Below are 55,466 nucleotides of genomic sequence, written 5' to 3' on the forward strand. Positions count from 1 at the left end.
CAAGTCGTCTACTTACCGCCCTATTCACCAGACCTGAATCGTATCGAAAAGTGTTGGGCATGGTTAAAGGGCCGCATTCGCAAACAACGACGCAGCGCTACTAGTTTGCGTGAAGCGATGGAGACAGTCCTCAAGGAAGCCGCGTCCTAACTCTTGTGGCGACAGCTATATACAATTCAGCAACGCCCATGCTTAAATCTCGAGAAAGCTACCTTGTGCTAAAGCTCCAATACTATTTTGGACGGCGCTGAGCAGGCGATCGCTGTCGGCATCGGTGTGGGCGGTTGAGAGAATGCCACTGCCATCAGGGAATAGCAGGATGCCTTGGTCTTGCAGGTGATAGGACAGAAGGAGCATGGTGATCGAGGCTGCGGATGGCTCAGGCGTTTCGGCAGCAGCACCACTGGCAGGGCCAAAAAGAGAGCCAAAATGCACCATTTGGATGGGGATACCCACCTGAGCAAAGTATTGGTTGAGGCGATCGCTCAATTCCTGGGTTTTCTGATTCAGTTGCTCTTGCAAAATGGCTCCCTCAGCTTTGAGATGCTGCAAGATCGCTTTGGCTGCGGTCATGACTAAAGGATGTTTGCAGTAAGTACCTGCAAAGAAGGTTGTTTCCCCTTGAGGGGCAGAGTCATCTCCATACTGCCATTGTCCTCCGTCGATTTTGTCGAGGTATTCAGCGCTTCCAGCAATCACACCGATGGGCATGCCGCCGCCAATGATTTTGCCGTAGGTGGCGATGTCAGCCCGAACCCCAAACCAAGTTTGGGCACCACCCGGATGAATTCGGAATCCGGTCAGCATTTCGTCAACAATCAGGGCAATTCCTTGATCTTGGGTGACTTGCCGAAGTTCTTGCAGGAAAGTTTGGGGCTGAAGATCTAAACGGCGTTTCTGTACAGGTTCTACTAACACTGCTGCCAATTGGTTGACATGAGCTGCGATAATTTCTAGCGATCGCGGATCACCGTATTTCAATACCAGCACATCCTGGGCGATCGCAGCAGGAACTCCGGGAAAGCGCGGGATTGACTGACCTGTGGCTGTTTGATCTGGATCGGCTTTGACTAAGGTGCCATCAAAATGCCCGTGATAAGACCCTGCAAACAGAGCAATTTTCTGGCGTTTGGTGGTAGCTCGCGCCAATCGGATGGCAGTCATCACCGCTTCGGTGCCTGTATTGCTAAAGGCGACTCGCTCCATCCCAGTGAGATCGCGAATTAAGGTGGCAACTTCTCCCACCAAGCCAGACTGAAGACCCAAGGCCATGCCTTGCTGCAAGCGTTCGATTAGGGCCTGCTGCACGACTGGGGAATTGTGCCCCAAGAGATGCACACCAAACCCCATGAGGAAATCGACATATTCGTTGCCGTCAGCGTCCCAAGCTCTAGAGCCAGCGGCGCGATCGCCCACAATGGGATACACCATCTCTTTCAATAGTGGATCAAAACCAGCCGCTACTCGCGGATCTGCCAAAACTGGACGATAGGTTTGGGCGAATTGCTTGGAGGTGCGGTGCCGCTGATCGTATTGGGTAATAAAGTGCTCTAAATAGGCTTGCTGACGAGAATTTAAGCCTGCACTGGCAGCACGGGCAGCCAAGACAGATGAGAAATCGGCGATCGGTTTAGCAAGAGGAGTTTCCATGGGCTGCTACGGATATAGGTGGAGTTAAGTTGCCGTTTTCGATTAAGTAGGTGAAGTAGGTATCGAGAAGTGAGTTGGAGATAAGAGGGCAGTGAATTGAAGTGCCTGCCAATCCTGCTAAGGTGTTGCAGCAGTCAAAGTGCAGGGAGGCGATGCTAGAAGCGGCTTCCGTAGCAGGGGGAAACATGGGAATCAAAGGATACAGGGGATGATCCGGTTGATGTTGGGCAATCTCTAGCAGTTGCGATCGCCACTCGCTGTAAGGCAATCGTTGCAAGGGATAACCGAGAGAGCGGATTTTGTGGATCAACTGCTCGGCCGATAAGGGATGAGGATTTACCAAGTGGAAAGCTTGCCCCAGTGCTGTCGGTTGCAGTGATAGATGCACGATCGCTTGACTGACATAATTTACAGGTATGAAGTCAATGGGCATCTGTCCTTCTGGCGCACTACCAAGCTGCACACAGCCAATAATCAACTGATAGAGGAAGTCGTTGGCGTTAAAGACTCCGGTTTGACTATCTCCAGAAATGCGTCCGGGACGATAGATGGCAACGGGTAGACCGCGATCGCGAGCATTCATCACCTGTCGTTCCGCCACCCACTTCGTCTGCACATAACCATTATCGGGGACAGCTTCTAGGTTGGGGACATCTTGTTCCCAAACTGTCTGCACGCCACTCTTAGCAGTCGGTGCAAAGACACTGTTAGTAGAAATTAAGTGGACAGGTTTGGTGCGATGCTGACAAGCCAAGCGCAGCACTGTTTCTGTTCCCACAACATTGGCGGCTCTGAGGCTGGCATAGGGTAGGGCATGATGCACCCAAGCTCCATTGTGATAAATGGCATCTAGCGTTTCAGCCAGGAATTGGAACTGAGCCGCAGACAGCCCTAGATTGGGTTGAGCTAAGTCGCCAGGAATCGCCACAATGCGATCGCGCCATTCGTCTTGCCCGATTTTGTAAGTCTGAAGCGATCGCTGTAATCGTTGTTGGGCAATTGGTTCATCCTCGGCTCGTACCAAACAATAGATGGTAGCCGTGGTTTGCCATAACAGCTCAGCTAGAAGGAAAGCACCCAAAAAACCAGTGGCCCCGGTGAGTAGCAGATGCTCGGGAGCCTTGGGCTGAAAGGGCTTGGCTGGTTGAATATCCGTAGGTAGCACTGTATCTGCCATCAGATCCGGTGAGGAAACACCAGAGCATTGTTCGATTGGATCGGGTTGCAGTTGTCGATCAACTAAAGCGGCTAAGGTGGCGATCGTCGGGGCTGCAAATAACTGCCGCAATGGTAGATCGGCAGAAAATGCCGTCTGTATGCGTGACAGGAGTTGTGTTGTGAGAAGAGAGTGGCCTCCCAATTCAAAGAAATTATCGTGCAGACCAATCGAGGTAACTTGGAGAAGTTCAGTCCAGATCTGTGCTAATTGGACTTCTGTGGGAGTGCTAGGAGGTGCAATCGCTGCTAATTCTAGCAAGTTAAAGTCAGGTGATGGGAGGGCTTGGCGATCGATTTTGCCGTTGGGTGTGAGGGGAAAGGCATCCAGAATCACAAACGCCGCAGGCGCCATGTAGGCTGGCAACCGCTGCCCCAGGTAATCGCGCCAAGCTTGGTGCAGAGATGCGGGTGGGCGATCGCTATTCGTTCCCTCAGCAAGAACGATATATGCCACGAGACGCGCTTGATCGCTTTGATCTTCTCGTGCCACGACAATGACTTCTTGGACGCTGGGATGTTGGCTGAGTACCGCTGAAATCTCACCCAATTCAATCCGAAAACCACGAATTTTGACTTGGTGATCGATGCGTCCCAAGAATTCTAAAGTGCCATCAGAGCGGTAACGGGCGAGATCTCCAGTTTTGTAAAGGCGATCCGACAGCCCCCCTACCCCCCCAAATTTGGGGGGAACTAGATTTTTGGCTTCCCCCAGACTTGGGGGATTGAGGGGGCTAAATGCAGCATTTTGATGGTCAGTAGAAGATGTGTATACACTGGATGAGGAGAGGAGAGATTGAAATGGGTTGGGAATAAAGCGTTCGGCTGTTAGTTCTGGACGATTGAGATATCCTCGCGCCAATCCTGCACCACCAATGTAAATTTCTCCGGGTACTCCAATGGGAACGGGACGGAGATGAGCATCTAGGAGATAAATTTGGGTTTGGGCGATCGCACGACCAATTGAAGGAGTACTCCAATCACCACGTTGCATCAACGCCACGGTGGAATAGGTGGTGTCTTCTGACGGGCCATACAAGTTATACACCTGCTCAATCGTTGGCTGTTGATAGAGCCGCTGCACTAGAGCTGGTTGTAGAGGTTCGCCAGCGAGGTTGACGGTGTGAACGGAATCGGGGAGCGGACCAGTTTGTAGAAGGGCGGCGATCGCAGAAGGTACAGTATTGACCAGCGTCACTTGAGAAGCGGCAGGGATGGTGGGTAGGTGCAAAGCGTTCTCTGCTAGGATTACCCGACCGCCCCAACTTAGAGGCACAAAGATCTCAAAAACGGATAGGTCAAAACAGATGGAAGTGGCTGCTAGAACCCCTGCTAACTCTGCGTCGGTGAAGACAGTTTTGGCCCACTCTACCAACACTACGGGGCTGGAGTGCTGAATTGCTACCCCTTTGGGTACGCCTGTAGAGCCAGAGGTATAAATCACATAAGCCAAATTTGCGGCGCTGACTGCACTTTCAGGGTTTATATCGGGTAACTGGTTGATGTAGTTCCAGTCTGTGTCTAGGGCAACTCGGTGACAGTGGGGCACTGTGGGGATGCGATCGCCCTCCATCTGGTCTTGGGTGAGCAAGACTGCGACCCGAGCATCTGCCAGCATAAACGAGAGCCGCTCTTCTGGGTAGTTGGGGTCAAGTGGCACATAAGCTCCCCCAGCTTTGAGGATTGCCAAGAGACTGATAATCAGATGGGGCGATCGCGGTAAACAAACCCCGACAAGTACTTCCGGGCCAACGCCCAGAGATTGCAAATGATGCGCCAGTTGGTTGGCTCGCTGATTGAGTTTGCGATAGGTGAGCTGCTGAGCGTCGTAGATTAGGGCGATCGCATCAGGCGTGCGTTCTACCTGAGCTTCAAAGAGATGATGTAAACAAAGGGTTGGGTCTGATGTAGATGGATGTTTTAAGTCATTCCACTCGACTAGAAGTTGATGCCGTTCAGCAGGGGTGAGGAAGGAGATTTCTTGGAGGCGAGTTTGAGACTGGGTAATAAAGCCTTCCAAAAGCGTTTGCAGATGTCCGAGGAGACGAGCGATCGCGGCATTCGTGAACTGCTGTGCATTATAGGTAGCCTGAAGCAGTAGCTCTTCACCAGGAACTACAGTGATTGTGAGCGGATAATTGGTCTGCTCGAAGGTGCTGACTCGCTCGATCGTGAGATCCGTAGCGGGCGATCGAACGGTGGTATCGATCGGATAGTTTTCAAACACCAAAATGCTATTGAACAGAGGCAGAGCTGCAGGCACCTCGCTCCAACGGCGGATTTGCACCAGAGAGCTATATTCATACGTCTGACGTTCCATCTGTTGCGCCTGAAGCTGTTGCAGCCAGGGAATTAGCTCTGCTTCTGGCGGCACTTGCACTCGCAGGGGTAGCGTGTTGATAAACAGCCCCACCATTGATTCTACACCAGGCAAGGTGGGCGGGCGACCTGCAACGACGGTACCGAAGACCACATCCGATTCACCGCTATAGCAACTCAGTGCCAAAGTCCAGGCCGCCTGAACTAATGTATTGAGTGTCAGTCGTTGCTGTTGGACAAAGGTTTTGAGCGCCTGAGTGGTAGCAACGGGGAGATAAATCTGTTGTTCAGCGCGATCGCCTGCCGAGTTGATAGATTGTGGTTGCTCTAAATTAATCGCTGTGGGTGCCGCAAAACCTTGAAGATATTGCCGCCAGAAGGGTTCAGCACTGAGGGGATTTTGCTGTTGGAGCCAGAGAATGTAATCTCGATAGGGACGAGGAGATTCCAGGCTGAAGAATTGCTGCTGCGACAGAGCTTGATAATCTGCCAGAATCTCTTTGAACAACAGCGCTGTAGACCAGCCATCCAACAAGAGATGATGGTGGCTCCAGATAAAGTAATGAGCCTCCTCATCTATTCGAATTAGCGTACAGCGCATGAGAGGTGCTTGAGGCAAGACAAAACCACGATCGCGATCTTCTTGCAAGAAATTTCGCAATCTCTCTTCCTGTTCTGGAGCAAATATTTGTCGCCAATCTTGCTCCTCCCAAGGCAGTTCGACCTGTCGATACACCACCTGATAGGGTTGCTCTAGCCCTTCCCAGCAAAAGGCTGTACGGAGAATCGAGTGGCGATCGCACAACCGCTGCCAAACCTGCTGGAATGCAGACCGGTCGAGTGACCCTTCTAGACACCAGCAAAACTGCTCAAAATAAACCCCCGATTCAGACGCATGGAGCGTGTGAAATAGCAGTCCCTGCTGAGTGGGTGAGAGTTCATAAATGTCTTCAATGTTTTCCATCTGCATTAGCGTTTCTTCCCGGATTGCAGTTGAGCCATGAGTTTTTGAAGGTCGGAGAGACTGAGGTTAGCAGCAGAGAAGCTGGAGGTTGGTGGCGTTTGCTGTTTTAGGGAGAGGAGCGATCGCAAGTTTTCGTGAAATTGCTGTGTCAGGTTTTCAATTGTTGCTGCTTGGTGAATTGCGTTACTAAACGTCCAATGCACGCGCAATTGTCGCTCAGCAATAATGCAGTTAATTTCTAACAGGTGCGATCGCCGTCCCTGAGGACTCCGTGAGGCACCCGTAGACTCCTGGGCTGGATGGAAGAGAGAGGCGGTGTTAAATGTTGCGTCAGTTTGCCCTAAGTAATTGAAACAAACATGAGGATGGGGAACTGCTTGTAGCTCTGGTTCTTGGCTGAGATAACGGAGAATGCCATAACCGATGCCGTTGTTGGGAACCTGCCGCAGTTGGTTTTGAATCGATTTAAGGAGACTCAAGGCATCCTGTGACTTGTAGTGCAGTAGGCGCGGAAAGATTGCCGTAAACCAACCAACTGTTCGTGAGAGATCGATCGCCTCCGAAATTTCTTCGCGTCCGTGTCCTTCCAAATCAACCCAAAGCGCCGATTGTCCTGTCCAGGCTGTTAGGGTTTGGGTCAAGGCTGTCAGCAAGACTTCCTGAATCTGCACCTGATGCTTGGTAGGGAGATCTCGCAGGAGAACTTGAGTTTCGTCAGGAGTTAAGGTGAGCGTAATCGTCTGCGATCGCCCCACCGTATTCCCCCCACTTGAATAATCGACGGGGAGAGATACATCATGCTGTTGCGCTTGTCGTGCCTGATGCAGCCAGAATGCCTGCTCCTGTTGCAACGTCTGCGATCGCGCGTAGGTTTGCAACGCTTCGCCCCACTGTTGGAAAGAAGTGGTTTTGGCGGATAGTTGGATCGGTTGCTGGTGTTGCAGTTGAGCGTAAGCGGTCTGGAAGTCTTCTAGCAAAATCCGCCAAGAAACTCCATCAATTAGCAAGTGATGAACAACGATCAGCAAACGACTGGGCTGATATGCGCCTAACTGGAATAACACCACTCGCATTAGGGGAGCTTGATCCAAACTCAGTTGAGCTTGCAGTTCAGAGGCGATCGCGGTTATTTTTTGGCGCTGAACAATTTCAACTTCACCTGACAGATCCACGACAGTCACAGGTGCAGGGATATCTTGATCTGCATGGGCGGCTGTCCAAGCATTTCCAGTTTGGGTAAATTGCGATCGCAGAACATCATGATGCTGAATTAAATGGGTGACGATCTGCTGCAATACTTCTGGCGTCAGGGGTTGTTGAACTTCCAAGAGTAGGGATTGATTCCAATGGTGCGACTCAGCAATGTTTTGTTCAAAGAACCAGTGCTGAATTGGGGTGAGTGGTAACGCTCCTGTGATCTTCCCTTGTTCGGCTATAACGGCAGTGGCAGGAGCGGCGATCGCGGCAAGTTTGGCGATCGTTTGATGTTCAAACACCTGCTTCGGCGTAATCCGTAGCCCTGCTTGATTGGCTCTGGCTGTCATTTGAATGCTGAGGATGGAGTCACCACCTAACTCAAAGAAGTTGTCGTGAATGCCAACTCGCTCTAAGCGCAGCAGTTGTGCCCAAATCTTGGCTAAGTTAGCTTCAGCAGGCGTGGTAGGCGCGATGAACTGTGCCTGACGATTTTGTGCTTGCGCCGTGGAATCAGGTAGGGCACGGCGATCGACTTTGCCATTGGCAGTGAGCGGGAAGGCTGCAACCGACATGCAAATTGCAGGCACCATATACTCTGGCAATCGCGCTTGGAGATGCGATCGCAGGGTTTCAGAGGTTACTGTTTCAGTCGGAGATTCTGGCACCACATAGGCGACCAAGCGTTGCTGACCCGATGTATTGGTGTGCACCAAGGCGATCGCATCTTGCACCTCAGGATGTTGCCGCAATAGCGTCTCAATTTCACCTAGTTCAATCCGGAAGCCTTTGAGCTTGACTTGGTGGTCGGTGCGTCCCAAATATTCCAGCGTTCCATCAGGACGATAGCGAGCCAGATCTCCAGTTTTGTAGAGGCGCTGCCCATTCGAGAGGCTAGATACAGCCTGTTGAAAGGGATTCGGAATAAATCGTTCGTTCGTTAATTCAGGACGATTCAAATATCCTCGCGCTAGCCCTGCACCACCAATGAACAATTCTCCAACTACACCGATCGGAACGGGTTGTAGGTGCTCATCCAGGATATAAAGCTGCGTATTAGCAATGGGGCGACCGATCGGCACTGATCCTGCTTCGGGATCATCTGGTGCAACCGTGTAAACGCAACAACCTACTACCGTTTCGGTGGGACCATACTCATTGACCAACAGCGTCTCTGGGGCTGCCTTGCGCCAGAAACTCAGCGACTCTGCTGTGAGATTTTCGCCCCCAATAATGAATCGACGAGTGCATCCTCGCACTTGCTCAAGAGACAACTGCTGACTCAACACACTCAGGTGAGCAGGCGTAATCTTGACTAGACTGAGATTTCTCCGACGCACTAACGCATCCCGCAACGTTTCCAAACTGGGGTCATCGGGTAGCAACTCTACACTGCGTCCCACCAGTAAGGGAGACCAGAGGCTAGTAACGGTCAAGTCAAATGCTAGGGAGGAATGCACCAGGCTTCCTTCTCCTTGAGCCACTTCGTAAGCTTGAATTGCCCAGTTGAGATAGTTGGTCAAGCCCCGATGATGAATCAGCGCTCCCTTCGGTTGCCCAGTCGAACCAGAGGTATAAATCACATAGGCTAGATGGTCAGGTGCCGTGACGAAATCGGGGTTCTCGGTCGGGAATGTGGCAACGGTGTGCCAATCGCGATCGAGGCAAAAGATGGGAGTCTGGGCGGCTGGCAGTTGAGACAACAGGTGCGACTGCGTCAGCAGCAAAGGGGTTTGCGTGTCTGACAAGATAAAGGCAATGCGATCGCGCGGATAACCCGGATCGATCGGCACATAAGCTCCCCCCGCTTTGAGAATCCCCAGGAGGGCAACCACCATCTCTAGGGAACGCTCCACACACAAGCCCAATAACGTATCAGCCCCAACTCCTTGCGATCGCAGGTAATGCGCCAGTTGATTTGCTCGGGCATTGAGTTGAGCGTAAGTGAGGTGGCGATCGCCCAAGATCACGGCAATCTCGTCAGGCGTACGGCAAACTTGCGCCTCAAACCAGGGAGTCAAGCACTCAAAAGGAGGCAGATTGGTTGCGGTTTGGTTGAACGTGACCAGCAGTTGTTCTCGTTCGGCTGGGCTCAGAATCTCCAGTTGAGCGATCGCCGTATCTGGAGCCTGAATCGCATGGGTGAGGAGGGTTTGCAGTTCCTCAAACAACCGCTGCATGTCTGCCGCCTTGAACTGGGCGGCGTTGTAATTTAGCTCGGCTGTAAGGCCATCCGCCTGCTGAATCCCGCACAGTTTGATCCAGAAATAGTCAGTGCAGCTTTCTACCTGAGCGATCGCGTAACGTATCCCCGCAGTTTCCCAGGAGTCAGACTGCTCAATAAATTCAAACGTTAATGGTAGAACTCGCGTTTCTAAACCTGCACCCTGAATCGGCAACCCCTGCGCCCAGGCAAACGCATCTTGATGCAGCGCCATCTCCTGCCGAGTGGCTTGCACCTGCTTCAGTGCTTGTTGAAAGGTTAAGTTGGGTTGTAACTGACTCGACAAGGGCAAGGTACGGGTCAACAAACCAATCGCAGGTTCTAATTCCTCATAGTTGCGACCATCCAGACTTACACCCAGCGTCAGTGCTTCCTGCCCCGTCAGTCGCCACAGTAAAATTTGCCAAGCCGTGAGGAGAGCATCCGCGATCGCGTTACGTTCCATTTGCGCCACCAATCCCTCTGGAGCTGTCCAGAACAGCTTTTTTGGCTGTAACGCAGCATTTTTCTGGGTAGGTTGAACAGGCAACGAGAGCGTTTCTAGCCCAGTATCCTCCAGCTTCCGCCAATAGTTCGGTGTGGCGCTGTTTTCCTGAAGCAGTTCATTTTGCCAGGTTGCTAAGTCTGCATACTGTAACGGTTCCTCTGCTTCTAATGAAGGAGACGCTTGCAGACACACAGCGTACTGTTGGGCAATTTCCTGTACCAAATTCTTGAGAGTGGCTGCATCACCGCAGAGAGCAGACAGACTCAGCATCAAGCAATGTTGCTCAGATGACTGACGAATTAAGCACCACTGCAAACTCTGCTCTAGCGGCAAATTCTGTGCTTGCCACTGTTGCCACAGATTCTTAAGTTCAACCGCTTGCTCGGAGGCTGAGAGTTGGCTCCAATCTAGAGTCGCGATCGCCTCAGTAGGTGTTTCCTGAATTACCTGGAGCGGCAGATCCAAACCAGGAGCTGACTGGAAGGTGGTTCGCAAAATCTCGTAGCGATCGATGACATCCTGTAGAGCGGCTTGGAAAATTGTGGGAGCGATCGCGCCTGTAATAGAGATTGCTGCCTGAACTCGATAAGGCTGAACGGCATTTTCTCCAGTGAGTTGATGCACGACCCACAGGTGCTTTTGCTGCGGAGACAGTTCGTAGCCTTCCAGATTTGCTGAGGGTTGAGTGAGCTGTTGCATGGTGCGAGTCGTCTTGGGTTGGGTGATGAACGAATTCTTGCCCCTCCCTCTCCTCGTAGGAGAGGGAGGCTGGGAGGGAGAGGTGATTTACGAAATCGGTGTGACCTTGCGGCGCATTTGGCGTAGTTTTTGCTGCTGCGATCGCCGATGTTGGGCGCGATCTATTTCAGTGAGGGCGATCACCAAGTCGCTCAGATGGCTTTCCGGTTGAGCCACCAGATATTGCAGAGCAAATTCAAATCGTTCCCACAGTCGCGTCATACTGGCCGCTTCAAACAAATCGGTGCTGTAGTAGAGCGAGCCTTGGATGCCTTCTGGTGTATCCGCTAGATTAATCAACAGGTCAAATTTGGTAGTGCCGCGATCGACTTCCAACACTTCCAAATTCAGATCGGCAAGGGATAGGGAGGGCATGGGCGCGTTTTGCAGCACAAACTTCACCTGAAATAGGGGCGTGCGACTCAAATCCCGTGGTGGGTTCAAAGCTTCAACCAAGTGATCAAACGGCAAATCTTGATGAGTGTAGGCATCTAGTGTTACCTGGCGAACGCGATGCAGCAAATCAGTCAAGGTGGGATTACCTGAGGCATCCGTCCGCAATACTAGTTGATTCACGAAGAAACCAATTAAGCCCTCGGTTTCCACTGGGTGACGATTAGCGATATCTGTGCCAACAACCAGGTCTTCCTGTCCGGTATACCAGTGCAGTAATGCTTCAAACGCTGTCAACAAAGTCATAAACAGTGTCGCGCCTGATTGCTGGCTCAACGATCGCAATTGCTGGGATAAATCCTTGGAAAGTTGAATCGTATGACTCACTCCCCGGAAACTTTGCACCGCTGGACGGGGATGGTCAGTCGGCAGCGCTAAAACGGGCAAGCCCCCAAGTTGCTGCTTCCAGTAATCCAGTTGGGCTTGGTAGCGATCGCCCTGTAACCATTGCTGCTGCCACACCGCAAAGTCAGGATATTGAACCGGGAGAGGGGCAAGCGGAGAGGGACGTTGGCTCACAAAAGCCGTATACAAATCTGCCAGTTCTCGCACCAAAACGCCCATCGACCAAGCATCTGAAACAATGTGATGGAGGTTCAGCAACAGGATATGTTCGGCATTACTAAGTTTAAGCAGTGTTGCCCGTAGCAGTGGCCCTTGGAATAGATCAAAAGCATGTTGGGTTTCCACCGTGATAAGCCGCTGAACCTCAACGGTTTGTTCTGCTGCTGGTAAGGCTTGCAGATTGATGATGGGCAGCTCGAACGGGAGATGAGGCGCGATCGCCTGGACAGGTTCTCCCTCTACGGTGGTGAAGGTAGTCCGCAGGTTGGCATGGCGTTGGATAATCTCCTGGCAACTCTGCTCTAAGGCCGCAATCTCTAACGCACCACTTAGCTTCACCGCAATGGGAATGTTATAAAACGGATTCCCCGGTTCAAGCTGATCCAATACCCATAGTCGCCGCTGAGCAAACGAGAGTGGAAAGATAGTCTGTTCTCTTGAGAGCGGCTGAATGGCTGGAATCGGTTCTCCTGAGACAGACCATAGTGCAGTCTCGATTCGTCCTGCCAATCCCGCCACAGTCGGCGCTTCAAACAAATCTCTGAGGGGTAATTCAATCTGAAAAGCCCGATTGAGACGAGAGATCACTTGCGTTGCCAGGAGGGAATGTCCGCCCAAGTCAAAGAAGTTATCGTGAATGCCGACGCTGTCTAATCCCAAAATCTGCGCCCAAATTCTGGTTAAGACTTCCTCCACAGGCGATCGCGCATGATTGGAGATGGCAACCTCCTGACGCTCAGGTATTGGCAGAGCTTTGCGGTCCACCTTGCCATTAGGTGTCAGCGGCAGCGCCTCCAAAACCACAATCTCCGAGGGCACCATGTAGGAGGGCAATTGCGCTTTTAGAGTGGTTCGGGGGGAATCCACTAGATTTACTGCCTGTGAGGGCGATACCACATAGGCAATGAGTCTCTGGGGCTGGGATGCTTCCTCATGAAGAATGACAACGGCATCTTGCACCTCAGGATGCTGAGTGAGAATGGATGCGATCGCGCCCAATTCCACCCGAAATCCGCGAATCTTAACCTGTTGATCTCGCCGTCCCAAATATTCAATGCTGCCATCCAGGAGATAACGTCCAAAGTCCCCGGTTTTGTATAGGCGATCTCCTAGAGCGTTAGTTCTTGAGATAAACCATGCTTGAGTCAACGCCTCATCATTCAGATAACCTCGCGCTAAGTAGGGCGATCGCACATAAACCTCTCCGACCTCACCAATCCCTGTTAACTGTTGCGACTCATTGAGTATCAACAATTGCACATCAGCAATGCCTTTACCGATAGGAAGGCGATCGCGCAATTCTTCAATCGGAACTGTGGGAGGAATCACATAATGCCCCATGATTTGTGGTGTTTCGGTTGTGCCATAGACATTGATGCAAGTTACAGCAGGCGCGATCGCCCGTAATCGTTCAACCAGCGATCGCGTGAGGATGTCTCCGCCACAGCAGACATAGCGTAGGGATGGGATGCCCTGGGGCTGAGTATCCTCTACACCTTCACTCAGCAGGAGTTGCACCATTGCAGGCGTAAGGTGGCTAATTGTGATCTCCTGTTGCCGCATCCAGGTTTGCAACCATCCCGGTGTGCCGATTTGCTCAGCATCGGGGATATATAGCGTTGCCCCAACCCCTAGGGGTGCAAATATATCTCGCAGGAGAGGATCATGAGCCAATCCAGAGAGTAGACTAAAGCGATCGCTGGGTTCTAGCTGCAAAGTCTTGCGATACCACTGCAAGAAGTGAGATAGCGGGGCATGCTCTCCCAAAACGGCTTTTGGCTCTCCGGTTGTACCAGAGGTGAACGTGACATAAGCCAAGTCGTGAGCCTTGACTTCAATGCCCGGATTGCCTGAGCTATAGTCTTGCAGGCAGTGCTCAATTGCAGATCGCGCCGATAAATCCAGCTCACAACGACAGGAGAGTTCTTGGACAACTGCTTGCAATTCATCAGGCATATTTGCACCGATTTGAATCCATCCTTGAGGACGGGCAATTTGCAGGCGATCGCGCAAGGCTCCAACGGGATAGGACGGATCAAGAACCAAGAAGGCAGCACTCGCTTTCCAGATGCCTAGCAATGCCAGCACCAAAGCGGCACAGCGATCGCCATAGATTGCCACCACATCTTGAGATTGAATCCCGTGCGATCGCAGATAATGCGCCAGTTGGTTGCTCCAGACTTCTAGTTCGCCATAGCTCCAAGTTTGATTACAATCGACCACAGCAGGTCGATGGGGATCGCGTTTTGCCTGTTCTGAGAAGTGGCTTTGAATGGAGCCTCCCCACTCGTACGGTAAGGTGGCTTGCAAGTCAGGGAGTAAAGCTTGGGTCGTCGGTGTCACCAGAGAGACCTGAGTAATCGCCTGTTCTGGCTTGGCGACCACTTGCTCTAGCAACTCCTGGAACTGCTCTTGCATGATGGCAATCCGTTCCGGGCAGAAGCGCTGCGCGTTGTAGACCCATTCCAGATGAATCTGATCCTCTTGCTCCCAGGCGTAGAAAGTTAGGTCAAACTTCGAGTGACTGTGGTCATTTGCGATCGCCTCTACAGTGACTCCGGGCAATTTCAGCTTGGAATCACGATAGTTGAGCAGATTGAAAAACACCTGAAACAGCGGCGTTTGATTCAGTTGGCGTTCCGGTTGCAGCACTTCCACCAGCTTTTCAAATGGCACGTCTTGATGAGCATAGGCATCCAGTGTCACTTCCCGCACCCGCTGCAACAACTCCCGGAAACTGGGCTGTCCACTCAAATCAGTTCGTAGCACCAGCGTATTCACGAAGAAGCCAATCAACGCTTCTGTCTCTTGTTGAGTGCGTCCGGCGATCGGAGAACCGACACAGAGATCGCTCTGATCGGTATAGCGGTGAAGCAACAGCTTGAATGCGGCCAACAGCGTCATAAATAACGTCGCGCCTTCTTGATGGCCCAATCCTTTCACTGCATCACTCAGAGTAGGGGGAAGGATATACGATCGCCTTTCTCCCTTAAACCCAGGCGCTAAATAATCCGCAGGCAAGGCGAGCTGAGCGGGTGCATCTTGGAGCTGCTGTTTCCAATAGGCAAGCTGTTGCTCTAGAAACTCTCCCTGTAAGCGTTGTCGTTGCCAAATGGCGAAGTCGGCATATTGAATCGGGAGAGGAAAGAGGGTTGAGGAGTGTTCGCTGAAAGCGTCCCCGCAGGGTGGGGTGATGAATGCTGTATATAGCTCGGTGAGTTCTCGCACAAAAACATTCATTGACCAGCCATCGGTGATGATATGGTGCATGGTCAAGACAGCTAGGTGATGAGTGGGACTCAACCGCAGCAGCTTAATTCGGAATAGGGGTGCTTGACCCAGATCAAAGACCCGCTCAATTTCAGTTTGAATGAACTGTGCCGTTTTGGTCGCTTGAATAGAAGGTGGTAGATCTTGCCAATCGACAAGTGGAATATTGATTTTTAAGGTAGGGGCGATCGCTTGTACTGGCTCCCCATCCAAGATTTGGAACTGAGTTCTGAGGATTTCGTGACGTTCCAGAATCACATTCAAGCTGTGCTCCAAAATCGCTACATCCAAATTCCCTGTGAATCGGAGTGCTGCTGAGAGGTGATAAGCAGAGCTGTTTGGCTCCAGTTGATGGAGAAACCAGAGGCGTTGCTGAGAGAGAGAAAGCGGCAAAGGAGCTGTATCGCGATCGACTGGTTTTAAGGAAGCTGAGGTATTGGTGCTGTCTTGGGTGCGCTGGCTAATGGTTGCTGCTAACGCCTCGACAGTGGGCGATTCAAACAAACACCGCAACGGTAGTTCCACCTCAAAGGCTTCGCGAATCCTGGACATCACCTGGGTTGCCAGCAGAGAATGTCCGCCCAACTCAAAGAAGTTGTCATGAATACCAATGGTATCTACCCCCAACACTTGAGCCCAAAGTTTGGCGATCGCAGCTTCAGTGTCAGCTCGGGGCGCTACAAACGTCTTGGTGAGTTCCGTCCAATCCGGAGCAGGTAATTGTTTGCGATCGATCTTGCCATTGGGCGTGAGGGGTAGTGCTTGTAGGATCACAAAAGCACCCGGAACCATATATTCCGGTAGTTTTGCCTTTAGCCAATCTCGCAGTTGAGAGGGATCGGGCGTGGCGTCTGCTTGCGGAACCACATAAGCCACGAGCTGCTGATTGCCTCCCCCATCCTGCCGCAGGATCACCACCTGTTCCCGCACATCTGGATGTTGACTTAGGACTGCCTCAATTTCACTCAGTTCAATCCGGAAACCCCGCAGCTTCACCTGATGGTCAATGCGTCCCAAGAATTCGAGCGTTCCATCGGACAGGTAGCGCACAAGATCTCCGGTTTTGTAGAGGCGATCGGCCCCCCCCACCTCTATTTCCCCCAGAATTGGGAGGCTAGACATATGCCGAAACGGATTGGCGATAAACCTCTCCTGAGTCAGCTCAGGTCGATTGAGATATCCTCTTGCTAATCCTGCACCACCGATGTGTAACTCCCCTGGAACACCGATTGGAACAGGTTGGAGGCTTTGATTGAGCACATAGATTTGGGTATTGGCGATCGCTCGACCTAACCGCACCGGAGCATTCCCTGGTTCTACTCGTTCCACCATTGACCAAATGGTAGTTTCGGTGGGGCCATACATATTCCAAAACGACTGACTTCTGACTAGGAGTTGATCTGCCAGTTCACGGGATAAAGCCTCCCCACCGCAGAGAATCTTGAGTTGGGGATTTCCCTGCCATCCTGCCGCTAACAACAGTCGCCAGGTAGCAGGAGTTGCTTGCATCACAGTTGCCCCAGATTGCTCAATGAGTTGGATGAGCTGTTGGGCATCCATTGCTGTCTCTCGGCTAGCAAGCACCACGCGAGCACCTGTGACGAGGGACAGATAGATCTCTAGCGCTGCAATGTCAAAACAGATAGTGGTGACAGAGAGTAGGATATCTTCTGCGGTGAGTCCTGGCTCTTGACGCATCGAGTGCAAGAAATTTGCCAGGGCGCGATGCGGGATTTGTACGCCTTTGGGCTTGCCAGTGGAGCCTGAGGTATAGATCGTGTAGGCCAGATTTTCACCTGTAACCTGGCTCATGGGGTTTTCAGAGTTGCAACGGGCGTTGGCGAAGCCTGAGCTTGCTCGTATCGCGTCCCAATCGCTATCCAGACAAACAAACTGAGCGCTATGTTGAGGTAAGGTCTCTAACAGCGATCGCTGCGTCACTAACACAGGAGCCTGGGAGTCCTCCAGCATCAGGGCAATGCGATCGGACGGATAGGCAGGGTCAATCGGCACATAGGCACCGCCCGCTTTCAGGATGCCGAGTAAGCCCACGATGAGATCGAGCGATCGCTCTACCGCAATGGCAACCAGCACCTCTGGAGCAATACCGAGAGAACGCAGATAGTGAGCCAGTTGATTGGCGCGTTGATTGAGTTCTCGATAGGTGAGAGACTGGTTTTCGTAGGTAACTGCAATCGCATCAGGGGTACGCTCAACCTGGGCCTCAAACAGTTCATGTACACAGCCAGAGGGAGGAGATTGAGTATTGCGATTGCGAGTATTCCACTCAAACAATAACTGGTGTTTTTCCGCCGCTGTGACCAGTGGGATCTCCGCCAGCGATTGATTTGGATTGGTGATCATGCCCTCCAATAAAGTGCGGAGATGACCGAGGAGACGGGCGATCGCCTCTGGCTCAAATCGTTGCTCGTCATAGGTCAGTTCAATTTGCCAGGAAGTGCCTGGGTGAATGACCACGGTTAATGGATAGTTGGTCTGCTCAAATGTCCAGATATCCTGAACCGCCACAGAATCTGTTGCCTGTTGGAGGCTGGTATCGATCGGATAATTCTCAAAAACCAAGAGGCTGTCAAATAGCGGCGTGCCTTTAGGAATTTGGCTCCACGATTGGATCTGTACCAGGGGTGTGTATTCGTATTGCCGCATCTCCACCTGTTGCAGCTGCAGTTGTTGCAGCCAGGGCAGTAAGGTTGCTTGGGGTGACACCTGAACACAGACAGGCAAGGTGTTGATCAGCAATCCTACGGTCGTTTCGGCGGCAGCTAAAGAGGGAGGACGACCGGAAACGGTGCTGCCAAATACAACCTGCGCTTCTCCACTATAACGGCTCAATAATAGCGCCCAGGCCCCCTGCATCAGGGTATTTGGGGTGAGCTGATGTTGACGGGTAAATTGGCTCAGGGCATGGGTGATCTCTGAGCCCAGGTGAAGCGACTGACGCGCAATAGAATTGGAGATGTGGCGATCGCCTGGGCGACGATCAATTGCGAGTGCGGTTGGTGCAGCAATATCCTTGAGACTGTCTTGCCAAAAGGTTTTCGCGGCGACTAAGTCTTGCTGTTGTAGCCAAGCGATGTAGTCTCCAAAGGGACGACTGTTGATAATGGGAAGTGCCTCTCCCTGACGCAACGCTGCGTAAGTTGTCCAGATTTGCTGCAACACCATTGCCGTGGACCAACCATCCAAAATCAGGTGGTGCTTGCTCCAGAGCAGGTGACAGCGATCGTCACTGAGCCGAATCAGGCTGAGCCGCATCAAGGGTGGGCAAGTGAGATCAAACCCTCGCTGGCGATCTTGCTGGATGTATCTTTGTAACTGCTGATACTGTTGTTCAGGAGACTGCGATCGCCAATCGAACTGTTCGATGGTCAGCGTCACCTGCCGGTAAACAATTTGCAAAGGCTTTTCTAACCCTTCCCACTGAAAGCCAGTTCGGAGGATAGCGTGGTGCTGGATGACCGTTTGCCATGATTGTTCTAGTTGCGCTGGATAAACATCTCCCTGAAGTACACACCCAAACTGACCCACGTAGATATCTGCTTCGGGCGTGTAGAGGCTGTGAAACAGAATCCCTTGTTGAGTCGGAGACAGCTCGTATAGGTTCTCAATTTGGTTCAAGTTCATTGGGCACCTCCACGGGTTTGACTCATTCGGGCGAACAGTTTGTCCAGGTCAACTTGGCTGACGTTGGCTTGCGGGAAGTCAGAAGGCGTGAAGTTACTCACTGGAGCTGCGTCAGGATGGAGGAGCGATCGCAAACTCGTCAGAAACTGCTGAGTCAGTCGCTCGATCACTGGCAGAGCATGAATTTTTGGGTTGTAAATCCAATCCAACTGCAAACGCCCTTCTAACACCAAGGCATTGACTTCGAGCAAATACTGCCGCTGGGCTTGAGGACTGCGGGTGGCTCCGGTGTCAGTAGTCGCCATGCGGAACAGTGAGGAAGCGGCTAAGGTCGCGTCAAACTGTCCTAGATAGTTGAACAGAATCTCAGCTTGGGGTGCGTTTTGCAGGTTGGTTCGCACTAATTCATCGGAGCTGAGATAACGAAAAATGCCATAATCTACGCCACTCTGAGGAATCTGCCGCAACTGCTCTTTCACAGACTTCAATACGTCACTCACTTCCGCCTGAGCATCCACTGCTAAACGGGCAGGGTAGATGGCAGTGAACCAGCCAACTGTCCGGGAGACATCCACTTGTGATAGCACTTCCCGTCCATGTCCTTCCAAATCAATCAGAAAGTCTGTCTTGCCTGTCCAAGTCGCGAGGCTGTGGGCTAATGCCGTCAGCAACACTTCATCCATTTGTGCCCGGTAAGCCTTGGGCATGGTCTGGAGTAAGGTTTGGGTTTCGTCTACATTGAGCGAGACAGAGAGGGTTTGGGCAGAGGCGATCGCATTCTCTCCAGTTCGATCTCCCGGTAATGCAGCCACAGGAGCATTCAAGGTTTGCAACCAGTAATCAACTGTTTTCTGGCAAGCTTCCGACTGCACATAGGTTTGCAACTGCTTTGCCCACTGCTGAAATGAAGCTGTTTTGGGCGGCAACTGTACTGATTGCCCTTGCTCCAGTTGGTGATAGGCTGTTTGCAAATCCTCCAATAGTACCCGCCAAGACAGCCCATCCACTGCCAAATGGTGAATCACAATCAGCAGTTGATCCGATTGCTGTGCCCCTCGCTGAAATAGCACCACTCGCAGTAGTGGCCCTGTTTCTAAATTCAGGCTAGTTTGCGCCCAGTGAACTGCTTGAGCGATCGCCTCTTGCTGACTTTCAACTTGATTCGATAGATCCATCACCGTGAATGGAATCTCTTTTTCAAAACCACTATTCATCTGCTGCCACGTATCCTCGACACGCTGAAATCGCAGCCGCAGCGCATCATGATGATTCATCAGATGTTGGATCGCCTGCTGCAAAATTTCAGCTTGAAGTGGCAATTGCGCTTCTAGGAAAACCGCTTGATTCCAATGGTGAGGTTCTGCCAAATTTTGCTCAAAGAAGCGATGCTGAATTGGGATCAGAGGAACCTCGCCCGTGATGAGTGCTTGAGGTGCAGCAAAATCTCCCTGCGGCTGCGTCTCAACCACCAGCGCCAACTGAGCGATCGTTTGGTGTTCAAATAATTGCCGAGGTGTGAAGCGTAACCCAACTTGGTTGGCTTTGGCGATCGCTTGAATACTCAGAATCGAGTCTCCCCCCAACTCAAAGAAATTGTCATGAATGCCCACCTCAGCCACACCTAAAACGCTTGCCCAGGTAGCCGTTAGCTGACGTTCAATTTCATTACGAGGTGCAGCAAAAGCAGGTTTGGCGATCAAACTTTGAGCTTTGGGAGCGGGTAGGGCTTGGCGATCCACTTTGCCATTGGCAGTCAGGGGAATCGATTTCAAACTGACGAACGCAGATGGCACCATATATTCCGGTAATCGCGCGGCTAAAAAGGAGCGCAAAGACTCTGTCAAACCTGGAGTATCTGGCGTTTGCCGCACCATATAAGCCACCAGTTGCGGCTGATTCGGTTGGTCCTCTCGTTTGATTACTGCCAGCGATCGCACGTCTGGATGCTGTCGCAAAACGCTCTCTACTTCTCCCAGTTCAATCCGGAAGCCACGAATTTTTACCTGATCATCTGCCCGACCTAAAAACGCGATCGTGCCATCGGGGAGGTAGCGAGCGAGATCTCCAGTCTTGTAAAGGAGTGAGGCGTAGGAAGCATTTTGCAACTTCAACGGATTAGAAATAAATCGTTTCTCCGTCAGTTCTGCCTGTTGCCAATAACCTCGCGCTACATTCGCTCCACCAATGTAGATTTCGCCAGGAACACCCATAGGGACAGGCTGTTGGCACTCGTTAAGGAGATAGATCTGGGTATTAGCGATCGGAGTTCCTAAAGGTACTGTCTCAGACTCAGACAGTGTTTCGAGAACGGTATAGGTGAGAACGCCCACGGTTGTCTCGGTTGGCCCGTAGTGATTGAAAATTTGACAATTAGGAACCTGTTGTCGCACTTGCTCAACCAAAGCTCCACTTAATGCTTCTCCACCTAGAATCAAGCGCTGACGGGGGAGAAAGCGATGTGCATCGGGGGAGGTTAGCAATGCCCGCAAATGGGATGGCACAATCTTGAGACAGTCGATGGGGTAGCGATCGCTATACTCCGCCAATGCTGCTGGGTTCATCACCCGCTCTGAAGAGAGGATATGGAGGCATCCCCCAAAGCAGAGGGAGGCGAAAATCATTGTGTTGCCCAGATCTGCGGCAAAGGTGGAGACGAGGGCAAAGTTCGCGCTTGGAGGCAGTTCGTCTAATTTGAGCGATCGCTGCACTCCATACAGATAGTTGCTGAGTTGCCGATGTTCAACTGCCACACCTTTGGGTTTTCCAGTGGAGCCAGAGGTAAACAGGATATAGGCTAGATTTGCAGGCGTGATTACAGCAGTTTTCGCCCCCCTAGCCCCCCTTTCTGATATGCCCGCTAGGGCTATATGCTGGGGGGAAACGGAGTCAAATTCACATGCTGAAGTCATCTCATGATCCAGACAGATCAAGGTTGATGTCACATCAGGAGTAAGTTTGTCCAGCAGGGAGGATTGCGTGATCAGAACTGGAATCTCTGCCTCTTGCAGTCGTGCTGCTAAGGCCGCAGGTGGCAAGCTAGGATCCAAAGGAACATACGCGCCCCCCGCCTTGAGGATGGCAAGCAAGCTAATGATCATCTCCAGCGATCGCTCCAGGTAAATCGCTACCGGAGTTTCTAGCTCCACACCTCGTTGCTGCAACTCATAGGCGAGTTGATTCGCCTTATCGTTGAGCTGCTGGTAGGTGAGCGACTCGTCTTCAAAGACCACCGCAACTTGACCTGGCGATCGCTTAGCCTGTGTCTCAAACAGCTCATGAATGCAGAGTTGCGGATACTCCACAGCAGTTGGATTGAGGGCAAGGAGTTGCTGGCGATCGCTCTCGGTTAAAATCTCTAATTTGCCAATAGCTGTTTGCGGATCGCAAATCAGGTTCTTCAAGAGAACTGTCAAGCGTCCTGCCAATTGCTGAACAGCCCCAGCTTCAAACGCTTGAGCGTTATAGTGCAGTTCCAGGTTTAGTTCTTCACGCTGCTGACCTACCAGCTTTAGCTGAAACGACTCGATGTGGATTTGTCGCTGCTGGATTGTCCAGTTAAGATTGTCAGACGCAAAGGATGGTGATTGATCCAGCCATTCAAAGCCAAAAGGAAGAAAAGGTGGATGATGGGCGATCGCGAGTTCTGGCACATCTTTCCAGGTGAAAGCTTCCTGCCATTGAGCCGCAGTCTGGAGGGAGGTGTGGAGCTGCTGGAGCAGAGTGGCAAAGGGTAAAGTCGCTTCTAACTCAGAGGCGATCGGTAAAACTTTTGCCAGTAGACCCAGAGCCGCTTCTAACTCCTCGTACTGTCGCCCTGCATCCGTTACACCCACAATAAGAATGGATTGATCGGTGTGTCGCCAGAGTAAGACTTGCCAAGCTGTCAGGAGCAAAGTCGACAGGGAAAACTGATGAGCTTGGGCGATCGCGGTTAGCGCTTGAGTCTGTTCGTTGGAAATAGTTAGGGTCAACTGCTGGGGCTGAAACCCTAATTTCTCAGGCGATCGCTGTTGGAATGGCAGTTGCAAACGCTCTAAGGGCATCCAGGGTTGTTGCCGCCAGTAGGCTCTCCCGGTTGCGGCTTCCTCAGTTTCTAACAGTTCACATTGCCAAGCGGCTAGATCGGCATACTGCACTGGGTCAACTACATATTCTTCTCCCTGCGCGATCGCGGCATAGGCTTGACTGATTTGATCCACTAGATGCGTCAGAGCGATCGCATCGGTACACCAAATCGGGAGAATTAGTTGCAGGAGATGTTGATCAGTTGCCAGTTGGGTTAAACGTACTGTCAGCGGAGAGCAATCCGTGGTCAAAGCACCTGGCTCGAACCCCATTGCTTGTCCATCCCAAGATTCCAGCGTTGGGAGATGGTCTGTAATCACCTGCAAAGGGAGATCCGTTCCGGGCAAAACGGCGATCGCGGTGCGGAGAATTTCGTGCTGTTGCGCTACCTGCTGGATCGCTGCTTCTAGAACCTGAAATTGCAGATTTCCTTTAATGCGAACCAGACAGGTTGCCCAATTGGTAGACCGTTGATCTTGCAGCAACTGACATCGCTGCTGCTGCGGTGAAAGCTGGAATCCTTCAAGGGTTGGAGTTTGCATAATTGAATCTGAAATATCGGGTCTAGAGGAAGCGATCGCAGGGACAGACAGTTAATGGTTGGTGTAGAGGCGGGTTTAGCAGAAGATATTGAGTCAGTTCAACGAGGGATATTCAAAACCCGCCCCTACGAGGTATCTAATTGAGGTCAGGCGATCGCGCTTCACAAGATTCTGCCATCCCCACTACCACCTTGCGGGGGCCGACAAAAGGAGTTCGTCCGTGAGCGACGAGGAGGTTGTCGAGCAATAAAATATCGCCCTGCTGCCAAGGAAAAATCACCATTTCTTGCTGATAGACTTCACGAATCTCATTCAAGATGGAATCTTCAATGGGCGTTCCATCACCGTAGTAAGCATTGCGAGGCAACTCTTCCGGAGGAACCACTGCCAGCAAAGACTCTCGCACTGTTGGCGCTAAACTCGACACATGGAATAGGTGCGCCTGATTGAACCAAACACGATCGCCTGTCACTGGATGAGTGGCGATCGCTTGGCAGACCTGCCGTGTTCTCAGGCGATCGTCACTGCGCCATTCCCACTCAATTCCTGCTTTACGGCAGTAGGCTTCCACCTCGCTCTGGTCGGAGGTTTGGAAGACCGTCTGCCAGGGTAGATCTAAACCACCGCCATAGTTGCGGACATACATCACCTGCTTCTCGATGAAGCGCTCCTTAATCTGGGGATCTAACTTTTGAAAAATTTTGCGGCTATCCGCGATCGGGGTTGCTCCGTCTTCAACAGCGGGCTGTACGCAGTAAAAGGCAATCTTCAACGGATAGCTGCGGCTATAGGCCATCTCGTTGTGGAGCGGAATCCATTGGTCAGCCGGATATTCCGTCGAGGTGTAAATCTTGCCGCTGACGGTGCTGCGAGGTGTAGAGCGATAAGAGTAATTGAGCAAGGAGCCATAAAGAGACTGCATCAATTGCTCAAAGGCGGGCACACTGCTGATACTGAAGTTGCGAAACAGAATGCCGCCATGTTGCAACAGTTGGGCTTCGAGCCACTGCCGCTGATTCAGTGCCCAGGTTTCTAAATTTAACCCTTCTACCTGGGGTTGAATGATTAGCGGTAAAGGCTGGTCTGGCTGCAATGGGCTCGTCGTGACTAGTTCTGTCGCAGCCGAAAAGCTGACGGCACGGCGTTTAATACCTTGGAGTTTGAGACGGGAAGGAGATTCTGGGTGGCTCATGGTTTTGAAAGAGTTTTTTAAGAACGTTTGCGTTTGATTTGGCTGAGTTTTTGGCGCTGGGTGGCTTTAAAGGCTTGCTCTGCCTGCTGTTGCTGTTGTTGCTCGGTTTCAGCTAAGACCTGCGTTAAACAACTTAAGGAGATATCCGGTTGGGCAACGACAGTTTCTAGTAAAGTTTGGTAGAGGCTGGCTAGGCGAGTAATGGCGATCGCCTCAAATCGAGCGGTTTTATATTCAAAAAATCCCTCCAGCCCAGCAGTGGTTTCGGTGAGATCCAGCTTCAGGTCATGCCGCACCACACCCACATCCAGATCAGACAGCGTTAACTGCAATCCAGGCAACTCAACACTTGGCATCGAAGTATTTTGCAGCACAAACCAGGTTTGGAAGAGTGGCGATTGTCCTAATTGGCGATCGATCTGAAGTTCGTTTACTAGTCGCTCAAAGGGCACATCCTGATTGGCATACGCTCCTAGCGCCGTTTCTCGCACCCGCAACACCAGTTCTCGAAAAGTAGGATCACCGGATAAATCAGTTCGCAGCACCAGCGTATTCACAAAAAAGCCAATCAAGCCCTCAATCTCCCGGCGATTACGGTTCGCGATCGGGGAACCCACGGCAATATCCATCTGCTGGGTGGCGTAGTGGAGCAAGGCATTAAACCCTGCCAACAGCGTCATAAATAAGGTGGCATCGTTTTCCTGACTCAACGTTTTTAGAGCTGTGCTCAAGTTAGCTGTGAGGGTGAGAGGATGACGTGCGCCTTGGGATGTAGCTGGTGCTTCTGGAGAGGCGTTAGCGATCGCAAACTTTAACGGTGGCGGAATCTCCTTGAACTGGGCTTTCCAGTAGGCAAGCTGCGATTCCAGCACCTCTCCTTGCAACCACTGACGCTGCCAAACGGCAAAGTCGGCATATTGAATGGGGAGAGGAGTGAGGAGTGTTCGCTGAAAGCGTTCCCGCAGGGTGGGGTGAGGAGCGTTCGCTGAAAGCGTTCCCGCAGGGTGGGGTGAGGAGCGTTCGCTGAAAGCGTTCCCGCAGGGTGGGGTGATAAAAACTGTATATAGCTCGGCGAGTTCTTGCAGAAAGACTCCGATCGACCAAGCATCTGAAATAATATGGTGCAGGCTCATCAGTAGCGTATGGTTGGTATCCGTCAGGCGCAAGAGCGTGAATCGGAAGAGAGGCGTTTGGGTAAGGTCGAAGCGGTGTTGGGTTGCCTGCTGGAGCCACGAGCTGAGATCAGCGTTGTCCTGGCGCAAATCCACCACAGGCAAATTGACCTGGAGCGTCGGCAAAATCACCTGGATCGGTTGCCCCTCCTCGACCACAAACTGTGTCCGCAACACCTCATGCCGTTGCACCAGTGCATTCAAACTTCGCTCTAGCGCTGCAATATCAAGCTGTCCCTGAAGCTGAATTGTGCCTGCACAGTTATAGGACAAATCATCAGGGTTTAGTTGATGCAAGAACCAAAGCCGCTGTTGAGCAAAAGAGAGAGGGAGTTGCTGCCGCTGAGCGAGGCGTTGTAGAGGCGGAACTGCTGCGGTTGTGCTGCTAGCTTGTTCTACCTGAGTGGCAAATTCCGCGATCGTGGGATAAGCAAATATTTGCCGCAGGGATATGTCAACCCCTAAAGTTTCCCGAACGCGAGAGATCACCTGAGTGGCCAAGAGGGAATGTCCACTCAGTTCAAAGAAATTGTCTTGAATGCCAATAGCTTCAATGCCGAGCAGTTGCGACCAGATCTCAGCCAGTTGTTTTTCGGTAGCGGTGCGAGGTGCAATCAGTTGCGATCGCACCACATCATCACCCGTAGGAGCAGGTAAGTTCTTGCGATCGAGCTTGCCATTGGAGGTCAGGGGGATTGAGTCCAAAGTCACAAAGGCTGTGGGAACCATATATTCCGGTAGTCTTGCCTTCAGCCAATCTCGTAACTGAGAAATCAGATCTGGTGTGGTTTCTGCTTGCGGCACAATATAGGCCACCAGTTGCTCGCCTTTTTCACCTTGTCCCTCTCGCACAATCACCGCCTGTTCTTGTACGCCGGGATGTTCGCTGAGAGCGGCTTCAATTTCGCCCAATTCAATGCGGAAGCCGCGTAGCTTCACCTGATGATCAATGCGTTCCAAGTACTCAATCGTGCCATCGGGAAGATACCGCGCCAGATCTCCGCTTTTATAGAGAAGTGAAGAGAGAGGAGAGAGGGGTAAGGAGTTTTCGCTGAAGGGATTAGTGATGAATCGTTCCTGGGTTAACTCAGGACGGTTGAGATAGCCACGAGTGACACCTGCTCCACCCACATACATTTCACCGGGTACACCGATGGGAACTGGTTGCTGATATTGATTCAGGATATATACCTGGAGGTCTGGAATCGGCTTGCCGACTACACTTTTGGTGGCATCAGAAACCACCATTGAGAGCGGGTGATATGTCACATGCACCGTGGTTTCTGTAATGCCATACATGTTGACGAGCTGAGGTGATTGATCACCATGCCGCTCAAGCCAAGGCTGCAAGCTGGGATAAGATAGTGCTTCTCCACCAAAAATGACTAAACGGAGACTGAGATCTGGAGACATCCCCAAAGCTGTTTCTGCTTGAATTAACTGGCGGAACGCCGAAGGTGTTTGGTTGAGGACAGTCACCCGTTCTTGGCACAACAGTTTATAAAACCCTTCAGGCGATCGCGTGTTCCAATAAGACACCACGACCAATCGCCCACCATACAGCAATGCCCCCCAAATCTCCCAAACGGAGAAGTCAAAGGCGTAGGAGTGAAAGAGCGTCCAAACATCTTTTTCGTTGAAGTGATACCAGGGTTGAGTGGCGGTAAAGAGACGCACGACATTACGATGGTTGACCAACACGCCTTTCGGTTTACCTGTAGAACCAGACGTGTAAATGACATAGGCGAGATGGTCGGCTGTCACACCACTCACCAGATTGTCAAGGCTTTGTTGGCTGATGACGGTGACATCGCGATCGAGGCAAACTACCTTGGTTCCTTGAGGTGATAACTGCTGTTCGTGGCTGCTTATAGTTACCAACACTGGCACCTGAGCATCATTGAGCATGAACGCTAAACGCTCTGGTGGGTAGGAGGGGTCTAGTGGCACATAGGCACCACCTACTTTGAGAATCGCGAGGATGCCAACGACCATCTCTAGCGATCGCTCAACACAAAGACCAACCAGCACTTCCGGGCCAACACCGAGCGATCGCAGATAGTGAGCCAGTTGGTTAGCGCGTTGGTTGAGTTCGCCGTAGGTGAGAGATTGCTCTTCATAGATAACGGCGATCGCTTCTGGTGCCCGCGCTACCTGGGCTTCAAACAGTTCAACCACTGTAGAGTCTGACTCTAAAATGGCAACCTGTGGATCAATCTGATTCCAAGTGGAGATCTGCTGCTCCCACTCTGTCGCCGTTAACAAGCAGAACTCCGAGAGGTGGCGATCGGAATTGGCAACAACCTGCTCCAATAAATGCTGAAAGTGTCCCAGCAGGCGTTGCACAGTGGCAGATTCAAACAAATCGGTGTTGTACTCGATCGCTCCCGCTAAACCTTGCTCAGTTTCAGAGAGGGCAAAGAACAAATCCAATGTTGCCGTTTGGGTGTCGATCTCCTCCAGGGGTGTCACGGTTAAACCGGGGAGAGCCAGAGGTGGCATTGGGGCGTTTTGCAGGACAAACTTGACCTGAAACAGTGGCGATCGCCCTGAGGCTCGATCGGGGTTGAGGGTTTCTACCAGCGTATTGAAGGGGAGATCTTGATGGGCGTAGGCATTCACGGTTACCTGACGTACCCGCGCCAACAATTGTCGAAAGGTAGGGTTTCCAGATAGATCGGTTCGCAGCACCAACTGATTCACAAACAGCCCAATCAGGCGCTCGGTTTCGGTGCGGCTGCGATTGGCGACATCCGTGCCCACGACCACATCCTCTTGCCCACTGTAGTAGTGCAGCAGCAGGTTAAAGGCAGTGAGGAGTGTCATGAACAGCGTTGTCCCTTCCCGCTGACTCAACGCTTTCAGCGATCGCGTTAGGGAATCTGAAAGCTGCACCGGAAGTTTCGCGCCGTTAAAAGTTTGGGAGGATGGGCGCGACTTGTCTGTGGGCAAGTTTAGAATTGGCAAGCCCTGTAACTGTTGTTGCCAGTAGGTGAGTTGAGTTTTGGCAGCTTCACTCATTTGCCACTGCCGTTGCCACACCGCCACATCACCATATTGAATCGGTAGTTCTGGCAAAGACACAGGCACTTGACGGTTAAACGCCTGATAGCAAACTGCTAATTCTTCGATAAATACGCTCCGCGACCAACCATCAGCAATCAGGTGATGCAGCACCACCAACAGCACATGATGAGTCGGATTGAGGCATAGCAGCACTGCCCGCAGCAAGGAGCCATGAGAGAGGTCAAAGGGGCGCTGGGATTCTTGGAGTAAGAGGGATGCCAACTCAGATTCCTGGGATTCGAGGATTTGGCGATCGCTAATCTCCCTGAGTACTAGCTGGCAATCTAAGGTGGGATGAATGACCTGAATCGGTTGCCCGTCTTGTGTGGTGAAGGTGGTCCGCAGGCTTTCGTGGCGCTGCATGATGGCACTGAAGCTTTGCTGAAGGGCGATCTCGTCCAGTGTCCCTTCTAACCGCACAGCAAAGGGAATGTTGTAGAGGCAACTATTGGGTTCTAGCTGTTCAAAAAACCAAATCCGCTCCTGGTCAAAGGATAAGGGTAGCGAATTGCCAGATTGCCGACGCGGAATCATGAAAACCTGAGCAGACTGTTCTCTTTGTTGTTTGAGTCGCTGCTCAAATAGCTTTCGTTGTTCTGGAGAGAGAGCCGCAATTCGTTTAACCAGGTCATTCATCGTTTCAGCGCTCATGATAATCAAAAGAAACTCAAAGCTGAATATTGGCCTGAAGAGGCAGCCGCGACAGGTTCAGGAGAGAGAGATTGTTGGATGCGATCTTTGAAATGGTTGAGATGCTCCAGACTGGCGATCGCTAGATCAAAGTCAATGCCAAAATCAATTAGGCAAGCGACTTCATCAACCCCAATCTCTCGAAGGTGTTGAATCACGGGTTCACAGGTTTCAGCGGTACCAATTAAGGTTTTGCCATCGAGATAACGCTCAAAGCCAAATTGCAGCAGCGTCTCAATATCGCTTTCGGTAAATTGCGCTAGGTTAACAGGCAGATTCTCTCGCTTGACCAGGCTCTCAATCAGGTCAAAGTGAGTTTTCAAATAATTACAAAAAGGAGCTTGTACCTGCCGCTTCACCTGCTCATAGTCCTCACCAATAAAGGTATGCATCATTAGCGAGACCTTTCCTGCCGCTGGGTCGTGACCATGCTGAACACGAGATTGCCGATAAAGCTGGATTTTAGGTGCCAGTTCTTCTACCGATGAGTGGAGCAGGGAAGTCAAGACATTGGCACCGAGCCGTGCTGCCTCTGTAAAGGTGTAATCAGAATGGCAGGTAATCCAAATCGGCAGTTTGGGCTGGACTGGGCGAGGCAAAGTGCGAACTTGCACAGGCTGCCCCGATCCGTTTTTGCGTTCAATGGTTTGCCCTTCCCAGAGTCGTTGTACGGTTTCGATTTCGCGCCACATCACGGCTTGGCGATCGCGATAGTTTTCGGGAAACAACACAAAGTCATCCACATGCCAGCCATAGGCAAACGTGAGACCTACCCGACCGTTGGATAAGTTATCCACCACTGCCCATTCTTCGGCCACCCGCAACGGCTCTTGCAGAGGTAAAACCACACTGCCCGATCGCAACTGCACCCGCTCGGTAATCATCGCCAGAGCGGCATTAATCACTGCTGGGTTGGGATACAGTCCGCCAAAATCATGAAAGTGTCGTTCGGGAATCCAGATAGAAGAAAACCCGTGGCGATCAGCGAATTTTGCCCCTTCGGTCAGGAGCCGATATTTATCGGCACTATGGGTAGAACCGTCGCCAGAGAAGTAGAAGAGACCAAACTGCATGATTAATTTAGCGAGAGGTTTCCAATTGGGTTTGAAGTTGCTCAGGCGTGAGATTTTCGATATCTGCCAGGAGTTGCGCGATCGCCTCTAAATCCTCACCTTGTGGTTGCTGAGATTCAATCCACTGCGCCAATTCCGCGATCGTCGAAGCCTCACTCAGTAGCACTCGCAGAGGTAATTCCACCTGGAATAGATCGCGCAATCGAGAGACCGCCTGAACTGCCAAGAGGGAATGCCCACCCAACTCAAAGAAACTGTCATGAATGCCAATCGGTTCAACCCCCAAGAGGTCTTGCCAGATATCAGCAATCTGTTGTTCTACGGCACTGTGAGGCGCTACATAAGAACTGTGGGGCAGGAGATGATGCCGCGATCGCCCCTCTGATGAAGAAATAAACTGATCGATAGAGGCAGACTGAGGTTGCTGCAACACCGCTTGCTGATGCTGCTCAACCACGGCCTGGAGATTTTGGGTCGACACAATCACCTGCGGCAAGCCACTGTGGAGAACTCGTTGAAAGACCTCAATGCCCTCCTCGGTGGTTAACCCCTGCTGCAAACTGGCTGCTCGCTGTTGCTGCAAGGCTTCTGGAACCGTTGTATTCACCGCCATCCCCACCTGTTGCCAAGTATCCCAATTAATCGCGATCGCCTTGGAGCCATATTTCGCTGTCCAATAGTGAGCAAACGCATCGAGGAAGGCATTGGCGGCACAGTAATCGGTCTGTCCGAATTCGCCAATGATGCTGCTGAGGGAAGAACACAGACAGAGAAAATCTAGCGAGATGCCTCGTAGCACTTCCTCTAAAACGAGGGTGCCTTGCACTTTCGGCGCGAGAACCGCCGCTGCGGCTTCAAAGGTTTTCAGTTGAGCAATGCCACCCCCAGCAATTCCGGCGGCGTGGATCACTCCGTTTAGCTTGCCAAATCGCTGTAGCGTTTGGGCGATCGCATCTCTCATCTGTTCTCGATTCGTCACATCTGCTTGAACGACCAGAACTTCTGCGCCCAAGGCCTCCAATGCTTGTAGGGTTTGAGATTCTGCTTGTCCCGAACGGCTGACTAAAACCAACTTGGCCTGCACCAATTCAGCCAAATAACGAGCCAGAGATAAACCAATGCCGCCCAATCCCCCCGTAATCAGGTACACACCACCCGGTTGTAATTGAATTTGAGGGGTTGATGGGGGCTCTAGATTTACAGGCTCTAGAGATTGCACCCAACGATGCCGCCCACGATAAGCAATCTGCTGAAAGGGTTGCTCTTGAGTGGTGGAACAAAGTTCTGTGGTGAGGTGTTGAATTGTTGAGCCTCTAGCCCTCCAACCTTGTGGGGAACCAGACGCATTGGTCGTACGTGAATCGAGATCGATGTGAGAGCAGGTCAGGTTGAGCTGTTCTCTGGGCAAGACACGACAGAACCCTAGGCTGGTTGCTGCGGTTGGATCAAGCGCTTCTTGACCTGTGATATCGTACAAGTCTTGCGTAATTACGGTCAGATGAACCCGATCGCTGAAATTCTGTTGCGCCAAAGCTTGGGTTAGATAAAGCAGACTATAGAATTCCAAAGATTGCTTCTCTTCAGGCGATCGCTTCTCTTCTAAATTCCAGCAATGGGCGATCGCGTTGGGTGCTTGAGGTAGTGTCTGAAGTAGCGTTCTGTAATTATCTACCGATTGGGAATTGATGGTATAGGTGCGCTCGTCTTTCTGAGTAAAGCGATCGTCCAGCATCACGATGGTCACCGTATGTCCCGCTTGTTCTAATTGACTAGCAAGCACAGATCCAATCCCTGATGAGTCTGCCAAGATCAGGTAGTGCTGGGGAGGGGCGATCGCGGGTGCGACTAGCGGTGATTGCTGCCAAGAACGCACATAAAACCAATCACTGACATTTGGCTTTTTGCCTAAAATAGGGGCTGCTGGCGTGGAGTTTGCCTGCTTGGTGGGCGGATCGATCCAATAGCGTTGCCGCTCAAAGGGGTAGGTGGGTAGGGGTAAACGTCGTCGTTGCTCGTGGGCATAGAACCCTGACCAATCGATTTCTACACCTGCTAACCACAGCCGCCCTAGGACATTGAGCAAGAAAGAGATATCTGATTCGATCTCTTTTGGCGCATCTTTGGGATGACGCAGAGAGGAGAGAATGATTTGCCCGCTGGCTTGCGATTGATGCTGGCGGATCAGGGTGCTGAGGGTACGACCGGGGCCAACTTCGAGCAGAATGCAATTTGGCTCTTGCAACAGTTGGCTGATTCCCCCCGAAAAGCGTACTGGTTGCCGTAGATGCTGCACCCAATAGTCAGGGCTGGATGCTTCTGCTGCGGTCATCCAGGTGCCTGTCAGATTTGATAGTAGTCGTAGAGTCGGAGGCTGCAACTTCACCTGACTCACTGCTGCCCGGAAAGAGGCTAGAATCGGCTCCATCATGGTGGAGTGGAACGCATGAGATGTGTGGAGCAAGCGACAGTCTATATTTTGGGCAGTCAGGCGATCGCGCAACTCTTCAATTGCAGCCGTTGTACCCGACACCACACACAGATTGGGAGCATTGATGGCTGCTAAGGAGAGGTCATGGTTCAGCCAAAGTTTGATTTGTGTCTCAGATAGGGAAACCGCCAGCATCGATCCCGTGGGCAGGGATTGCATGAGCTGACCCCGTTTTGCCACCAACTTGAGAGCATCCTCAAACGAGAACACACCTGCCAAACAAGCGGCGACATACTCACCCACACTATGCCCAGTCAAAGTTTGCGGCTGCACTCCCCAAGACATCCAGAGTTGCGCCAGGGCATACTCCACTAAGAAAATTGCAGGTTGAGCGATCGCTGTCTGTTGTAGCTGCTCGGTGGCATCGATTTCTGAGCGATACAGGAGATCTCGTAGATCTAGCCCTAATGTCGGTTTCAGAAGTTCGGAGCCGCGATCGACCCACTCTCGGAAAACAGGTTCAGTTTGATAGAGATCCTGTCCCATGCCGACATATTGCGCTCCTTGTCCTGGGAATAGGAAAGTGATGGAACGGCTTTGCGGCGCTTCTACGTGAGTGACAATCTGCTTAGGGTCCTGCGATCGCAAGATTTGGATTGCTTTAGCGTTATCTCGACAGACCACCATCCGCCGATGATTAAATCGCTGCCGTCCCACCTGGAGAGTATGGGCAACATCTGCCAGATTCTGTGGGTGCTGGACTAAATGATCGCTCAAGCGCGTCGTTGCTGCCTCTAAAGCAGATGCAGTTTTAGCCGATAAGAGAAGCAGTTGCCAGGGTCGAGAAGTGCCAAATGAGGGGAGTTTTGGCGCTTCTTCGAGTACCGCATGGGCATTCGTGCCGCCAATGCCAAAGGAGCTTACGCCTGCCCGTCGCGGAGCATGATGGGTTTTCCAATCTGTGAGTTTGGTATTCACATAAAACGGACTGTTGGCAAAATCAATTTGCGGATTCGGTTGCTCAAAATGCAGGCTGGGTGGGATTTGTTGGTGATGTAGCGCCAGTATGGTTTTGATCAGACTGGTCACACCTGCCGCTGCATCCAAATGGCCGATATTCGTCTTAACGGAACCGATCGCGCAGAACTGTTTTTTCTCAGTTTGGCTGCGGAAGGCTTGCGTCAGGGCGCTAATTTCAATCGGGTCTCCGAGGGCAGTTCCGGTGCCATGCGTTTCCACATAGCTGATAGTCTCCGGTTCAATCTCTGCCACTGCTAGGGCTTCCGCGATCGCTTCGGCCTGTCCTTCCACACTAGGAGCCGTATATCCCACTTTCACTGCGCCATCATTGTTGATTGCAGTCCCCTTAATTACAGCGTAGATCATATCTCGATCGGCGATCGCATCTTCTAATCGCTTCAGTACCACAACACCGACACCATTGCCTGCAACCGTTCCAGCCGCTTGAGCATCAAAGGCGCGACAGTGACCATCGGGGGAGAGAATGCCACCTGTTTGGTGTAAATATCCAGTGCGATGGGGCACAGAGATTGTCACCCCACCTGCCAAGGCCATATCACACTGGTAGCTGAGCAAACTCTGACAAGCCAGATTAGTGGCGACTAAAGAGGTAGAGCAAGCGGTTTGAATATCAAGGCTCGGCCCCTTCAAGTTGAGCTTGTAGGAAACTCGGGTCGTGAGATGGTCTTTTTCATTACTGAGCACGGTTTGATAGCCGTGGGTTTGATCGAGCAACTGGGGATGGCCCGCCAGGTTGAAGACCAAATAACTATCCCAACCTACACCTGCATAAACACCAATCCGCCCGTCATACCGTTGTGGGTCGTATCCAGCGTGCTCTAATCCCTCCCAGGCACACTCCAGAAACAAGCGCTGTTGTGGGTCTAATGTCTCTGCTTCTCGTGGGCTGTAGCCAAAGAAGGCCGCATCAAATTGATCAATGCCATCCAATACAGCGCCCGCCTTTACATAGTTGGGATGCTGTAAGAGATCGGGCTCTACCCCCGCAGCCAACAGTTCCTCATCACTAAACCAGGCGATCGCTTCGACACCATTTTGCAAGTTATGCCAGAATTCCTGAATATTTTTCGCGCCTGGAAAGCGACCTGTCATGCCGATAATGGCGATTCCATCGAGTGAGTGGGTCGTCATGGATTTTGTTCTCGCGATGAATGAAGTTAGAGGCGGAGAGAGACGTTAGCGCCTTGCAGATCTGCTAGCCCGTCGGTCTTGGAGAGCGGCTTTGCGACGCTGGGCACGGTCGTAAACAGGTTGCAAATCGGCTGGGATATCTTGCTGATTGAGATACTGCGCCAGCAATCGCACGGTTGGATACTTGAACAAATTAATCACGGCAATCTCTCGCTTCAGGCTCGATTGCAGGGCATGCTGCACTTGAATTACTAAGAGGGAATGTCCACCCAGTTCAAAGAAGTTGTCATCAATGCCCACCTGTTCCACTGCCAAAGCTGTTTGCCAAATGCCTGCAATTGCTTGCTCTAGCTCATTTTGTGGTGCGATATAGTTGACCTGAAGTGTAGGGCGATCGCCTTCTGGAGCGGGGAGCGATCGGCGATCTATCTTACCGTTGGGCGTGAGCGGAAACGCATCCAACATCACATAAGCAGTAGGCAACATGTAAGCAGGGAGTCGCTGTGTGAGAAAATCGCGTAACTCTTTCTGGGCTTCAGGGTTGCTGTTAACTAGGACCACATAAGCAACCAAACGAGCTTGACCCGGTTGATCTTCTCGCACCAACACCAAAGCTTCTTGCACATTAGGATGTTGAGCGAGTGCCGCTTCAATTTCTCCCAACTCAATCCGAAAACCCCGAATTTTAACCTGATGATCCACCCGTCCTAAGAACTCTAAATGTCCATCAGTGCGGTAACGGACGCGATCGCCAGTTTTGTAGAGAAGTGAGGAGTGAGGGGGGAGGAGTGAGGAGGAGTGAGAAAGATCTTGAAATGGGTTGGGGATAAATCGCTCGTTGGTGAGATCGGGGCGATTGAGGTAACCTCTGGCGACGCCGACTCCACCGATATACAGTTCACCAGGAATCCCAACGGGTACGAGTTGTTGATGGGTATCCAGCACATACAGTTGTACATTGGGGAGCGATCGCCCGATGGGAACCTCCTGATCAAAGGGCACAGCGCGTGGACCCGCAATATCGCAATAGGTCGCCGTTACCGTGGTTTCTGTTGGGCCGTAGGCATTCACTAATCGGATCTGCGAATTTGCGTATTGTTTCCACAGATGCACTGAGTCAGGGAGTGCCTTTTCACTCCCAATCATCACCAGTCGCAACGATTCGGGCAGGGTGAGGGTTGCCGTAGAGAGCGCATGAACCAGTTGGTGCCAAAAGGCAGTTGGCAAATTTAGAACAGTAATGGCTTGGTGACGACAATGCTGCAAGAAGCTAGCCATTGACTCAATCATGGAACCTGTGCGTAAGACCAGCGTTGCCCCTGCTGCCAAGGTTGGAAAAATCTCTTCTACTGCCACATCAAAGCTAATCGAGGCAAATTGCAACACCCGATCGCCTGGTTTAATCTCGTAGATCTGAATGGCACTATCAACAAAGTGAGTTAGCGATCGCCGCTCGATCATCACGCCCTTAGGCTTACCTGTAGAGCCAGAAGTGTAGATGAGATAAGCTAAATCATCTTCTGTGGCAGCACAAATAGGAGAAGTGATGGGATACTGGGCAATCTCCGTCCAGCTTGTGTCGAGGTTGATACGCTGAAGGCTTGAAGGAACAGATAAAGCAATGTCTTGTTGAGTCAGTAAGACGGCAACCTGGGCATCTTCTAGCATGAACAAGAGACGTTCTTCTGGATAGTTGAGGTCCAGCGGTACATAAGCACCCCCAGCCTTGAGAATTGCCAGAATGCTAATGATTAGCTCAGGCGATCGCTCTAAACAAACTCCTACAAATGTATCATTTGTTACTCCTAAGCTTTGTAAATAGTGAGTAAGCTGATTAACACGCTCATTCAGCTCTCTGTAAGTTAAGGATGTCTCTGCATCAACTAACGCTGGCATATCTGGAGTGGCGATCGCCTGTTGCTCAAATTGTTTCTGGAACGATAGTTGTGGCAGATCATGAGTGCCTGAGTTCCAATCCAGCAAAAGCTGTTGACGCTCAGCAGATGGCAGAATTGGCAGCGTGGCGAGCGATTGATCGGGTGCTTGAAGGATACTGGCGAGGAGTGTTTGGAAATGCTCTACAAAACGGGCGATCGCTGCCTGGTCAAACAAATCGGTGCTGTATTCCACCCAGCCCATCAGTGTATCGTGGCGCTCTTCCATATCCAAGCTGAGGTCAAACTGAGAGGTTCCCGTATCCACATCTAAGGATTCTAGGGAAAGTCCTGCGAACTCTAGGCTAGAGGCTGGCATGTTTTGCAGCGAAAACCAGGTTTGGAAGAGGGGGTTACGGCTGATATCGCGATCGGGATGCAGTTGTTGGACAAGTTGATCGAAGGGTAAATCTTGATGCAGGTAAGCATCTAACGCTACCCGTCGCACTCGCTTCAACAGTTCTTGAAAGCTAGGATTACCGCTTAACTCTGTTCGCAACACAATGGTATTGACGAAGCAACCCATCAAATTTTCCAGCGCTGGCTGATTGCGATTGGCAATAGGAGAACCGACTAGGAGATCCGTCTGACCACTGTAGCGATATAGCAACACCTTAAAAGCTGCCAACAGTGTCATAAACAGCGTCACGCCTTCTCGCTGGCTCAATGCTTTCAACGCTACAGTCTGCTCTGGAGATAGGGCAAAAGCAAGTTTAGCGCCTCGGAAGCTGGGTACGGCTGGGCGTGGATAAGTCGTGGGCAGTTGCAGTACAGGTAATCCCTCTAATTGCTGCTGCCAGTAAGCTTGATGCGGTTGGAAAGCTCCGGTTTGCCACTGTTGCCGCTGCCACAGCGCGAAGTCTACATATTGAATGGGTAACTCTGGGAGAGCAGGAGCTTGGCCTAACTGAATGGCTTCGTAGTGAACCGCTAATTCCTCAATCAATACCCGTGTCATCGACCAACCATCGGCGATCGCGTGATGAAAGCTGAGCAAGAGCACATGGTGAGTGTCACTCAATCGCACCAACTGCACCCGCCAAAGAGGATACTGCTCTAGATCAAAAGGTCTGCTGGCCTCAGATTGCAGTAGCGATCGCAGTTCTATTTCTAGATCATTAAGTGATGTACAATCCACAATCGCCAGTCGGAATGGCAAGTCAGACACGATGCTTTGCACAGGTTGTCCATTCTGTAAGAGAAATCGAGTTCGCAGAATCTCATGCCGTTGCGCGATCGCCTGCAAACTCTGCTCTAGCACCGGAACGGATAACGCCCCAGTGAGCCGAATTGCCACGGGCAGATTGTAGAACGGGCTATCCGGTTCTATTTGATGCACAAACCAGAGACGTTGTTGGGCAAAGGATAAGGGATAGGCGTCAGCAGTCGCATCCCGTTTGAGGATTGAGTGCGATCGCTCGACTCCTTCTGCAAGTTGGGCTAGAATCCGCTGCACAAGTTCTTGCAGACTCACCTCATCCAGGAAATCAACAGCAGAAATCGTCACTCCTAGATTGATCTCTAGATCATTTTTCAGCGTCACGGCCATAATCGAGTCAATCCCCAGCGTATTCAGGGGTTGCTCAGGATTGATCTGATCAGGACGAACCCCTACCACGGAAGCCACCCGCCGTTGTAGCTCAACCATCAACACAACTTGACGGTCTGCGGGAGCGATCGCCAACAAGTCAGCGCGAGTTAATTCACTCGCTGCACTGCCATCGTGTGTGACATCGACAATGCTGCTACCCGCAACAGCTAAACTACCTGCTAAGAAGTCAGCGCGACAGGCGCGACGTTGAATTTTGCCACTGGTGGTCTTGGGGATATGCCCCGGTTTCAGTAGCACCACCGCATATACCTGCACCTCAAAGGCTTGGGCGATCGCGCCTCGAATGGCTCCTGCAACTTCCTCAATGTCAGGTTGCTGGCGGAATTCGAGTTCTTGAACCACGACTAGCCGTTCTTCCTGATTCACCTCAACGGTAAACGCAGCTCCAGCCCCAACCCTTAGAGAAGGATGGCTTTGCTCTGCTGTGCGTTCAATATCTTGAGGATACAGATTGCGACCACGAATGATGATCAGGTCTTTCACCCGTCCCGTAATAAACAGTTCTCCGTCTTGCAAGAAGCCGAGATCTCCGGTTCGCAAGAAGGGGCCTGCACCTGTATCTGCTAGGTAAGCACCGAAGGTTGCCTGAGTTTCTTCGGGGCGATTCCAATAACCCTGACCGACGCTGGGGCCTGCCACCCAGACTTCCCCAACTTGACCCGCTGCACAGGAGATTAGGTTTTGGGGATGGGCGATCGCAATGGTTTGATCGGGGATACTTTGACCACAACCCACAAGCAAGCGTGTATCTTCTGTTTCGGGTGTGGCTTCAAGGATCTGATCTTGTTCTAGGGCGATCGCTTGTACCGCTTTGATCGGTGGTGCGATCCCAGGTGAGCCACCCGACACCATCAATGTTGCCTCTGCCATGCCGTAGCAAGGATAGAAGGCTTCTGGACGAAATTCGCATTCGGCAAAGGTTTCAGCAAAGGCTCGTAGTGTTTCACCCCGCACAGGTTCTGCGCCGTTGAATGCCACTTGCCAATTGCTTAAATCCAGAGTTTGTCGCTGTTCTGGTGTGATCTTTTGCGCGCAGAGATCGTAGGCAAAATTGGGGCCACCGCTGGTCGTGGCTTTGTAGCGAGAGAGCGCCTGGAGCCAACGGTACGGACGCTGTAAGAAAGTGGCAGGCGGCATCAACACACAAGGAAATCCACCATAGAGCGGTTGTAAGATCCCCCCGATCAAGCCCATATCATGATAAGCAGGCAACCAGGAGACAAACAGGCTCTCAGGAGTATGCCCCATATATTGATAGGTCGTGGCGGCATTGTGGAGTAAGTTGCCGTGACTGACCATCACCCCCTTGGGAGTACCAGTGGAGCCAGAAGTATATTGCAGAAAAGCCAGTGTATCCTTGTCTAATTGAGGTTTCTGCCAATCGTCCGCTAGAGGCTCTGGTAGTTGATCAGTCGTCAACCACTGCAGCGAATCTAGTGTCGTATGTTCGCTTAGCAAAGATTGAATCTTATCAACCAGACTGGAAGTAGTGAGGGCGATCGCAGCTTCGGCATCCTGCACCATGCTGAGGATTCGAGGGGTATTGCGAGCATTGCGGGGGGGATACGCCGGAACTGCTATAACCCCTGCATAGAGACAGCCAAAGAAGGCGGTTAGATAATCTAACCCAGGGGGATATAACAGTAGTGCCCGTTCCCCTTGCAAGTTCAGGGCTTGCAGTTGAGCCGCGATCGCTCGACTTCGTTGATCAAAGTCTGCATAAGTGAGCCAGTCCGACTCAGCTTCACCATCCGCTAAGAATGTAAAGGCTCGTTGGTTTGCTTGCTGGGATGCTCGCTCGCAGAGCAGTTCCACCATCGTTGGATAACCAATTGCAAATTCCAGATGATGCTGAGTCACACTTTATCTTCCTTGTAGATGCGTCAGGCAGAAAACTGAGGGCTGATGTGAGTCATCACTCCTCGAGCCAATTGGAGCTGAGAGTGGCGATCGCGATCCTGTAGGTCATTCCAAAATCCCAGCCGAGGAGATGAGTCAATAGATTGTTAAAAATTCTGTTGAATGACTGATTGCCCTGCCAGGTGGTGCTTCTAGCGTTTTAGTCGGCCATGATGTAATCGCTAAATTGAAACATTTCTAGAATTTCAAGATAAACACAAACTGTTTGTAAATGACATTAGTTCTCAATTAATATAGGTTCAACTTAAACCCTTGGCAACCCCTAAAAGAAAATTATTGTCAACTAGGAGCAAGTTTTATCTAGCCATTCCTCCAATCTCCTACCTTTGAACCCACTTCGAATATCTTCCAAGTACTGGCAGTGAATGGAATATAGGATTGGATCAAATTTCTTGACACAATTTTGTTGAGAACTATTCTAAGTGTAGTAAGATGCCATTCAGACTTCCTATGACTTCTAATTGAGAATTAGTCTAGTCAAGGTTCTAGATACCCAACGAATTCATCGTTGATGAGGTGTCTCAGAACATGCTGCTGATAAATCAGCCAGTTGCAGTTAACGTGCTTTTCATTAGATACGTGAGGAGATATGACCAGTAGACCGCAGTTCCTGAGTTGTAGCCTTGGCTTGCTTGGGGTGGTGCCCGCTCTGATTGCTAGCCCTGCTTGGGCACAGAGCAGCCAAATTACAAACGTTCAACTAAATCCCAAGGATGGCGGCTTAGAAGTTGTCTTGGAAACCAGCAATGGTGCTGCGGTTCGAGCTTTGACCACCAGTTCTGGAAATACGCTCACCACGGATATCACAAATGCACAACTGCGCTTGGCAGGCCAAGAATCTTTTCGTCAAACCAATCCAGCGGCGGGTATTGCCGAAGTCACTGTCACCTCACTGACCACAAATAGCGTACGGGTGACAATCGTGGGAGAGTCGGCTGTCCCCATCAGTGCGCTAACTCGTCAGGGAAATACAGTATTTTTAAACATCAATTCTGCGGGCGCGATCGCGACTGAAACATCTCCCACAGAATCCAACACGACGGAATCTGCCACCACTGAAACAGATACAACCGAGGCAGATACAACCGAGGCAAATACTGAAACCACCACAGAAGCGGAAACCACTACTGAAACAGATGATAGTGCCGCAGATAGTAGCGCTGGTGATGAGAGCGCTGAGGGTGAGAGTGATGCAATTCGGATTGTCGCGACCGATGATGAGGAGGAAGGCTACACAGTTAGACGCGCCACCTCTGCCACCAGAACAGAAGCCCCACTGCGAGATACACCCCGTTCAGTCCAGGTGGTACCAGAGCAAGTTTTAGAAGATCAGCGGGCAGTTCGCGTTGGAGAGGCGCTCCAGAACGTTGCGGGTGTCGCTCAAGATGATAGCTTTGGGGGAACGCGCGATCGCTTTACCATTCGCGGATTCTCTCAGGACACCTTTTTGCGGAATGGCTTCCGCCAAAACCAACGCAGCTTGCGGGAAAGCGTCAACGTTGAGCGGATTGAAGTTTTGCGTGGCCCCGCTTCAGTTCTCTATGGACAGCTAGAACCCGGCGGGGTAGTCAACCTGGTTACTGAGCAACCCTTATTTGATCCCGCCTATAGTGCCGAACTATCAGTTGGTAGTTTTGGTCTGTTCCGCCCCAGCGTAGACCTGACAGGCCCAGTCAACGATGATGGCTCGGTGCGCTATCGCCTCAACGCTGTGTTTGAAGGCGGCGGTAACTTCCGCGACTTTGATCAAGATACCGATCGCTTCTTCGTGGCTCCTGTTCTAGCTTGGGATATTGGCGATCGCACCTCTGTGGTGTTCGAGGCTGACTACCTCAAAGACAAGCGCCCGTTTGACCGAGGCATTGTGGCAATTGGCGAAGGAATTGCGGATATTCCTTACGATCGCGTGTTGGGTCATCCCGATGATGAAGGTGAAGTTGAAGAATTTTCGGTTGGCTACCAGCTAGAACATGAACTCAACGATAACTGGAAAATTCGCAACGGCTTACGGTTTACCAAGGCGGATACCTTTGACTACCGCGCTGACTCCTGGTTTATTCAAGATAGCGGTCAACTCGATCGCCGCTTCTTATCTAACGATGATGAGTCAGACACCCTAGACGTACAGACCAACATCACCGGGAAGTTCTCGACGGGTGCGATCGACCACACCCTCTTGGTTGGGGTAGATTTTGGCCGGACATCGCGAGAAGGGACACAGAAATCTTTACCCGGTGATCCTGACTTCCCCATTGATATCTACAACCCTATTTATGGCGATCGCCCTGATATCTCGGAACTGACTGAGCCAGTTCGGGACGATGGCAGTCGGATCAATACGGTAGGGCTTTATCTGCAAGACCAAATTGACCTGACTGATAACTTGATCTTGCTTGCGGGTGGACGCATTGACTTCTTCAAGCAATCCACCACTAACAACCTCTCAGGCCGAGAGTTTGAGCAGGACGATAACGCCTTCAGTCCACAAGTTGGTTTGGTCTACCAGCCAATTGAACCGATTTCTCTTTATGGCAGCTTCAGCCGCTCCTTTGTCCCCTCTCGATCCATCCGGGCCGACGGCTCTCCCCTAGATCCCGAACGTGGTACTCAGTATGAAGTTGGGGTAAGGGGTGAGTTTCTAGATGGCCGGTTGGTTACGAACTTAGCTGCTTTTGAGCTGACGAAAACCAACATTGCCACCCGTGACCCGAACAACAGACGCTTTAGTCTCCCTGTGGGTGAAGTTCGTAGCCGAGGGATTGAACTGGATGTCACCGGAGAACTCGCTCCAGGTTGGAACGTCATTGCCTCCTATGCCAACATTGATGCCGAAATCACTAAAGATAACTTGTTGACCGTAGGCAATCGGCTGACCAACGTGCCCCGCAACAGCGGCAGCTTATGGTCTACCTATGAGATTCAGAGCGGCAACTTGCAAGGCTTCGGCTTTGGGGCTGGCTTGTTCTTTGTGGGCGATCGCGCGGGCGACTTGGATGCCACCTTCGAGCTGCCGAGCTATGTCCGCACCGATGCTGTTGTCTTCTACCGTCGGGATAACTGGCGAGCTGCGATTAACGTCAAGAACCTGTTTGACATCAATTATGTCGAGAACAGTGAAGGCTTCCGCGAATATATCAGCCCCGGCGAGCCCCTCACGATCATTGGTTCCTTGTCTGTATCGTTCTAAGGATACCTAACCCCCAGCCCCTTCCCTATGAGGGAAGGGGAGCTAGAGATATTTGATCCATATTTTACGTATGTCATGAACATGCTCAGGGTGGTTCGACAACTCAAGTTCTACTCACAAGAGATGGGAAAGATCTGGCGATCGCAACTGCCATCAGTCATGCAGGGATATCGCGATCGCTGGCTGCGGTTGAGTCTGCTGCTCTTGCTCACCCTCATGACAACAGTTGCCTGTGGTCGAGATGTCGTTTCTGATTCTGACTCTCAACCGTCATTAAGCACTCCTACCACTACCGAGACGCGATCGGTTCAACATGCGATGGGGACGACTCAAGTGCCTGCCGCTCCCCAGCGAGTTGTGTCTTTGAGTTGGTTAGATACTGTGCTATCCCTCGGTGTACAACCGATTGGTAGCAACCAAGTGAATGACTCTTATCTGCAGGAGCGGGCGGCGGGTATTCCCAATGTGGGGCGGTCTGGTGCTCCGAGTCTAGAAAAGATTTTGGCACTCAAGCCTGATCTGATTTTGGGGTGGCAGACAGACCACAAAGCCATCTATCCGCAATTGTCTCGCATTGCGTCTACGGTAATTGATAGTGGAGAGGGTAGCGGAGCTTGGAAGAAGACATTGCAACTTTATGCCCAAGCCCTTGGCAAAACGGCTGAAGCTGAGCAACTAATGGCCAAGTACAAAGCCCGTTTAGCAGAGTTCAAACAAAAGATGGGTGCCTCTGGTTCCCAGCCAGATCAAACCCAGGTATCAGTGGTGCGTGTTTATCCAGATGGCATCAGCCTTTATTTAAAGGACTCCTTCTCTGGCACGATTTTGGCGGATGCGGGGTTATCTCGTCCGTCTACTCAAAGTTTGAGTGCTTCAGAAGCAAAGGCTTTGGGTGGCAATCCGGTGCAGTTGTCGATTAGTCGAGAGCTATTGAGTCAGGCAGATGGAGATGTCTTGTTTGTCTGGACAGGGGAGAATGATGCCAAATCAGCTCAGGCTGCTCAGAAGCAATTGGAGCAACTCAAGTCTGATCCCCTCTGGGCGAATCTAAAAGCTGTGAAACAAAACCGTGTTTATCAAGTACCCAAGTACTGGATTGGCAGTGGCCCGATCGCAGCCAATTTGGTTATTGATGACTTGTTCAAATATTTGGTCGATGAGGCTTAGATATGTCTCAGCACACCTTGTTTATTTGTAAAGGCTGTGGTCCTGACCGCAAGGGCAGTTCGCCTCATCTCCTCGATGAAGTATTGGCATCTAATGCAGATCAAGCATCCGGGTTGCAGATTGAAGCAACAAGTTGTTTATGGACCTGCGATCGCCCCTGCTCTGCCTCCTTGATCTGTCCCGGCAAGTACAGCTATCACTTCACAGATTTGTCACCGGATCAAGCCAGCGATCTGTTGACTTTTGCCGCTCAGTACCAGGACAGTGGAGATGGCTATGTCAAACCGCCCAAGATGCCAGAATCGTTGCTGCCTAAACTGCTAGTCCGTATTCCTTCGCCTCCGGCTGCTTGAATGGAACCCAATCAACCTACTAGCCTGCGGAAATTTCTCATTCTTTGGAGTGGGCAGGTAGCCTCAGTGCTCGGCACAGAGATGACCAACTTTGCGATCACGCTTTGGGCTTGGGAACTCACAGGTCAGGCAACTCCGCTAGCTTTGATTTTTTTCTTTACTCGCACTCCGAAGGTAATTGCGGCTTCCTTTGCAGGTGTACTCGTCGATCGCTGGAATCGCAAGCAATTGATGATGATCGGCGATGGCATGGCAGGGATATCTACGGTGGTGCTTCTCAGCTTGCTGCTCACTGATCAGTTAGCGATTTGGCATCTGTATGTTGCGGGAGCAGTGAATGGTCTGTTTGGTTACTTCCAAGACCTGGCCTATTCTACTTCCATGTCGCAGATTGTGCCTAAGCAGCACTATGCCAGAGCCACCGCGATGGATTCCTATCTCACCTATTCCGGTTCGGCAATCTTAGCTCCGGCGATCGCAGGTATTCTCTATCCACTGATTAAGCTTCCAGGCATCCTCCTGATTGATCTGGTCACTTTTCTGATAGCGGTTGGCACCGTTTGGTTTACGACCATTCCTCAACCCAAAGTTGAAGCGAAACCGTTCTCCAGAGAGCAGCTTTGGGAAGAGTTTACCTTTGGTTTTCGCTATATTTTCCGCCATCCCAGTTTATTAGCAATTCTCCTGTTTTTATTAAATTCTAATCTCCTTACCAATGCAGCCTGGGCGATTCAACCTGTGATGATCTTGGCGCGTAGTCAAGATAATGCCACAGCCCTTGCTAGTGTTCAAGCCGCGATCGGGATTGGGGGCGTGGTTGGCGGTGTCCTGCTGAGTGTCTGGGGCGGTCCCAAACGACGCATTCATGGTCTACTCCTAGGCCAAACTTTTGGTGAACTCAGTAGTGTATTTTTAGGATTGTCGAAGTCCTTACCACTCTGGATGGGCACAGGGTTCTTGGCTGCTATCTTTTCTCCGTTTATTGGTAGCTCCAATCAAGCTATTTGGCTCTCCAAAGTCGATCCAGCAGTTCAGGGGAAGGTATTTGCCTCGCGTTATCTGATTGCCCAATTGGCGGCACCTCTAGGACTAGCGATCGCTGGCCCCTTAGCTGATAAAGTTTTTGAGCCTGCCATGCAACCCGGAGGCTTTCTCACGCCTCTTTTTAGCGGTATCTTCGGCACAGGAAACGGTGCAGGTATGGCGCTGCAATTCACTTTATTCTCTATTTTAGGCGTGCTGGTAGGTGTAGGCGGATATGCTTTTCGTACTTTACGAGATGTAGAAACGCTGGTACCTGATTATGACATTAAGACTTCTTCCCCAACCCCTTCTCTAGTAGGGAAGGAGCGCTAAATTCAAAGCCCCTCGCCATTTAGCTTATGAAGTATTTCATCTCTCGCCTGTCTCAGCGGCAAATTATTCGGCTGTACTCATTGCTGCTGGCTATTGTATTGATATTGATCATCATCACGTCTGGCCCGTCGGGTCAAGCTGCCAGCACCGAGATTTTGTGGGATACCTATGGAGTGCCACATATCTCTAGCAACCGCACGCCCGATCTGTTTCGCGCTTTTGGCTGGGCACAGATGCAGAGCCACGCCAATCTCCTATTGCGGCTTTATGGTCAGGCTCGCGGACGGGCAGCGGAATACTGGGGCGAAGACTATGTGGAATCGGATCAATGGGTGCGTCAAATGGGCATCCCAGAGCGATCGCAAGCTTGGTACAAAGCCCAAACGCCAAAGTTCCGCCAATATCTGAATGCCTTTGCCGCTGGGATCAACGCCTATGCCAAAGCTCATCCTGACCAGATCGAGGATGATTTGAAAGCTGTACTTCCTATCTCACCCGTAGATGTTTTGGCACATACTCAGCGGGTTCTACACTTCACATTTGTCGTCAATCCAGAGGAGTTGCAAGCCACGCTTGCTGAAGCAGATCCCGGAGAACCCGTAGGCGGATCAAATGGTTGGGCGATCGCACCCTCTCACTCGGCCAGTGGTAAAGCGATGTTGCTGGCGAACCCCCATCTCCCTTGGGCAGATTTGTTTCTTTGGTACGAAGCTCAAATAACGGCTCTTGGTATCGATGCTTATGGTGCAACTCTGGTGGGCGTTCCAGTGCTAGCGATCGCCTTTAATGACGCGATGGGCTGGACTCACACCGTCAACACCTATGACGGCTGGGACGCTTACGCATTAACTTCGCGAGATGGCGGCTATGAGTTTGATGGGCAAGTGCGTCCCTTCGATACGGAGACTCAAACCCTCAAAGTCAAGCAAAAAGATGGTTCTTGGCAAGAGCAAACCTTAACTATTCAACGCTCGGTACATGGCCCGGTAGTCGCAGAACCGAAGGGACAAGCGATCGCCCTCCGGGTAGCAGGTTTAGATAAAGCTAGAGGTTTAGAGCAATGGTGGGAGATGGCCCGCGCCACTAACTTGAGAGAATTTGAAACAGCTCTCAAACGCATGCAGCTTCCGATGTTTACGGTTCTGTATGCCGATCGCGACGGACATATTCTCAACTTCTTCAATGGTCAAGTTCCGGTTCGCAAGGAAGGTACTTTTGCAGATTGGTCAGGCGTAATTCCTGGTAATACCTCAAAGACGCTGTGGACTCGCACCCATGCTTACGAGGATCTTCCTCGTGTCGTTGACCCCAAAACTGGCTGGTTGCAAAATGCCAATGATGCACCCTGGACAACCACCCTACCCGCAGCCTTAAATCCTGATGATTTCCCCTCTTACATCGCTCCTCGTGATGTTCTTTACTTCCGCGCCCAGCGCTCGCTGCGAATGTTGATGGAAGACTCGAAGATCTCCTTTGAGGAATTGATTCGCTACAAGCACTCCACCCGCATGGAACTAGCCGATCGGATTCTGGATGATCTCACGACTGCTGCCAAATCCTCCACTGATCCCCTCATCAAACAAGCGATCGCAGCTTTGCAAAAGTGGGATCGCCAAGCCGAAGCCAATAGCCGTGGTGCTGTTCTTTTCAAAGCCTGGAATGATTTAATGGATCGCTCCGAACTGTTTGCCATTCCTTGGGATGAGAAATCTCCTCTTACGACCCCAGATGGCTTAGCTGATCCTGAAGCGGCGATCGCTGCCCTCAAAACTGCTGCCACTGAAGTTCTCAAGAACTACGGAGCGCTAGATATTGCTTGGGGAGACGTTTTTCGGCTTAAGTCTGAGGTGAATAATTTGCCTGCTAATGGTGGCCCTGGTGGGCTAGGCATCTTTCGCACTGTCAACTATACCCCTGCCGACGAAGGCCAGTTTCAAGCCATCGATGGAGATAGCTTCGTCGCCGCGATCGAATTCTCTAACCCAGTTCGGGCGCAGGCTCTAACCAGCTATGGCAATGCCACTCAACCCGATATGCTGCAAGGCAGCGATCAACTCACCTTGATGTCCCAGAAAAAACTTCGCCCCGTCTGGCGATCGCGTCGAGATATCCTAGCTCATCTGAAATCTCGAACTACTAACTTCGGCCAAAACTGAGCCATAGCACTACCCAAGTAATCTGAAATAGAAAGAACATGCCGCCTAAACACTCAGCTTGAGCAATTAGGCGGCATTACTAATATGGATGAAATCAAAAGCTATAAACGTCTTGCGGTTCTTCATCCTCCGCAGCGTTTGCTACAGCATTAACCCATGTCTAGCAACCATCTCATAAAGCTACTAGACATGGGTCAATTGATCAGGTTAGAAGCAGCGATCGCCTAGCTGTTATCCTTCAGATTCAGGGATAGGTTCTGCTTCAGGAATGGGTTCTGCTTCGGGTATGGGTTCCGCTTCGGGTATGGGCTCTGCTTCAGGAATCGGTTCGGTTTCAAAGACAGGCTCTGGTTCGGGTATGGGTTCAGGCTCTGGGATAGGGTCGGGTTCAGGAATCGGTTCGGGCTCTGGGATAGGCTCTGGTTCGGGGGCTGAAGCGGGTTCTATTGGTTCCTCAGGAGTCTCTGAGCTATCGGTTGGCTCTGTAGGTGCAGCAGAGGGGCTCGGTTCAGGAGTTGTTGGTGGAACGTCTGTTGTCGTTGGTTCTGAGCTGGCGGGTTGCTCTGAAGCAGATGTGGTGGGAACTTCAGGAATCTCAGACGCAGTAGGTTCGGGAACAGGCTCAGAAACAGTAACGCTGCGGCGCTCTTGTGGGCGATCGCCATCTGAAGCCTTTGAATCATCAAAATCGACGATTATCTTGATACTATCACCAGGTTTGGCTCCTTTCCAGGCTCTCTCTCGCTCTAACTTCTCACGAGCTTGCCGTAAAGTCTCTTCATCCACCGCTGGATTACCACTTGTTTTGGAGAGGGTAATTATTGGTTTCCCATCCTCCCCAAATGTAGCCTTCAATTCAGGGCTAACTTCAGTGCCATTTGCTTCCTTCGGGCGCTTGAAACCATCACAGCCGCGACAGGTAATCTCACGGGATTGACTCCCTTGCTTCGGCGGCTTCTCTGCAGGAGTAGTTTTTTTACCTCCTGGTTCTGTACCTGCGCCTGAACCTGTTCCAGAACCAGGACCTACGCCTGAACCTGTTCCAGGACCAATCCCTGAACCTGTACCAGAGCCAGAGCCTGTACCAGAGCCAGGGCCAAATCCTGAACCTGTACCAGGACCAAAGCCAGGACCAATCCCAAAGCCAGGTCTACCTGATCCAGTCGCCGTGGTCGTACCGCTGCCTTGTCCAGAAGCAGCTCCGGGCACTCCACCTGTTGTAGTTCCTGAAGTTGAGCTGGCATTCGTGCGATTTGCCGCTGTTTGGCTAGCCTGCTCACGAGCCCGCCTTAGTTCGCTCAGCAAATTATTCAAATTAGGTGCTGGAGTGGGTTGAGCCACTTCTGCTTTCGGCTCGCTCAGCGGTGCTGGGGTTGGCTGTGTGGCAGCGGGTTCTTCAGGGGTCTCTTCCGCAATGGGTGTTTCGGGAGTTGGGGCTTCTACGTCCTCAGCAACTGGTACAGGAGTAGGTTCTGGAGTTGGTTCAGGGGTAGGTTCTTCCTCCGCAACAGCCTCCGGTTGCGCAGGAGGGGCTACTTCCGTAGAAGGGGCAGGAGCAGGAGCGAAAGGCACTGAAGCAGCTGCCATCAGCGTGGCTCCACCCGCCTCTTCACCGCCACCGCCGCCACCACTACCGCCACTCGCTTCTCCATCACCACCGGATGCAGATTCAAGTGGTTCAGGGATCAACTCGGATAACTCTTCTTCTGAAATGTCCGTTGAGACCACAAGAACTTCTTCTTGTTCTGCCTTAGCTTGCTCCATCTTCCAGATATCATTGACCTTCAGGCACAGCCCCACGCCATGCAAGGCAAATGATCCCACAAGGCTGTAGGTAATAAATCGCTTGAGGGTCTTTTCTTGCTGTTCGCGTTTTTGCAGGACGGTGTCTGAGAATGTCATTTGCTGTATTGATGAGAAAACTTATTGCAAATATTTCTAGCTGACTTGCTCATCCTAAAATTCAACTGCTGTGCTGTCAATCCATTAAAGGGGATTAACCAGAGATTTTGTTTAAATCTGCGATCGCCAAACTCCTAGGGGTTCCTGAATGCTGAAACATTGAGGTACAAGGAGTTCGGGGATTTTATTAGTTCTAAAATTATCACTTCTTAGTAAATGCGAATGCTTGACATTAACTACCACAAGACCTAATCTCTTTTGAGAAGAGATGTCAATAGTGAGTCTCTTTTATCATCGTCCTCTCAAATAACTTCGCTGGCTCGAAAGGTCAGCTCTATTTCCGCGTGAGCTAGAAATGCTAATTGTTGAATTATTTATTGCTGGTGGCATCGTCATGGTCCCCTTGGTGGGGTTCTCGATTGTGGCGACTGCCCTGATCATCGAACGTTTGGTCTTTTGGTACCGAGTGAAGCGGCGGCAAAAGCGGGTGATTCGTGATGTACTACGCATTTACCAACATGACGGTGATGCTGCATTGCTTAAGCTCAAACAAAACGCTGACCTACCAATCGCTCGCATTTTTCTAGAAGCTGTGGAAGTCGATCATTTTCCGCCTCACGCCTTTCGTCTGACGATGGAAGGAGCCACCCAAGCAGAGCTACCAACGCTCAGACGGTTTAACTCACTCTTTGACATGGTGATTGCAATTGCTCCTTTGTTGGGGTTGTTGGGAACCGTTCTAGGTCTGATTCGCTCATTTGCCTCGCTCAATTTGGGAAGTGCTGGTAGTGAAACTGCTGTACAAGTAACATCAGGTATCAGCGAAGCGCTAGTCTCAACGGCGGCGGGCTTAATCGTAGCGCTGTTCACTCTCTTCTTTGCCAGTATTTTTCGAGGCTTTTATAAGCGGCAAATTGCAGCCATTCAAGAATATTGCAGCCAACTTGAGGTTCTGCATTTGGGTCGTTACGAAGGTTTCAGTTCAGTCTCAAAAGTATTGCAGTAGGCGGTTATGAACATTCCTGAAGAGGCGGATGACATTCCCCAAATTAATATTGTCCCGATGATTGATGTCATCTTTGCAATTTTGACATTCTTCATCATGTCATCTTTGTTTTTGACTCGCTCTGAGGGTCTACCTGTGAACCTACCTAAGGCACAGACTGCTCAATCACAGCAGCAAAGCAAGATGGCAGTCACGGTTGATGAGAAAGGAAACGTATTTCTAAATCGCCAACCGATTACGGTTCAAGAGCTGCCAGTAAAAGTGAAAGCGGCGATGGCGAACAACTCAGAAGCGTTAGTGGTGGTTAATGCTGATGAAAGGGTTCCACATGGTCAGGTGATTACTGTCATGGATCAGTTAAGAACCGTTCAGGGTGTGAAGCTAGGAATTGCAACTCGTCGTCCTTAACATGGTGAAAAAGGAGATGAGGACATGGGGAGAGGATGGCAGCTCCTCGGCTAGGGGCAAGCATCGACCCCATAAGTTCCAGCTTGTCGGTCTGGTTGTGGGAATTATTCTGTTAATTGGCTGTTTCATCGCCAGCATTACCTGGGGCGCAGCCGATGTTGATCCCAGCACTGTGTGGCAAGCCTTAACGGCTTTTGATGGTTCCACCAATCATTTAATTATCACGAACGTACGCTTGCCGAGAGCCTTGGTGGCGCTGCTGGTCGGAGCTGCGTTGGCTGTGGCAGGCGCTCTCATGCAAGGCTTAACTCGCAACCCTCTAGCCGATCCTGGCATTTTGGGCATTAGTGCTGGGGCGGCTTTAGCCGTGGTGCTATCGACGTTTTTCTTGGGAACTGTCTCCGTGCAGGTGCAGGCTTGGGTGGCTTTTGCTGGAGGAGCGATCGCGGCGATTAGTGTCTATCTCTTAGGTTCTGTCGGACGCAGTGGCATCACTCCCCTCAAACTGATTTTGGCGGGAGCTGTTTTGAGCTATCTGATATCTGCGCTCACCACCGGAACTTTAATTCTCAGCCAGCGCACCTTAGATGAAGTACGGTTTTGGCTAGCAGGTTCAGTCGCCGGACGCGATCTCAACGTCCTCTTACAGATTCTCCCTTACCTCCTGATTGGCTTCATCTTGGCCTTTAGTATGGGCAAACAGATAACAGCTCTGACATTGGGCGAAGATGTGGCGAAAGGACTAGGGCTGCAAACCGGATGGATCAAGGCGATCGCGGCGATAGTGGTAGTGCTGCTTGCGGGTAGCGCTGTGGCATTGGCAGGCCCGATTGGTTTCATCGGTTTGGTAGTGCCTCACATGGTGCGCTTTTGGGTCGGAGTCGATTATCGTTGGTTGCTGCCTCATGCGGCTGTGTGGGGGGCGATTTTACTATCTCTCGCTGATCTCGCGGCCCGCTTAGTCATCAAACCCCAAGAGCTACCCGTTGGCATTATGACCGCTTTGGTCGGGGCTCCGTTTTTTATCTACTTGGCGCGATCGCAAGTCAAACGGTGAGAGGAATGCAATGAAACTCATAGAACTGCCTTGGCTAGTCATTCGTTCCTCCTTTTGGCCGCTCTCTTTTAAGATCAACCGTCGAGTGCCGTTGGTGCTCTTGGGGCTTGCAGTTGCGACGTTGTTGGTCATGGTCTGGAGCGTCAGCTATGGCGAATATCCCATTGCTCCCCTAGATGTTATTAAAAGTATTTTAGGATTGCCAACTATCAATCCTGATGATGGTTTTGTGATCAACACCTTACGCTTGCCCCGCGTCATCGTAGCGTTTTTGGTAGGCACTGGGTTAGCGATCGCTGGCACTATCTTGCAAGGAATCACTCGTAATCCCTTGGCAGCTCCGGAAATTGTCGGTATAGAAGCAGGGGCGGGTTTGGCGGCAGTGGCTCTGATTGTGCTGTTTCCTGCCTTGCCCCTTCTCTTTTTACCGATTGCCGCCTTTACAGGAGCCTTAATTGCAGCGTTATTGGTGTATGGATTGGCCTGGGAGCGTGGCAGTGCACCGATTCGGCTGTTGCTAGTGGGTGTGGGCGTAGGAGCGATCGCCTCTGCTTGTACCAGTCTGCTGATTACCTTTGGCAAGATTGAGGATGTCAGCCAAGCCCTAGTTTGGCTAGCTGGCAGCGTGTATGGACGAACTTGGGAGCAGGTGCGAGCGTTACTGCCTTGGTTGGGTGTGTTTATACCACTCTCTTTGTTTTACGCTCGTGATTTAAACACGCTCAATTTAGGAGATGAAATTGCCCGGAGTTTAGGGGTCTCAATAGAGTGGCGGCGTGGCCTATTGCTGATCACTTGTGTGGCTCTGTCAGGAGCAAGTGTGGCAACGGCAGGTACAATCAGGTTTGTAGGTCTAATGTCACCCCACTTAGCGCGTCAGTTAGTTGGTCCTGCCCATGAAGGACTGCTACCAACCGCAGCTTTAGTGGGTGGATTGATGGTAGCTCTCGCTGACTTTTTAGGCCGGTCGCTCTTTGCCCCCATCGAACTGCCCTGTGGAGTGATTACTGCCGTAGTGGGTGCGCCCTATTTTCTCTACCTGCTCTATCGAAACCGGAATGCATAACAGCACCTCAATGGAATCAGCACTCACCGCTCGCAAACTTACCCTGGCATACGATCGCGCAACTATCATTCGAGACTTACATATAGATATTCCAGCCCATCAAATCACCGTTTTAGTCGGGCCTAACGGCTGTGGCAAATCTACATTGCTCAAAGGACTCGCCCGATTAATCAAGCCTCAGAGTGGTGTGGTGTATCTCGATAACGCAGCGATCGCCAAACTCTCCACCAAAGAAGTAGCAAAGCGCTTGGGCATGTTGCCGCAAAATCCGTCGGCTCCCGAAGGTTTAACAGTGCGCGAATTAGTCGCCCAAGGCCGCTATCCTCATCAAAGCTGGTTGCAACAATGGTCAAAAGAAGACGAACATTTGACCGAGCAGGCGCTAGTGATTACAGGGATGACCGAGCTGAGCGATCGCCCTCTAGATAGCCTGTCGGGAGGACAGCGCCAGCGGGCCTGGATTGCAATGGCTTTAGCCCAAAACACAGACATTCTATTACTGGACGAACCCACTACATTTCTAGATCTAGCGCATCAAATCGAAGTTCTAGATTTGCTGTATGAATTGAACCAAACCCAAGGCCGCACGATCGTCATGGTGCTGCATGATTTAAACCAAGCTTGTCGCTATGCGGATTATTTAGTGGTGATGCGGCAAGGAAATATCTATGCTCAGGGTGTGCCGCCAGAAATCATGACTGAAGCGATGGTAGAAGAGGTGTTTGGGCTAAAGAGCAGCATTGTCCGCGATCCCGTCGCAGGCACCCCTATGTGTATCCCGATTAGCCAAAAAATGCCTATGAAACGAGACTATGTAGGACAGCAGCCCTAGCCAGTAAAATCCCAGGGCAACTACATCTAAATCTTGGTTCAGGCTGTCAAAGAGTTGTGATGAGTTCAACTCCTCGTGCCAGATTAACCTTCCCAAAATCTGCTAATCCACTTCGCTAAGCTAGGGGACCGCGCGTCTAGCACCGTAAGGAACATCTACTCCTCGATATTGTAGCGATCGCCATCGTTTCCAACTCTACCCAATATGCCGCGTTTCGTGCTTTTTGGGGGTCGTGCATCAAAATGTGGTGGGTTCGGTAAAGTAGAAAGGCACCTACCCTCAAGCATGATCTTTGGAATGCAGCCTCTGTGCTTACCCCCGCATCCATAAGCATGGCAAAGCTCCTAACGGTAACCAACGATATTTCTGTCCGCAGTGCCAGCAAAC

At 51.3% G+C, this 55,466-nt stretch carries 22 protein-coding genes; 11 read left to right on the plus strand and 11 right to left on the minus strand.

Going from position 1 to position 55,466, the window contains the following annotated elements; translation table 11 throughout:
• Positions 1-150: transposase (locus tag H6F90_RS10810; RefSeq protein ID WP_190550225.1), on the plus strand; the 150-nt coding region annotated here is incomplete at its 5' end.
• 42 nt (positions 151-192) lie between these two features.
• Here the strand turns inward: H6F90_RS10810 and H6F90_RS10815 are convergent.
• The 10 genes from H6F90_RS10815 to H6F90_RS10860 all read right to left on the minus strand — a co-directional run bounded on the left by H6F90_RS10815 (position 193) and on the right by H6F90_RS10860 (position 40,529).
• Positions 193-1,650, minus strand: a complete 1,458-nt coding sequence (locus H6F90_RS10815; RefSeq protein WP_190552491.1) for an aspartate aminotransferase family protein — start codon at positions 1,648-1,650, stop codon at positions 193-195.
• Positions 1,631-6,154 (minus strand): non-ribosomal peptide synthetase, encoded by a 4,524-nt coding sequence (locus tag H6F90_RS10820; RefSeq protein WP_190552492.1) that lies wholly within the window; start codon positions 6,152-6,154, stop codon positions 1,631-1,633. The genes H6F90_RS10815 and H6F90_RS10820 overlap by 20 nt, the downstream gene beginning before the upstream one ends.
• Positions 6,154-10,752: a non-ribosomal peptide synthetase gene (locus H6F90_RS10825; protein ID WP_190552493.1), complete on the minus strand. Its 4,599-nt coding sequence runs from the start codon at positions 10,750-10,752 to the stop codon at positions 6,154-6,156. Before H6F90_RS10825 ends, H6F90_RS10820 begins: the two co-directional genes overlap by 1 nt.
• An 87-nt stretch (positions 10,753-10,839) precedes the next feature.
• Positions 10,840-18,723, minus strand: coding sequence for an amino acid adenylation domain-containing protein (locus H6F90_RS10830; protein ID WP_190552494.1), 7,884 nt, complete (start codon positions 18,721-18,723; stop codon positions 10,840-10,842).
• Complete coding sequence (locus H6F90_RS10835) at positions 18,720-23,330, minus strand: non-ribosomal peptide synthetase (protein ID WP_190552495.1); 4,611 nt, start codon at positions 23,328-23,330, stop codon at positions 18,720-18,722. The genes H6F90_RS10830 and H6F90_RS10835 overlap by 4 nt, the downstream gene beginning before the upstream one ends.
• A 136-nt stretch (positions 23,331-23,466) precedes the next feature.
• Complete coding sequence (locus tag H6F90_RS10840; protein ID WP_190552496.1) at positions 23,467-24,522, minus strand: TauD/TfdA family dioxygenase; 1,056 nt, start codon at positions 24,520-24,522, stop codon at positions 23,467-23,469.
• Between the two features lie 17 nt (positions 24,523-24,539).
• A complete protein-coding gene (locus H6F90_RS10845; RefSeq protein WP_190552497.1) occupies positions 24,540-29,411 on the minus strand; it encodes a non-ribosomal peptide synthetase in 4,872 nt (1,623 codons plus the stop codon).
• 5 nt (positions 29,412-29,416) lie between these two features.
• A complete protein-coding gene (locus H6F90_RS10850) occupies positions 29,417-30,523 on the minus strand; it encodes an LLM class flavin-dependent oxidoreductase (RefSeq protein ID WP_190552498.1) in 1,107 nt (368 codons plus the stop codon).
• Between the two features lie 7 nt (positions 30,524-30,530).
• Positions 30,531-35,123: a type I polyketide synthase gene (locus tag H6F90_RS10855; RefSeq protein ID WP_190552499.1), complete on the minus strand. Its 4,593-nt coding sequence runs from the start codon at positions 35,121-35,123 to the stop codon at positions 30,531-30,533.
• A 45-nt stretch (positions 35,124-35,168) separates the two neighbouring features.
• Positions 35,169-40,529, minus strand: coding sequence for an amino acid adenylation domain-containing protein (locus H6F90_RS10860; RefSeq protein ID WP_370587992.1), 5,361 nt, complete (start codon positions 40,527-40,529; stop codon positions 35,169-35,171).
• A gap of 649 nt (positions 40,530-41,178) precedes the next feature.
• Here H6F90_RS10860 and H6F90_RS10865 point away from each other — a divergent pair.
• From H6F90_RS10865 to H6F90_RS10885, 5 genes are all read left to right on the plus strand, one after another.
• Positions 41,179-43,776, plus strand: a complete 2,598-nt coding sequence (locus tag H6F90_RS10865; protein ID WP_190552500.1) for a TonB-dependent receptor — start codon at positions 41,179-41,181, stop codon at positions 43,774-43,776.
• A gap of 75 nt (positions 43,777-43,851) precedes the next feature.
• The gene (locus H6F90_RS10870; RefSeq protein ID WP_199295854.1) at positions 43,852-44,943 is read left to right on the plus strand and encodes an ABC transporter substrate-binding protein; all 1,092 of its coding nucleotides are present in this window, start codon (positions 43,852-43,854) and stop codon (positions 44,941-44,943) included.
• 2 nt (positions 44,944-44,945) lie between these two features.
• Positions 44,946-45,296 (plus strand): DUF1636 domain-containing protein, encoded by a 351-nt coding sequence (locus tag H6F90_RS10875; RefSeq protein ID WP_190442902.1) that lies wholly within the window; start codon positions 44,946-44,948, stop codon positions 45,294-45,296.
• Positions 45,297-46,652 carry an MFS transporter gene (locus H6F90_RS10880; protein WP_242024419.1) on the plus strand — a complete coding sequence of 452 codons (1,356 nt, stop codon included), beginning with the start codon at positions 45,297-45,299 and terminating at the stop codon, positions 46,650-46,652. It begins immediately after the preceding gene.
• A 26-nt stretch (positions 46,653-46,678) separates the two neighbouring features.
• Entirely contained in the window at positions 46,679-48,808 is a 2,130-nt protein-coding gene (locus H6F90_RS10885; RefSeq protein WP_190552501.1) for an acylase, read from the plus strand.
• Positions 48,809-49,039: 231 nt separating this feature from the next.
• Here the strand turns inward: H6F90_RS10885 and H6F90_RS30610 are convergent, their stop codons facing one another.
• Complete coding sequence (locus H6F90_RS30610; RefSeq protein WP_304941003.1) at positions 49,040-50,710, minus strand: hypothetical protein; 1,671 nt, start codon at positions 50,708-50,710, stop codon at positions 49,040-49,042.
• A gap of 355 nt (positions 50,711-51,065) precedes the next feature.
• Here H6F90_RS30610 and H6F90_RS10895 point away from each other — a divergent pair, with 355 nt between their 5' ends.
• The 5 genes from H6F90_RS10895 to H6F90_RS10915 are packed head-to-tail and all read left to right on the plus strand — an operon-like array spanning position 51,066 to position 55,079.
• Positions 51,066-51,716 carry a MotA/TolQ/ExbB proton channel family protein gene (locus H6F90_RS10895; protein ID WP_190552502.1) on the plus strand — a complete coding sequence of 217 codons (651 nt, stop codon included), beginning with the start codon at positions 51,066-51,068 and terminating at the stop codon, positions 51,714-51,716.
• 6 nt (positions 51,717-51,722) lie between these two features.
• Positions 51,723-52,124, plus strand: coding sequence for a biopolymer transporter ExbD (locus H6F90_RS10900; RefSeq protein WP_190552503.1), 402 nt, complete (start codon positions 51,723-51,725; stop codon positions 52,122-52,124).
• A gap of 16 nt (positions 52,125-52,140) precedes the next feature.
• Positions 52,141-53,181: an iron ABC transporter permease gene (locus H6F90_RS10905; protein WP_190552504.1), complete on the plus strand. Its 1,041-nt coding sequence runs from the start codon at positions 52,141-52,143 to the stop codon at positions 53,179-53,181.
• Between the two features lie 10 nt (positions 53,182-53,191).
• Positions 53,192-54,247, plus strand: a complete 1,056-nt coding sequence (locus H6F90_RS10910) for an iron ABC transporter permease (RefSeq protein ID WP_199295855.1) — start codon at positions 53,192-53,194, stop codon at positions 54,245-54,247.
• A 10-nt stretch (positions 54,248-54,257) separates the two neighbouring features.
• Complete coding sequence (locus H6F90_RS10915) at positions 54,258-55,079, plus strand: ABC transporter ATP-binding protein (protein WP_199295856.1); 822 nt, start codon at positions 54,258-54,260, stop codon at positions 55,077-55,079.
• Positions 55,080-55,466: the final 387 nt, after the last annotated feature.

The sequence above is a fragment of the Trichocoleus sp. FACHB-591 genome (genome assembly GCF_014695845.1).
Classification (GTDB): Bacteria; Cyanobacteriota; Cyanobacteriia; order FACHB-46; family FACHB-46; genus Trichocoleus.

Coding starts and splice junctions, on each gene's coding strand:
- H6F90_RS10815 (WP_190552491.1), bottom strand. CDS start 1,650: ATGGAAACTCCTCTTGCTAAACCGATCGCCGATTTCTCATCTGTCTTG.
- H6F90_RS10820 (WP_190552492.1), bottom strand. CDS start 6,154: ATGCAGATGGAAAACATTGAAGACATTTATGAACTCTCACCCACTCAG.
- H6F90_RS10825 (WP_190552493.1), bottom strand. CDS start 10,752: ATGCAACAGCTCACTCAACCCTCAGCAAATCTGGAAGGCTACGAACTG.
- H6F90_RS10830 (WP_190552494.1), bottom strand. CDS start 18,723: ATGAACTTGAACCAAATTGAGAACCTATACGAGCTGTCTCCGACTCAA.
- H6F90_RS10835 (WP_190552495.1), bottom strand. CDS start 23,330: ATGCAAACTCCAACCCTTGAAGGATTCCAGCTTTCACCGCAGCAGCAG.
- H6F90_RS10840 (WP_190552496.1), bottom strand. CDS start 24,522: ATGAGCCACCCAGAATCTCCTTCCCGTCTCAAACTCCAAGGTATTAAA.
- H6F90_RS10845 (WP_190552497.1), bottom strand. CDS start 29,411: ATGAGCGCTGAAACGATGAATGACCTGGTTAAACGAATTGCGGCTCTC.
- H6F90_RS10850 (WP_190552498.1), bottom strand. CDS start 30,523: ATGCAGTTTGGTCTCTTCTACTTCTCTGGCGACGGTTCTACCCATAGT.
- H6F90_RS10855 (WP_190552499.1), bottom strand. CDS start 35,123: ATGACGACCCACTCACTCGATGGAATCGCCATTATCGGCATGACAGGT.
- H6F90_RS10865 (WP_190552500.1), top strand. CDS start 41,179: ATGACCAGTAGACCGCAGTTCCTGAGTTGTAGCCTTGGCTTGCTTGGG.
- H6F90_RS10870 (WP_199295854.1), top strand. CDS start 43,852: ATGAACATGCTCAGGGTGGTTCGACAACTCAAGTTCTACTCACAAGAG.
- H6F90_RS10875 (WP_190442902.1), top strand. CDS start 44,946: ATGTCTCAGCACACCTTGTTTATTTGTAAAGGCTGTGGTCCTGACCGC.
- H6F90_RS10880 (WP_242024419.1), top strand. CDS start 45,297: ATGGAACCCAATCAACCTACTAGCCTGCGGAAATTTCTCATTCTTTGG.
- H6F90_RS10885 (WP_190552501.1), top strand. CDS start 46,679: ATGAAGTATTTCATCTCTCGCCTGTCTCAGCGGCAAATTATTCGGCTG.
- H6F90_RS30610 (WP_304941003.1), bottom strand. CDS start 50,710: ATGACATTCTCAGACACCGTCCTGCAAAAACGCGAACAGCAAGAAAAG.
- H6F90_RS10895 (WP_190552502.1), top strand. CDS start 51,066: ATGCTAATTGTTGAATTATTTATTGCTGGTGGCATCGTCATGGTCCCC.
- H6F90_RS10900 (WP_190552503.1), top strand. CDS start 51,723: ATGAACATTCCTGAAGAGGCGGATGACATTCCCCAAATTAATATTGTC.
- H6F90_RS10905 (WP_190552504.1), top strand. CDS start 52,141: ATGAGGACATGGGGAGAGGATGGCAGCTCCTCGGCTAGGGGCAAGCAT.
- H6F90_RS10910 (WP_199295855.1), top strand. CDS start 53,192: ATGAAACTCATAGAACTGCCTTGGCTAGTCATTCGTTCCTCCTTTTGG.
- H6F90_RS10915 (WP_199295856.1), top strand. CDS start 54,258: ATGGAATCAGCACTCACCGCTCGCAAACTTACCCTGGCATACGATCGC.